Source organism: Paenarthrobacter sp. Z7-10 (assembly GCF_026932795.1).
GTDB lineage: Bacteria > Actinomycetota > Actinomycetes > Actinomycetales > Micrococcaceae > Arthrobacter_M.
On the sequence record NZ_JADPVH010000001.1, the window covers coordinates 1 to 56,227 of the forward strand.

Annotated in this window: 56 protein-coding genes (1 of these 56 cut by a window edge); 21 read left to right on the plus strand and 35 right to left on the minus strand. The window is 64.5% G+C overall.

Annotated elements, in window-relative coordinates; all coding sequences use genetic code 11:
- Positions 1 to 214: 214 nt before the first annotated feature.
- Entirely contained in the window at positions 215 to 661 is a 447-nt protein-coding gene (locus IV498_RS00005) for an ASCH domain-containing protein (protein ID WP_269044507.1), read from the minus strand.
- Between the two features lie 121 nt (positions 662 to 782).
- On the opposite strand from IV498_RS00005, the gene IV498_RS00010 reads away from it, so the two are divergent.
- Both IV498_RS00010 and IV498_RS00015 read left to right on the plus strand, forming a co-directional pair.
- On the plus strand, positions 783 to 3,143 hold the full coding sequence (locus IV498_RS00010; protein ID WP_269044508.1) for an MFS transporter: 2,361 nt from the start codon (positions 783 to 785) through the stop codon (positions 3,141 to 3,143).
- Positions 3,140 to 3,682: a TetR/AcrR family transcriptional regulator gene (locus IV498_RS00015; RefSeq protein WP_269044509.1), complete on the plus strand. Its 543-nt coding sequence runs from the start codon at positions 3,140 to 3,142 to the stop codon at positions 3,680 to 3,682. The genes IV498_RS00010 and IV498_RS00015 overlap by 4 nt, the downstream gene beginning before the upstream one ends.
- A 118-nt stretch (positions 3,683 to 3,800) precedes the next feature.
- Here IV498_RS00015 and IV498_RS00020 read toward each other — a convergent pair whose 3' ends face one another.
- The 3 genes from IV498_RS00020 to IV498_RS00030 form a co-directional block, all read right to left on the minus strand.
- Positions 3,801 to 4,757, minus strand: a complete 957-nt coding sequence (locus tag IV498_RS00020; protein WP_269044511.1) for a nucleoside/nucleotide kinase family protein — start codon at positions 4,755 to 4,757, stop codon at positions 3,801 to 3,803.
- Positions 4,754 to 5,689: a carbohydrate kinase family protein gene (locus tag IV498_RS00025; protein WP_269044513.1), complete on the minus strand. Its 936-nt coding sequence runs from the start codon at positions 5,687 to 5,689 to the stop codon at positions 4,754 to 4,756. Before IV498_RS00025 ends, IV498_RS00020 begins: the two co-directional genes overlap by 4 nt.
- A 67-nt stretch (positions 5,690 to 5,756) precedes the next feature.
- The gene (locus IV498_RS00030; RefSeq protein WP_269044639.1) at positions 5,757 to 6,755 is read right to left on the minus strand and encodes a LacI family DNA-binding transcriptional regulator; all 999 of its coding nucleotides are present in this window, start codon (positions 6,753 to 6,755) and stop codon (positions 5,757 to 5,759) included.
- Between the two features lie 171 nt (positions 6,756 to 6,926).
- On the opposite strand from IV498_RS00030, the gene IV498_RS00035 reads away from it, so the two are divergent.
- The 6 genes from IV498_RS00035 (at position 6,927) to IV498_RS00060 (ending at position 13,321) form a co-directional block, all read left to right on the plus strand.
- The gene (locus IV498_RS00035; protein ID WP_269044514.1) at positions 6,927 to 8,048 is read left to right on the plus strand and encodes a substrate-binding domain-containing protein; all 1,122 of its coding nucleotides are present in this window, start codon (positions 6,927 to 6,929) and stop codon (positions 8,046 to 8,048) included.
- A gap of 98 nt (positions 8,049 to 8,146) precedes the next feature.
- The gene (locus tag IV498_RS00040) at positions 8,147 to 9,193 is read left to right on the plus strand and encodes an ABC transporter permease (protein WP_269044515.1); all 1,047 of its coding nucleotides are present in this window, start codon (positions 8,147 to 8,149) and stop codon (positions 9,191 to 9,193) included.
- Entirely contained in the window at positions 9,190 to 10,005 is an 816-nt protein-coding gene (locus IV498_RS00045; protein WP_269044516.1) for an ATP-binding cassette domain-containing protein, read from the plus strand. The genes IV498_RS00040 and IV498_RS00045 overlap by 4 nt, the downstream gene beginning before the upstream one ends.
- A gap of 51 nt (positions 10,006 to 10,056) precedes the next feature.
- Positions 10,057 to 10,824 (plus strand): SDR family NAD(P)-dependent oxidoreductase, encoded by a 768-nt coding sequence (locus IV498_RS00050; RefSeq protein WP_269044517.1) that lies wholly within the window; start codon positions 10,057 to 10,059, stop codon positions 10,822 to 10,824.
- Between the two features lie 546 nt (positions 10,825 to 11,370).
- The gene (locus IV498_RS00055; RefSeq protein WP_269044518.1) at positions 11,371 to 11,625 is read left to right on the plus strand and encodes a hypothetical protein; all 255 of its coding nucleotides are present in this window, start codon (positions 11,371 to 11,373) and stop codon (positions 11,623 to 11,625) included.
- Between the two features lie 82 nt (positions 11,626 to 11,707).
- The gene (locus IV498_RS00060) at positions 11,708 to 13,321 is read left to right on the plus strand and encodes an SDR family oxidoreductase (protein WP_269044519.1); all 1,614 of its coding nucleotides are present in this window, start codon (positions 11,708 to 11,710) and stop codon (positions 13,319 to 13,321) included.
- A 50-nt stretch (positions 13,322 to 13,371) separates the two neighbouring features.
- Here the strand turns inward: IV498_RS00060 and IV498_RS00065 are convergent, their stop codons facing one another.
- From IV498_RS00065 to IV498_RS00085, 5 genes are all read right to left on the minus strand, one after another.
- On the minus strand, positions 13,372 to 13,602 hold the full coding sequence (locus IV498_RS00065) for a hypothetical protein (protein ID WP_269044520.1): 231 nt from the start codon (positions 13,600 to 13,602) through the stop codon (positions 13,372 to 13,374).
- Positions 13,580 to 14,545, minus strand: coding sequence for a M20/M25/M40 family metallo-hydrolase (locus tag IV498_RS00070; RefSeq protein ID WP_269044521.1), 966 nt, complete (start codon positions 14,543 to 14,545; stop codon positions 13,580 to 13,582). The genes IV498_RS00065 and IV498_RS00070 overlap by 23 nt, the downstream gene beginning before the upstream one ends.
- A 63-nt stretch (positions 14,546 to 14,608) precedes the next feature.
- Positions 14,609 to 15,898: a M20 metallopeptidase family protein gene (locus IV498_RS00075; RefSeq protein WP_269044522.1), complete on the minus strand. Its 1,290-nt coding sequence runs from the start codon at positions 15,896 to 15,898 to the stop codon at positions 14,609 to 14,611.
- A gap of 70 nt (positions 15,899 to 15,968) precedes the next feature.
- Positions 15,969 to 17,174, minus strand: a complete 1,206-nt coding sequence (locus IV498_RS00080; RefSeq protein ID WP_269044523.1) for a metal-dependent hydrolase family protein — start codon at positions 17,172 to 17,174, stop codon at positions 15,969 to 15,971.
- A gap of 143 nt (positions 17,175 to 17,317) precedes the next feature.
- A complete protein-coding gene (locus IV498_RS00085; RefSeq protein ID WP_269044524.1) occupies positions 17,318 to 18,571 on the minus strand; it encodes a Zn-dependent hydrolase in 1,254 nt (417 codons plus the stop codon).
- A 230-nt stretch (positions 18,572 to 18,801) separates the two neighbouring features.
- Here IV498_RS00085 and IV498_RS00090 point away from each other — a divergent pair, with 230 nt between their 5' ends.
- A complete protein-coding gene (locus tag IV498_RS00090; RefSeq protein ID WP_269044525.1) occupies positions 18,802 to 20,433 on the plus strand; it encodes an ABC transporter ATP-binding protein in 1,632 nt (543 codons plus the stop codon).
- 148 nt (positions 20,434 to 20,581) lie between these two features.
- Here the strand turns inward: IV498_RS00090 and IV498_RS00095 are convergent, their stop codons facing one another.
- The 3 genes from IV498_RS00095 to IV498_RS00105 form a co-directional block, all read right to left on the minus strand.
- Positions 20,582 to 21,409, minus strand: a complete 828-nt coding sequence (locus IV498_RS00095; protein WP_269044526.1) for an ABC transporter permease — start codon at positions 21,407 to 21,409, stop codon at positions 20,582 to 20,584.
- A 63-nt stretch (positions 21,410 to 21,472) separates the two neighbouring features.
- On the minus strand, positions 21,473 to 22,405 hold the full coding sequence (locus IV498_RS00100) for an ABC transporter permease (RefSeq protein WP_269044527.1): 933 nt from the start codon (positions 22,403 to 22,405) through the stop codon (positions 21,473 to 21,475).
- A 45-nt stretch (positions 22,406 to 22,450) separates the two neighbouring features.
- Entirely contained in the window at positions 22,451 to 24,073 is a 1,623-nt protein-coding gene (locus IV498_RS00105) for an ABC transporter substrate-binding protein (RefSeq protein WP_269044528.1), read from the minus strand.
- A gap of 291 nt (positions 24,074 to 24,364) precedes the next feature.
- Here IV498_RS00105 and IV498_RS00110 point away from each other — a divergent pair, with 291 nt between their 5' ends.
- Positions 24,365 to 25,588, plus strand: a complete 1,224-nt coding sequence (locus IV498_RS00110; protein ID WP_269044529.1) for a M20 family metallopeptidase — start codon at positions 24,365 to 24,367, stop codon at positions 25,586 to 25,588.
- On the opposite strand, the gene IV498_RS00115 is transcribed toward IV498_RS00110, so the two are convergent.
- The 3 genes from IV498_RS00115 to IV498_RS00125 all read right to left on the minus strand — a co-directional run bounded on the left by IV498_RS00115 (position 25,585) and on the right by IV498_RS00125 (position 27,276).
- Positions 25,585 to 26,124, minus strand: coding sequence for a metallophosphoesterase family protein (locus IV498_RS00115; RefSeq protein ID WP_269044530.1), 540 nt, complete (start codon positions 26,122 to 26,124; stop codon positions 25,585 to 25,587). The genes IV498_RS00110 and IV498_RS00115 overlap by 4 nt on opposite strands.
- A gap of 115 nt (positions 26,125 to 26,239) precedes the next feature.
- Positions 26,240 to 26,530, minus strand: a complete 291-nt coding sequence (locus IV498_RS00120) for a hypothetical protein (RefSeq protein WP_269044531.1) — start codon at positions 26,528 to 26,530, stop codon at positions 26,240 to 26,242.
- Between the two features lie 2 nt (positions 26,531 to 26,532).
- Positions 26,533 to 27,276: an NADPH-dependent F420 reductase gene (locus IV498_RS00125; RefSeq protein ID WP_330059128.1), complete on the minus strand. Its 744-nt coding sequence runs from the start codon at positions 27,274 to 27,276 to the stop codon at positions 26,533 to 26,535.
- Between the two features lie 50 nt (positions 27,277 to 27,326).
- Between IV498_RS00125 and IV498_RS00130 the strand changes: the two genes are divergently transcribed.
- Positions 27,327 to 29,180 carry a DUF6398 domain-containing protein gene (locus IV498_RS00130; protein WP_269044533.1) on the plus strand — a complete coding sequence of 618 codons (1,854 nt, stop codon included), beginning with the start codon at positions 27,327 to 27,329 and terminating at the stop codon, positions 29,178 to 29,180.
- Positions 29,181 to 29,248: 68 nt separating this feature from the next.
- Here IV498_RS00130 and IV498_RS00135 read toward each other — a convergent pair whose 3' ends face one another.
- Positions 29,249 to 30,367: an alcohol dehydrogenase catalytic domain-containing protein gene (locus tag IV498_RS00135; protein WP_269044640.1), complete on the minus strand. Its 1,119-nt coding sequence runs from the start codon at positions 30,365 to 30,367 to the stop codon at positions 29,249 to 29,251.
- A gap of 119 nt (positions 30,368 to 30,486) precedes the next feature.
- The gene (locus tag IV498_RS00140; protein ID WP_269044641.1) at positions 30,487 to 31,032 is read right to left on the minus strand and encodes an acyl-CoA thioesterase; all 546 of its coding nucleotides are present in this window, start codon (positions 31,030 to 31,032) and stop codon (positions 30,487 to 30,489) included.
- A gap of 106 nt (positions 31,033 to 31,138) precedes the next feature.
- Here IV498_RS00140 and IV498_RS00145 point away from each other — a divergent pair, with 106 nt between their 5' ends.
- Positions 31,139 to 32,656, plus strand: a complete 1,518-nt coding sequence (locus tag IV498_RS00145; RefSeq protein ID WP_269044534.1) for a S10 family peptidase — start codon at positions 31,139 to 31,141, stop codon at positions 32,654 to 32,656.
- Positions 32,657 to 32,723: 67 nt separating this feature from the next.
- On the opposite strand, the gene IV498_RS00150 is transcribed toward IV498_RS00145, so the two are convergent.
- From IV498_RS00150 to IV498_RS00210, 13 genes are all read right to left on the minus strand, one after another.
- The gene (locus tag IV498_RS00150) at positions 32,724 to 33,224 is read right to left on the minus strand and encodes a DUF456 domain-containing protein (protein ID WP_269044535.1); all 501 of its coding nucleotides are present in this window, start codon (positions 33,222 to 33,224) and stop codon (positions 32,724 to 32,726) included.
- A 26-nt stretch (positions 33,225 to 33,250) separates the two neighbouring features.
- Positions 33,251 to 34,222: a sensor histidine kinase gene (locus IV498_RS00155; RefSeq protein ID WP_269044536.1), complete on the minus strand. Its 972-nt coding sequence runs from the start codon at positions 34,220 to 34,222 to the stop codon at positions 33,251 to 33,253.
- Positions 34,219 to 34,896 (minus strand): response regulator transcription factor, encoded by a 678-nt coding sequence (locus IV498_RS00160; RefSeq protein WP_269044537.1) that lies wholly within the window; start codon positions 34,894 to 34,896, stop codon positions 34,219 to 34,221. Before IV498_RS00160 ends, IV498_RS00155 begins: the two co-directional genes overlap by 4 nt.
- 5 nt (positions 34,897 to 34,901) lie before the next feature.
- Entirely contained in the window at positions 34,902 to 35,540 is a 639-nt protein-coding gene (locus IV498_RS00165) for a VTT domain-containing protein (RefSeq protein ID WP_269044642.1), read from the minus strand.
- A 37-nt stretch (positions 35,541 to 35,577) separates the two neighbouring features.
- Entirely contained in the window at positions 35,578 to 36,375 is a 798-nt protein-coding gene (locus tag IV498_RS00170; protein ID WP_269044538.1) for a phosphatase PAP2 family protein, read from the minus strand.
- Between the two features lie 39 nt (positions 36,376 to 36,414).
- On the minus strand, positions 36,415 to 36,825 hold the full coding sequence (locus IV498_RS00175) for a hypothetical protein (RefSeq protein ID WP_269044539.1): 411 nt from the start codon (positions 36,823 to 36,825) through the stop codon (positions 36,415 to 36,417).
- Entirely contained in the window at positions 36,822 to 37,421 is a 600-nt protein-coding gene (locus tag IV498_RS00180) for an Asp23/Gls24 family envelope stress response protein (protein ID WP_269044540.1), read from the minus strand. Before IV498_RS00180 ends, IV498_RS00175 begins: the two co-directional genes overlap by 4 nt.
- On the minus strand, positions 37,418 to 37,987 hold the full coding sequence (locus tag IV498_RS00185; protein ID WP_269044541.1) for an RNA polymerase sigma factor: 570 nt from the start codon (positions 37,985 to 37,987) through the stop codon (positions 37,418 to 37,420). The genes IV498_RS00180 and IV498_RS00185 overlap by 4 nt, the downstream gene beginning before the upstream one ends.
- A 100-nt stretch (positions 37,988 to 38,087) precedes the next feature.
- Positions 38,088 to 38,723, minus strand: a complete 636-nt coding sequence (locus tag IV498_RS00190; RefSeq protein WP_269044542.1) for a hypothetical protein — start codon at positions 38,721 to 38,723, stop codon at positions 38,088 to 38,090.
- Positions 38,720 to 39,301, minus strand: a complete 582-nt coding sequence (locus IV498_RS00195) for a DUF6286 domain-containing protein (RefSeq protein ID WP_269044543.1) — start codon at positions 39,299 to 39,301, stop codon at positions 38,720 to 38,722. The genes IV498_RS00190 and IV498_RS00195 overlap by 4 nt, the downstream gene beginning before the upstream one ends.
- A complete protein-coding gene (locus tag IV498_RS00200) occupies positions 39,298 to 39,720 on the minus strand; it encodes a hypothetical protein (protein ID WP_269044544.1) in 423 nt (140 codons plus the stop codon). Before IV498_RS00200 ends, IV498_RS00195 begins: the two co-directional genes overlap by 4 nt.
- The gene (locus IV498_RS00205; RefSeq protein ID WP_269044545.1) at positions 39,717 to 39,908 is read right to left on the minus strand and encodes a DUF2273 domain-containing protein; all 192 of its coding nucleotides are present in this window, start codon (positions 39,906 to 39,908) and stop codon (positions 39,717 to 39,719) included. The genes IV498_RS00200 and IV498_RS00205 overlap by 4 nt, the downstream gene beginning before the upstream one ends.
- On the minus strand, positions 39,905 to 40,405 hold the full coding sequence (locus tag IV498_RS00210; protein ID WP_442951247.1) for an Asp23/Gls24 family envelope stress response protein: 501 nt from the start codon (positions 40,403 to 40,405) through the stop codon (positions 39,905 to 39,907). The genes IV498_RS00205 and IV498_RS00210 overlap by 4 nt, the downstream gene beginning before the upstream one ends.
- A 543-nt stretch (positions 40,406 to 40,948) precedes the next feature.
- Here IV498_RS00210 and IV498_RS00215 point away from each other — a divergent pair.
- A complete protein-coding gene (locus IV498_RS00215) occupies positions 40,949 to 41,632 on the plus strand; it encodes a GAF and ANTAR domain-containing protein (RefSeq protein ID WP_269044546.1) in 684 nt (227 codons plus the stop codon).
- Between the two features lie 248 nt (positions 41,633 to 41,880).
- Positions 41,881 to 42,186 (plus strand): hypothetical protein, encoded by a 306-nt coding sequence (locus IV498_RS00220; protein WP_269044547.1) that lies wholly within the window; start codon positions 41,881 to 41,883, stop codon positions 42,184 to 42,186.
- Positions 42,187 to 42,273: 87 nt separating this feature from the next.
- On the opposite strand, the gene IV498_RS00225 is transcribed toward IV498_RS00220, so the two are convergent.
- On the minus strand, positions 42,274 to 42,903 hold the full coding sequence (locus IV498_RS00225; protein WP_269044548.1) for a malonic semialdehyde reductase: 630 nt from the start codon (positions 42,901 to 42,903) through the stop codon (positions 42,274 to 42,276).
- Positions 42,904 to 43,052: 149 nt separating this feature from the next.
- Positions 43,053 to 44,039 (minus strand): LacI family DNA-binding transcriptional regulator, encoded by a 987-nt coding sequence (locus IV498_RS00230; RefSeq protein WP_269044549.1) that lies wholly within the window; start codon positions 44,037 to 44,039, stop codon positions 43,053 to 43,055.
- Positions 44,040 to 44,199: 160 nt separating this feature from the next.
- Here IV498_RS00230 and hisD point away from each other — a divergent pair, with 160 nt between their 5' ends.
- The 4 genes from hisD to IV498_RS00250 are packed head-to-tail and all read left to right on the plus strand — an operon-like array spanning position 44,200 to position 49,234.
- The gene (gene hisD / locus IV498_RS00235) at positions 44,200 to 45,552 is read left to right on the plus strand and encodes a histidinol dehydrogenase (RefSeq protein WP_269044550.1); all 1,353 of its coding nucleotides are present in this window, start codon (positions 44,200 to 44,202) and stop codon (positions 45,550 to 45,552) included.
- 7 nt (positions 45,553 to 45,559) lie between these two features.
- Entirely contained in the window at positions 45,560 to 46,306 is a 747-nt protein-coding gene (locus tag IV498_RS00240) for an SDR family NAD(P)-dependent oxidoreductase (protein ID WP_269044551.1), read from the plus strand.
- A 44-nt stretch (positions 46,307 to 46,350) separates the two neighbouring features.
- Positions 46,351 to 47,796 carry a TIGR00366 family protein gene (locus IV498_RS00245; RefSeq protein ID WP_269044552.1) on the plus strand — a complete coding sequence of 482 codons (1,446 nt, stop codon included), beginning with the start codon at positions 46,351 to 46,353 and terminating at the stop codon, positions 47,794 to 47,796.
- Positions 47,789 to 49,234: an amidase gene (locus tag IV498_RS00250; protein WP_269044553.1), complete on the plus strand. Its 1,446-nt coding sequence runs from the start codon at positions 47,789 to 47,791 to the stop codon at positions 49,232 to 49,234. Before IV498_RS00245 ends, IV498_RS00250 begins: the two co-directional genes overlap by 8 nt.
- Here IV498_RS00250 and IV498_RS00255 read toward each other — a convergent pair.
- Complete coding sequence (locus tag IV498_RS00255; RefSeq protein WP_442951250.1) at positions 49,212 to 50,501, minus strand: MFS transporter; 1,290 nt, start codon at positions 50,499 to 50,501, stop codon at positions 49,212 to 49,214. The two genes, IV498_RS00250 and IV498_RS00255, sit on opposite strands and share 23 nt — an antisense overlap.
- 362 nt (positions 50,502 to 50,863) lie before the next feature.
- Here IV498_RS00255 and IV498_RS00260 point away from each other — a divergent pair, with 362 nt between their 5' ends.
- Both IV498_RS00260 and IV498_RS18765 read left to right on the plus strand, forming a co-directional pair.
- Complete coding sequence (locus tag IV498_RS00260) at positions 50,864 to 52,777, plus strand: MDR family MFS transporter (RefSeq protein WP_269044555.1); 1,914 nt, start codon at positions 50,864 to 50,866, stop codon at positions 52,775 to 52,777.
- 99 nt (positions 52,778 to 52,876) lie between these two features.
- The gene (locus IV498_RS18765; RefSeq protein WP_330059132.1) at positions 52,877 to 53,083 is read left to right on the plus strand and encodes a mycothiol transferase; all 207 of its coding nucleotides are present in this window, start codon (positions 52,877 to 52,879) and stop codon (positions 53,081 to 53,083) included.
- Between the two features lie 276 nt (positions 53,084 to 53,359).
- On the opposite strand, the gene IV498_RS00270 is transcribed toward IV498_RS18765, so the two are convergent.
- A complete protein-coding gene (locus IV498_RS00270) occupies positions 53,360 to 54,451 on the minus strand; it encodes a Gfo/Idh/MocA family protein (protein ID WP_269044556.1) in 1,092 nt (363 codons plus the stop codon).
- Positions 54,452 to 54,657: 206 nt separating this feature from the next.
- Between IV498_RS00270 and IV498_RS00275 the strand changes: the two genes are divergently transcribed.
- Positions 54,658 to 55,077 (plus strand): helix-turn-helix domain-containing protein, encoded by a 420-nt coding sequence (locus tag IV498_RS00275; protein WP_269044557.1) that lies wholly within the window; start codon positions 54,658 to 54,660, stop codon positions 55,075 to 55,077.
- An 84-nt stretch (positions 55,078 to 55,161) separates the two neighbouring features.
- Here IV498_RS00275 and IV498_RS00280 read toward each other — a convergent pair whose 3' ends face one another.
- Positions 55,162 to 56,227, minus strand: the 3' portion of a protein-coding gene (locus IV498_RS00280; RefSeq protein WP_269044558.1) for a PucR family transcriptional regulator. Its footprint extends 161 nt past the window's final position; only the last 1,066 of its 1,227 coding nucleotides appear in the window; its start codon lies off the right edge, out of view; it ends in the stop codon at positions 55,162 to 55,164.

Genomic DNA, 56,227 nt, shown 5'->3' on the forward strand with positions numbered 1-56,227 from the left:
GGAAGCAAATGGCCCGCGAGCACACCAACATCCAAAAGCTGACGCTGACCATCATCAATACCCTGCATGAATCCAGTCTTCCGCAATCCCGGGAAACCGTTCGAAGGCGCGCCTTAACGCCCCCGATTAATCAGCACCGTCCTAGGCGAGGGGGCCCTAGGCGAGGGGGCGCTAGGGCGAGGAAGGGGGCCGGAGGGGTGTGGGGTGGCCAGCCTCAGCGCGGCAGGACGGTCAGCAGGCGGAACCGCTCCAGCACAGTCTCGGTAGCGTCGTTTACGGTGAATCCGGGATCGCCCATCGCTTCGCGCATCTCGGGACTGTGCCAGTAATCCTCGTGGTCAGCCCGCCACTCGGCGATGCTGCGGTGACCCTCGCCCTCATCCAGGACGTGCTGCAGGTCAACCTGTCCCAACGGCCTGACGTCCACGGCCGTCACCTCCAGTATCGCCACGTCCCGGCCTTGGGAGTCGATCACCACAGCTCGTTCGCCCACGACAGGCAGTTCCTCGCCGCAGACTATATAATCGGCCACCAACCCTGTGGTGCTGGTCTTGACACCGGCCAGGATGGCAGCAACAAGCTTGTCGCGAAGCGGCCCGGGAAATCCAAATTCCGCCTTGGGAAGCCGTGTGAGGTCCTGATCTGAGTAGTCTTCGCTCATGGGTAAACAGTATCGGGAGCCACGCATGAGACGTGCGCTACGTTTGTTGCCAGGCAGCGGTGAACGGTGGTTCACTGGGTGAACACTCGTTCACCATCCACGTCGTTCCGGAGGCTATTCCGTGCCCGCGCACTCGGCTAAAACTGCCACCCGCAGACCCACCCGCAGACCCACCGGCCTGATCATCGCCATCCTCTGCCTCTCCGGCACAGTGGTGGCGCTGCAGCAAACCATGGTCATTCCGCTACTGCCGGACTTCCCCAAGATCCTGGGCACGAGTCCGGACAATGTGTCCTGGCTGGTTACGGTGACGCTGCTGACCAGCGCGGTGGCCACGCCGATCGTCTCCCGACTGGCAGACATGTTCGGCAAGCGCCGAATGATGATCGTTGCCATGGTGATGATGGTGATCGGTTCCATCATCGCCGCCTCCGGCGGAAACTTCCTTACCCTGGTGGTGGGCCGGGCGTTCCAGGGCTTCGCCGCCTCGCTGATTCCGGTGGGGATCAGCATCATGCGCGACGAGCTGCCCAAGGAAAAGGTCGCCTCCGCCGTCGCCCTGATGAGTGCCACGCTGGGCATCGGCAGCGCGCTGGGCCTGCCGCTGTCCGGCGTTATCTACGAATCCCTGGGCTGGCAGGCCATCTTCTGGCTCTCCGCCGTCGTCGGCATCGCGCTGATCGTGGTAGTGCTCGCCGTCGTGCCCGAATCAGAAGTGCGCACCCGCGGAAGGTTCGACTTCCTCGGCGCGGCCATGCTCTCGGTGGCCCTCACCACGCTGCTGCTGGCGATTTCCAAGGGCGGCAGCTGGGGCTGGACGAGTGAGCCCGTCATCCTGCTGTTCATCACTACCGCCGTGGTGCTGGCCGTCTGGTTCCCGTTCGAACTGCGCGTCAGCCAGCCCATGGTGGACCTGCGCACGTCCGCCCGGCGGCCGGTGCTGCTGACCAACATCGCCTCTATTCTGGTGGGCTTTTCGATGTACGCCAATATGCTCTCCACCACCCAGCAGCTCCAGATGCCGAAGATTTCCGGCTATGGCTTCGGGCTGAGCGTGATCGTGGCAGGGCTCAGCATGGTTCCCTCCGGATTGGCGATGGTGGCGCTGGCCCCGATTTCTGCCGGGATCACGAAGCGGTTCGGCGCCAAAACCACGCTGATCATCGGCGCTCTGGTCCTGGCCGTGTCCTATGTGGCACGGGTGTTCCTGACCAGTGAGGTCTGGATGATCATTGTTGGTGCGATGGCGGTCAGCATGGGCACCGCGATCGCCTATGCGGCCATGCCGACCCTGATCATGCGTTCGGTACCGATTACGGAAACCGCCTCGGCGAACGGGCTCAACTCACTGCTGCGCGCGGTGGGTACGTCCACCGCATCCGCCACCGTGGCGGCCGTTCTGACCTCTGTCACGATGAATTACTCCGGCGTGACCCTGCCGACGCTGGATGCCTTCAAGGACATTTTCTGGTTCGCTGCGATTGCCGCACTGCTCTCAATTGGGGTCACGGTTTTCATTCCGAAGCTGCGTCCGGCAGTCATTGGGGGCCCCGCGCATACGGCAGCCGTGGTTGGGCCGCCGGTCGGGGAGCCGGTTCCCGCCGACGGTTCGGGCATGGCTGGAGTCAGGGCAGGAGCGGAGGCCACAGCAGGCACGACGACGGCGGGTGCAGGGTCCGCGGACACGCTGACGGGTGGCTCCGCGGCCGCGGCCACGACGGCGGCTGCAGGCTCCGCGCGCACGACGGGCGCGCTTTCGACGGTGGACGAGTCAAAGGGCAAGGCGGCAAAGCCGGCTGGCGTGCCGATGCCCGATGCCGCCGTCGCCGCCGTCGCAGCGCCCATCAGCACCTCTGCCGTCGGCCGCCACGAAGTGGTGGTTCGCGGAACGGTGGTTGGGGCCAGCCTGGGCCAGCACCGCCCCATCCGGAACGCTGTAGTGAGCGTGATGCATACGGATGGTGAGCCGGTCGACTGGAGCCGCGGTGACAATGACGGCAACTATTCACTGGTACTACCCGGTCCTGCACGTTATTTGGTGGTCTCCAGCGCGGATGGCTGGGCTCCGAAATCCCAGGTTCTGGAATTCAGCGATCCCGCCGGTCACCAACAGATCCTGCTGACCGAACGGCTCACGCTCTCGGGCCGGATCCGCGGTGATGGCCGTGCCCTGGAAAACGCCCTTGTCACCTTAACGAAACCAACTGGTGAGTTCCTGAACTGCACCTACAGCAATGCCGGGGGCCGGTTCGAGCTGCCGCTGCCCTCCGCCGGGCGCTACATCCTCAGCACGCTGGATCCGACCGGGCAGCATGCCCAGGCCCGGCAGATCCTGCTCGCGTCCCAATCCGCCGTCGTCGATTTTGACGCCCTGCAAGCGGAACCGCTGCAAGCGGACGCACCGCAATCCGACCCCCTGCAGGCCGACCCCACGGTCGCGCCGCCTGCCCACGCCGCGGCCTCAGCGTTGGCGGAACCATGATCGAGAATGCAACCCGCAGCGCCATCATTGGAGCGGGCCGCGAGCTCTTCGGCGAGCGCGGTTACACGGCCGTCACCATCAAGGATGTGGCCGCCCGTGCCGGATTCTCCCCGGCTATGGTGATGAAGGTGATGGGCAGCAAGGCCGATCTGTACGCGGTCTCGGCTCCCCCTGCCCCCGTCATGGACGACGGTGGCGGCGCGGATGAACCGGTGGGGTATCAACTCGTGCGCCGGCTCATTGCCCGCCGCGACAACGGCGAAGCCGAACCTTGGGCAATGGCCCCGCTGCTGATCCAGCAGGCGCCGGACCCCGAGTCCACCCGCACCGAGCTGCGCCTGAAGTACGTCGGCTCCATTGCCCGGCGGATCGGCGATGCGTCCCTGGACCAGCGCCGGGCCAACCTGGTGGTGTGCCTGCTGCTGGGACTGGGCGCCGGCATCCGTACCTTTGGGCTGCTCGGCACCGACGAGGCCGACGGCGAAGGCCTGATCCGCGAGTACGGCGCGCTGGTACAGGCGGTCGTCGACGCCGACTGATCCGGTGTGACAGGCGATCCGGGACGCCGGCTGTTCCGCAACAGGCGCACAAGGCGCACAAGGCGCCCCTGTCTCTGTACGGGACGGTCGCGGGCAGGATCGGCAGCCAGACGAAACTCTATGCCAGCCGAATCACGAGGTCCGCCGCCGGCCGGGAGCGCAGGACCTGCCGGGCATTGTGCTCATCCGATCCCTCGGCCATGGCTTGGGCCGCCGGGACGCTTTTCCCGAACTGGACGTGCCGGGCCGCCAGACGCTGCACGCGGACCGTGTCATCGGCTTCGAGGAACCAGCTTTCATCCAGCAACGTGCGGATATTCTTCCAGCCGGGTTCGGTGGAAAGCAGGTAGTTGCCTTCAGTGATGACGACCGGGATCTCCCGGGGAACGGGGATCAGCGCCGCTATCGGCTCTTCAATGTCCCGCCCGAATCCAGGCGCGTAGGTGACGGCTTCCCTCCGGTCGCGCAGGCGTTGCAGCAAATGGAGATACCCGTCGACATCGAAGGTGTCGATCGCCCCCCGGCGTTGCATTTGCCCGGGATCCGAAAGAACAGCGGTCGGAAGGTGAAAGCCGTCCATGGGCACGACGATGGCGGTCTCCTTGCCCAACTCTGCGGCGAGGTCCTCGGCAATGGTGGATTTTCCGGCCCCCGGAGCCCCGGTAATTCCCACCAGCACCCGTCCTCCGGGCTTCGGCAGGCTCCGGAGACGTTGGCAAAGAACGGTCAGGTCGTCCACAACAGTCAGCGTTTCCTGCCCAGCTTCGTCGATCATGATCCCATTGTCCGCTGGACGGAGCCATGTCAGCGCCGATCCCTCGCCCTCGACCAGGTCCGCGAGTGCGGCGTTAAAGCGCGCACCGTAGTCGGCGGTGATGTGCGTCCGAAACGCTTCCTCGTCGCCGTATATTTCGAAAACAACATATTCGCGCGGATTGGCCTCGCGCACGTAGGGGCTGAAGAGCACGTTCCCGCGCTCCTGCCGTACCTGCCGCGTCAGTTCCCGCATGAGCTCCGCCACCCGATGCTCGCAGCCCTGCTTCACCGTAAATTCGGCGTACAGGGTTTTTCTCACGGCGTTACCTCCGCAGGGTGTGGGGTGTTGTCTGTTGCGGGCTCGTCCGAGTGGGGGATCTGAAGCAGGGCGCCGTGGCTGCGGCAGGTTGCTGCGGCCACCGCCATGGCGGAGGTAAGCAGGTCCATCCATAAGAGGCTTGTGGCGGGTATTTCTGCCAGCAGATCCTTGACAGTGGAGGCCAAGGTGGCGTCCCCGGCCCCCATGGTATCGATCACGGGCCCCGGCAGCACGGCCACGGGCTGGCTTATCCGCAGCCCGGCAGCCGTTGCGATAAAGGCCCCGGCGGATCCGGTCGTGGCCAGAACGTGTCCCGCCCCGGCCAGCAGAAGGGCATCGGCCATCGCTGTTGCATCCGCCGCGCCAAGCAGCACCGCATCTTCCTCACTGATTTTCGTCAGCAGCGACCGGGCGGCTATCCGTTCAAAGTTCGAGGTGAACGCCCGGGCGTCCCGGAGCAATGCCGGCCGGGGATTTGGATCCACGATCAGGCGTGACCTGGGCTCGGGGACCGCCGCTTCCAGTTGCGCCACCTGTCCCGGATTGTCGAAAGGAAAGGAACTGATGACGACGACGTCGGCCGCGGCCAGGGCCTGCTGTTCGGCTTCGCCGTACTGCACCTCACGGCGAACCGCCGCAGGATTAAAGCTGTAGCTTGGCTCTCCGTTGATCCGACGGGAGACAGCCCGCGACGTTCCCAGTTCACCGATGGTGGCCAGCAGGGAGACATGGTGGTCCTGCAGGAATGCTCGGATCGAGCGTCCGCCATTGTCATCGCCGATGACCGCAATCAGGGTGACGGCAATGCCCAGTCTCGCCAGGCCAACGGCGACGTTCAGGCCGGCACCTTCCACATAGTCGATGGATCCATGTGGAGAATCGATCTCATCGATCAGGGCATCGCCTATTACGACAGCTGAGCAGGAGGGCATAGGGGGTCCTTCATAGTTTCGTCCGGAGGTACGCTGGGTGATTTTTGCCGCACGCTTACTGCTTCAGCTACTGCTGCGGCCGAAGCTCCCCGGATCCGCGCTGGATCAGTTCGGAGGGAACGGTGTAAGTTATGGCCTTGCTCTGGTCACCATCGATGCGGGCCAGAATACGTTGGGCTGCCAGAGTCCCAAGCCGCTCCGGATGCTGGGCCACAACTGTGACGCCGGGGTCCAGCAGGTCGAAGAGGGAATAGTCATCAAAACCCACCAGTGCCACCCGATGGTTCGCGCCGCGGTCACGCAGCGCGCGGATGACGCCGAGGGTGACAAGGTTCTGACTGGAAAAAACCGCCGTGGGAGGCTCTTCGGAAGACAGCAGTTCGATGGTCGCCCGGTAGGCCGATTCCTCGTTGTGCAGACCTTCCACGACGGGCAGGCCGGCGGTTGCGACTCCGGCGTGTCCCAACTCCTTCATGAAACCGTCCCGCCGCAGCTTCGCCGTCTGGATATCGGGGCGGTCGCCCAAATATGCCAGCCGTCGATGGCCGTGGGCCAGAAGATGGCGCGCGGCTCCCGCTGCACCCTCGGTATTGTCCGTCATGACAGTGTCGGCTTCGATACCCACCGGCTCGCGGTCGATGAAAACCAATGGCAGGTTTCGATTTATTTCGGGCAGCAGGTACGCCTGGCTTTTAGCGGCGGTGGTCAGGATAAGACCATCGACGCGACGGCGCAGAAAAGTGCTCACCAATGGTCTTTCGCGTTCCGCTTCGTCATCCAGGCTGGAGGCAAAGACTGCTATTCCACGCACGATGGCTGCATCTTCAATGGCTCTGTGGATTTCCGCGCTGAAGGGGTTTGACACGCTTGCCAGCAGGAGACCCAAGGACAGGGTCTGGCGTCCGGTGCGGCGCAGGCTGCCAGCAGCCATGTCCAACTGGTAGTTCAGCTGACGGGTAGCCTCCAGCACCTTTTGCTGGGTCGCCTCAGAGACGCCCGGTTCTTTGTTCATGACCCGGGAAACGGTCTTAATGCCCACACCTGCCAAGGCGGCTACGTGCTTCATGGTGGGCCGCCGATCAGGCTGGGCGGAGTCAGACTGATAACGGTCGGACATCGTTGTCACGATTGTGCTCCTTGTCACTATTTGTTCTTGACTCTACCGGGTGATCTTGGTTACATGGTAACTGACAACGTTGTCAGGCCAAAGAGCCGCAGACACTTTTTAGGAGATTCAATGTTGAGTTCCACCTTTCGGATTACACCCGCGAAGCGCATGCTCGCCGTCAGTGCGGCTCTGACGATCGGCGCCCTGTCTTTGACCGCCTGCAGCGATCCTTCAACCGCCGGTTCCGGGTCAGGTTCCGGCGCCGCCGGCGGCCCCATCGGTGTTTCCCTGATCGTGAAGACCACGACGAACCCGTACTTTGTCGCGATGGAAGATGCCGCTAAAACCCAGGCAGCCAAAGACGGCGTCAAGCTGACTCTGGCCGCGGGGAAAAAGGACGGCGACGCGACCACGCAAATCCAAGCCATTGAAGACTCCATCTCACGTGGTGACAAGGGGATCCTCATCACCCCGACGGACGACACCGTTAATTCCGCCATTTCCAAGGCTCGAAAAGCCGGCCTGCTGGTCATCGCCCTGGACACTGCTCCGAATCCAGCCGACGCCGTGGATATCACGTTCGCCACCGACAACCGGGCCGCGGGCGTAGCCATCGGAAAGTACGCTGCAGCCAAGCTCGACGGTAAAAAGGCCGTTATCGGCATGGTGGACCTGTTCAGCAACCAGGTGGCCAGCGTCGACTACGACCGCGACCAGGGGTTCCTTGCCGGCCTGGGCATCGAACTCAATGACAAGAACAAGAACGGCGACGAAGCCCAAACGGGCAAGTACACCGGAGGCAAGGGCGGGGAGTACGAAATCGCCGGCAACCAGGCATCCAACGGTGACCAGGCCGACGGCCGCACCGCGATGGAAACCCTGCTGTCCAAGAACCCGAACATCAACCTCGTCTACGCCATCAACGAACCCGCCGCGTATGGCGCCTACCAGGCACTCCAGGCCGCCGGGAAGGAAAAGAGCGCGATGATCGTCACCATTGACGGCGGATGTACCGGGGTCAAGGAAGTCAATCAAGGCATCTTTGCGGCCACCAGTCAGCAGTACCCGTCGAAAATGGCTCAGCTCGGCATGGACGCCATCGTCAAGCTCGCCAAAACCGGTGAAAAGCCTGCGGTGACCGCCGGCCTGGACTTCTTCAACACCGGTTCCAAGCTGGTGACGGACAACGCCGTCGCGGGCCTGCCGAGCATCACCAGCGCCGAGGGCGCCAAGGTCTGCTGGGGCAAGTAGCTTCCCGTTCCTACTGTTGCCGGTGCCACCCACCCGGCCGGCACCGGCAACAACCATCACCACAACCGAGAAATGAACACAGCCGTTCAGGAGATACCGTGAGCCACCAAACAACCGAAGCCAGCCCACCCGCCGCTCAACCGGACCTCGCGGTCGAATTCCTGGACCGCCGCACTCCCGTCGACCGCGCCCGGCAGGCCCTGCATAAATATCCGGCCCTGAGCCCTGGCATCGTCATCATACTTGCCATCATCGTCTTCGGCTTGCTGAACCCCCGCTTCTTCTACGCCAACAACCTCTCGCTCGTCTCCCAACAGGTAGCCGTGGTGGGAACCCTGGCCATCGCCCAGACGCTCGTCATCCTGACCGCCGGCATCGATTTGTCCGTCGGCGCCATCATGGTCCTCGCCTCCATGGTGATGGCACAACTGGCCAGCCACAATGGCGTTCCCGCCCCCATTGCCCTCCTTCTGGGCCTCGTGGTCGCCCTCGCCGCCGGTGCGCTCAACGGCATCCTGGTGACCAGGCTCAAACTTCCGCCCTTCATCGTTACCCTTGGAACGTTGAGCATCTTCATCGCACTGACCCTGCTGTACTCCAACAGTGCCTCCGTTACCGGCCAGGACATCCCCGGCCTCATCACCGGCACCGGCAACACCTTCAAAATTGGTGGCGTGAACTTCACCTACGGTGTCGTCATGATGCTGCTGCTTTACATCGTGATGGCCTTCATCCTCAACTCCACGGCCTGGGGCAGGCACGTCTACACCGTCGGTGACGACAAGGAAGCAGCCAGGCTCTCCGGCATCCGGGTAAACCGGGTACTCATGAGCGTCTACGTCGCCGCCGGAGCAATCATCGCCGTCGGCTCCTGGATCCAGATTGGGCGTGCGGATGCCGCAAGCCCCAACGCCGGAACCGACATAAACCTCGACACCATCACCGCCGTCGTCATCGGCGGTACCAGCCTCTTCGGCGGGCGCGGCAACATCTGGGGATCCCTGCTCGGCGCCCTCATCGTCGGCGTTTTCCGCAACGGCCTCGCGCTGGCCGGCCTTGACGTGCTCTACCAAACCCTCGCCGTCGGCGTTCTCATCATCGTGGCCGTCTCGGTCGACCAGTGGATCCGAAAGGTACGCAAATGACCACCGCGAACATCCTGGGCCCCGAAAGCCCCGCGCAAACCCGTCAACCGGTCCTGCAGGCCAGGAACCTGGTCAAGACCTACGGCCGCGTCGTTGGACTCGACGGCGTCAGCCTCGAGCTGTACCCGGGCGAGGTCCTGGCCATCATCGGCGACAACGGCGCCGGCAAATCGACCCTGGTCAAATGCCTGACCGGAGCCGAGGTGCCCGATCAGGGCGAAATCCTCCTCGACGGACAGACCGTGCGCTTCAGGCGCCCCCAGGATGCCCACGAGGCAGGCATCGAAACGGTTTACCAGTCCTTGGCTGTTTCTCCCGCTCTGGACGTCGCCTCCAATCTGTACCTCGGACGCGAAAGGCGCAAAGCGGGCATCCTCGGCTCCGTCTTCCGCATGATGGACAAGAAAGGCATGCGCAAGGAGGCCGAGGAAGGCCTGCGTAACCTCGGTATCTCGACCCTCCAGGACGTGACGGTCCCGGTGGAAAACCTCTCAGGGGGGCAACGCCAAGCTGTGGCCGTCGCCCGCGCCGCAGCCTTCGGCTCCAAAGTCGTCGTCCTCGACGAACCGACCGCCGCCCTGGGCGTACGCGAATCCAACCAAGTCCTCCAACTCGTACGTACGCTGCGTGAGCGGGGAATCCCCGTCATCCTGATCAGCCACAATATGCCGCACGTCTTTGAAGTCGCTGACCGCATTCATATTCAACGCCTCGGAAAGTGCGCCGGGACCATCACCCCGCAATCGCACACCATGACCGAGGCCGTTGCCATCATGACCGGCGCCCGGAAGGTGGACGAAAAGGGCGCATAGAGTCAGGCTGAACCACCGGAAGGCTCGAACCCACCACCACGAGGAGAACGAATGCCAGTCCTGGACAGATTCAGCATGGTGGGACAAACCGCCGTAGTTACCGGCGCAACCCGCGGACTGGGCCGCGCCTTTGCGGGTGCACTCGCCGAGGCAGGGGCCAACATTGTCATCGTTGGCCGGGACGCGGCCGCGGCCGCCGAGGTTGAAGCCGAGGTTGCGGCCATTGGCGTTCGGGCCCTGACCGTCCTGGCCGACGTCAGCATACGTTCCGATCTCGAAGCGGTTCTGACTCGGACAAAAGAAGCGTTCGGCCGCGCCGACGTGCTGGTCAATAACGCCGGTACCTGCATCCACCGACCGGCACTTGAGGTGACTGACGACGATTGGCGTGCCGTCATGAACGTCAACCTTGACGGGGTATGGATGGCCAGCCAAGTCTTCGGCCGGCACATGATCGAAGCCGGCGGCGGATCGATCGTCAACATTGGATCCATGTCCGCTTCCATCGTCAACCGGCCACAGTGGCAACCGGCCTACAATGCATCCAAAGCAGCCGTTCACCACCTCACCCGCAGCCTTGCCGCGGAATGGGCGCCCTTGAACGTACGCGTCAACGCCTTGGCTCCCGGCTACATGCACACCGATATGTCCCCCATTGACGAACCGCAGTTCCACCGGCACTGGATCGAGGACACGCCCCAACAAAGAGCCGGCGAGCCTGATGAGCTCGGACCCGCGGTGGTCTTCCTGGCCAGCCGCGCGTCCAGTTTCATGACAGGTTCCGTTCTGACGGTCGACGGCGGCTACAGCATCTACTGACAGCCGCGGCAGCAGGATCAGCAGCGTGAGCAGCCTGCTGCCAAGGAAGGAACGTCCACCCTGGCGGCCAGCTCGCCCGAAGCGGAGTCGGAGGCGGTCGATCGACCCTTTAACGGCTGCTGAAAACAACCCTGCCCTGCGGGTTTTCCAGCGTCAGCGATCGTTGATCCGTGGAGTAGGTTAGTGGCATTTTGAGGTAGTTGGCTGTCCACTCGCGATATTCAGCCGCCTGCCCGGCGCATACTTCGTGGTCTCGGCCATTCCCGACGGGGCGGGCGTGGGAACTCCGGCGGCGAGGGTAACCTGACATTGAGAGCGCCGCAAGGCATGCCGACAATCGGGGCGACGGACACGCACGGAATCTTGTCACGAGCCGAAACCGTTCCGTAATTCTTGGTAACAAGATTGTTGCAATGCCGTGACGGGAGGGACCATGGCATGTCGGAGCGCGTTCGGAGCTGTAATGTCCGAAGTCCGGCAGCCAATAGATGGGCCGGGCATCGCAGCGGAGCGTCAAGGGGAACCGTCATGTACAAAGAAGCGATAGTGAACGATTTGCTGATCTATGGGGGAACGCTGCTGATAGCAGTGGCGATGTTCGCGTTAATCATCTTCGCCTTTGTGTCCGTCCTGCTGGTTGCCCTCAGCGCCAGGCTGGTGCAGTGGTCACTGGTGCGGCTGACAGTCAGGCTGTACCGGAGATGGCGTTCCGGTCAGGTTGCGCGTACTGCCATCCCGTCGCTGGTACCCGAACGCCAGGTTCAGCAGGTGGCCCGCTTCGCGGATTCGCTTTTGGGCTGACGGACCAGTGGCGCGGTGGCGCGGTGGCGCGGTGGCGCTAAGGTGGGCATAAAGACGCCGCCGTAGAACTGGAAGGATGTCCATGCCGGATACCGCACTCCCATCCGAACCGCCGCCGCCCGCATCCAGCTCAGTGGGCCCGCCCAGCCCGGAAAGCCAGCCCGGCACACCGGGCCCGCCCGGCTTGGAAAGCCAGCCCCGCCTGTCCCGAAACATCCTCGTTACCGGCGCCACCGGCTATATAGGAGGCCGCTTGGTGCCCCGGCTCGTCGCCGCCGGACACCGGGTCAAGGTCTTTGTCCGCAGTCCCCAGAAGCTCGGGGCAGTCCCGTGGCGGGAGGATGTGGAGATCATCCGCGGGGACCTCGATGACGCTGCCGCATTGGAGCAGGCCTGCCAGGGAATCGATGTTGTCTACTATCTGGTCCATTCGATGGGCGGCAGCAGCGACTTCGAGAAGCGTGAAGCCGCGATGGCCCACACCGTTGCCGATGCCTGCGGGAAGGCAGGGGTGGCGCGGATTGTGTATCTGGGTGGCCTGCACCCGCAGAACGTTGAGCTCTCACCGCACATGCGCTCCCGCGCGGCGGTCGGACAGATCCTGCTCGAGGCCAAGGTTGACGCCATGGTGCTGCAGGCCGGCGTGGTGATTGGCTCCGGGTCCGCTTCCTTTGAAATGATCCGGCATCTGGCCGACGTGCTGCCGGTGATGCCGGCCCCGAGATGGGTGCGGAACCGGATAGAGCCGATCGCCATCCGCGACGTGCTCTACTACCTGGTGGCCGCCGCGTCGGTCCCGGGTCGAGTGAACAAGAGTTTCGATATTGGCTCCCGGGAGGTGATGCCGTACGCGCAGCTGATGAAGATTTACGCACTGGAGGCAGGGCTGGGGAACCGGCTCGTTTTCCCGTTCCCGCTGCCCGTCCCCCGGCTTGCGGGTTACTGGGTGGCGCTGGTGACGCCCATTCCGCTGTCCATGTCGCGGCCGCTGGTGCAGTCGCTCCAGCACGATGCGGTGGGCGGTGAACGCGGGATCGACGATTACATTCGGCAGCCCCCGGGCGGTCCCACCGGATTCCGCAGTGCGGTCCGTTTGGCACTGGAGAAGGAAAAGACGGGCGACGTCGTAACCTCCTGGGCGGGCGCCGGCGGGTTTGGGCCGGAGGCGGATCCGCTGCCCAGCGATCCGGACTGGGCCGGGCATACCGTTTACACGGACGATCGTTCCCGGCACTATGAGGTGGATCCGGCCCGGATGTGGAAAGTCATTGAGGGGATCGGCGGACGCAGCGGCTGGTACTCACTGCCGCTGGCCTGGTCCATCCGCGGCTGGATGGACAAGCTGGTGGGCGGCACAGGCTTGACCCGGGGCCGGCGCAATCCGGACCGGCTGTCCGTCGGGGACTCGCTGGATTGGTGGCGGGTGGAGAAGATAGACCGCGGGCAGTTACTCCTGCTCCGCGCCGAGATGCGGGCGCCCGGCCGGGCTTGGCTTGAATTTTCCGTGCAGCCGGACGGTACCGGCAGCTTGTACCGGCAACGGGCCATTTTCTTCCCCAAGGGCCTCTCCGGCCGGCTCTACTGGCTGGCGGTACTTCCTTTCCACGCCTTCATTTTCCCCGCCATGTCGCGCAACATCGCCGCCGAAGCCCAGCAAAGGGCGCGGGAACGGGCCCCTGAGCGCGGCGACGACTGACGGCGGCGACTGACTCAGCGCTGTTGGCGCAGCGCAGTTAGCCCAGCGCGTTAGTCCAGCTCCCGCCCGCTGCTGCTTCCGAGCTTCGCCAGGACGCCGGCCGCGAGAGCGGTGCGCTGCATCATCCCATCGATGCTGATCCATTCGCTGCGGGCGTGCGCGCCGCCGCCAACAGCGCCCAGGCCGTCCAGTACGGGCAGTCCCAAGGCGGCGGCGAAGTTTCCGTCGCTGGCGCCGCCCACTGAAGTCTCCTGGAGCTCAAAGCCGAGTTCGAGAGCCACGGAGCTGGCCAGCGAAAAAAGCCCTGCCGTGGCGGAGGAGCGCTCCATAACGGGACGGTTCCACCCCCCCACTGACGGTGATTTCTGCCCGCGGATTATGCGGCGCAAGACCTGCGAACACGGCGTCCACACGGCGCATCTCATCGTCGCTTGCAACTCTGACGTCGACATCCGCCGTCGCGCGCCCGGCCTTCACGTTGGTTCGAGTTCCCGCTTTCAAAATGCCAACGTTGAGGCTGGTTCCTCTGTCGAGGTCCGCCGCACCATGTAGGTCAAGAACGACACGGGAGATTTCGTCGATTGCACTGGCACCGGCTTCGGGGTCAAGTCCGGCATGCGCCTCCTCGCCGATGGCGTCAACGCGGAAAATGCCTACTCCCTTGCGGGCGGTTTTCACGGCTCCATTGGAGCTGGCCTCGAACACGAGCACGGAGCTGCCGCGCACCACTTCCTCTTCAATCACGGCACGGGACGCGGGGCTGCCGATCTCCTCGTCCCCGTTGAGCACCAGGCGAAGACTGGGACGCGGAAGGCGCAGGACCTCGCAGGCTTTCAGGGCCCACACCAGTTGGACCAGCCCACCCTTCATATCGAAGGCGCCAGGGCCGGAAAAGTTGTCACCCTGGATACTGGCTGGCCACCCGGCGAGGGTGCCGGCGGACCACACCGTGTCGTAATGGCACAGGGCCGTCACCCAGTCGTCCCCGCCGGGCGCCGGGTAGTCAACTACCAGGGTATCCCCGCGCTCTCCCCCATCCACCCGTCGTCGGGCGGCGGGTTTCCCAAGTCGTTCGGTCAGCCAGCCCTCCAACCAGGTCAGGGCGGCACCCAAAAGCGGCTTGTCATCAGAAGGGGACTCCAGGCTCACGTAATGGGTGAGATCGCTGAGAATCTCCTGTCGATGTTCGTCGATCCAGGCCGGGAGGCCGGTGAGGCTGTGCATGGCATCTGCTTCCGTGTGGTGGCTTTCGGGGCCGGTTTTGTGGCCAACGTTCGGGGCCGGGACTCAGGTCCGGTCAGAGGTTCGGTCTCCGGCCCGGTCTGAGGTCAGGGCCTGTGCGTCTGCGCCATCGATCTGGGCCGCGTCCCGGCGCAGGGACCGCACCGCAAGCTGTGCCAGCAGCAATGCCCCGTCCGGCAGGACGGTGTCCGAGAATTGGGCGCGCGCGCTGTGGTTGGAGGGCGCATGGACATAGTCCGGCTCGGGACAGGCACCGAGCATGAGGTAACAGCCCGGCACCTCGGCCAGCACCCGGGAGAAGTCCTCGCCTCCGGCGCGGGGGAACGCCAACGGCTGGTAGCGCTCGGTGCCGAACACGTCGCTCGCCACCTCGGCAGCGAAGTTGGCGCGGTCAGCGTCGTTAATGGTGACCGGGTAGCCATCGGTGTAGACAGCTTCGGCTTCGAGGCCGAAACCGGCCGCCACCCGTTCGCAGAGCTGGACCGATTCGCTGCGGATGCGGTCCTGGGCGGCCATGGAGAAGGTGCGCACGGTGGCATCGAAGGTGGCGTGGCCGGGAATGATGTTTGCCGCCGTGCCCGCGTGGAAGGCCCCCACCGAGATGACAATCGGATCGAAGACGTTGAAGCGGCGCGTGACAAGGGTTTGGAGATTTCCCACCAGCTCGGCCGCAACACTGATGGGATCGCGGGAGAGATGCGGGGTGGAGCCGTGTCCGCCGGCGCCGCGGATGGTTACGTGCAGCGTGTCCGTGGCCGCCATCAACGTTCCGGGACGCGTGCTGAATACCCCCAGGGGAAACGTGTTCGCCTGCACGTGCATCCCGTACGCCGAGGAAACCCGCTGGCCCGCGGCATCCAACACGCCCTCGGCAATCATTTTGGCTGCTCCGTCGTGGCCCTCTTCACCGGGCTGGAACATGAAGACGATGTCCCCGGCCAGCTCCGCCCGGTGGCTGGCCAGCAGCCGCGCGGCGCCCACCAGCATGGTGGTGTGGAGATCATGCCCGCAGGCCTGCATGACGCCCGGGATCTGGCTGGCGAACTCGAGGTCCGTTTCTTCGGTGACGGGAAGGGCGTCCATGTCCGCGCGCAGGAGGACCGCCGGGCCCGGAGCGCCTCCGCGCAGCACGGCAGTCACGGACGACAAGTCCGTTCCCGTCCTGATCTCCAGTCCCAGTCCCTCCAGCGCCCGCAGCACTGCCGCTTGGGTCAACGGAAGGTTGAGGCCCACCTCGGGGTGCCGGTGCAGTTCATGCCGAAGCTCTGCCAGAGCCGGCGCGAGCTGCCGGGCCTGACCTGAAAGTATCCCGTCAAATGACAAAGCGGTCCCCATCCTGTTTTACTGCCAATAAGCAAAGCCGGGCTTGGACCGGCCGGGCAACCCGGCCGGCCCGGATCATGTTCTAGCCGCGGACCTTCACGCCACCCTTGTAGACCGAGGCAATATTGGACTTGAAGGCCGACAGATCGAACGGGTCCCCCGACACGACCACCATGTCGGCCAACTTCCCCGGGGCGAGGGTGCCGACGTCGTCCCCCATGCCCAGCAGATCCGCCGCCGACGACGTGCTGGCCGCCAGCACCTGCTGCGGCGTCATGCCGCCGGCTTCCATCATGGCAAGCTCATCGAGGTTGGCCCCGTGCGGTCCCACGCCGGTGTCTGTTCCCATCGCCACCTTCACACCGGCGTTCACAGCCCGGGCGAACGAGTCCAAATGGGCCGCGATGACATCGCGGGCCTTGCGCAGGGATTCGGCCGGAATTTTTGCCCCGCCGGCGACGGCGTTCAATACCGCCTGCGGCGCCGACAGGGTCGGAACCAGCCAGGTTCCGGCCTCAATCATCATGGAAATAGCCTCGTCGTCCAGGTAAATTCCGTGCTCGATGGAGCGGATTCCCGCCCTGACCGCGTTCTTGATGCCGTCCGTGCTTTGGGCGTGGGCCATCACGCCGCGTCCGGCCGCCGTAGCCTCCGCAACGAGCGCCGCCAGCTCGTCATCACGGAAATGGGCGTGCCGGGGGTCATCGCGGGGCGACAGGACACCGCCTGAGGTGCAGACCTTGATGACCTGAGCACCAACGCGCACCAGCTCGCGCACCTTCCGACGCATCTCCTCAGGTCCGTCAACAATGCCGGAAGGCCGCCCCGGGTGCGGGATCTGGTGTCCGATCTCGAACCCGGACGGCATCCAGCCATCACTGTGGCCGCCGGTCTGACTGAGGATACTGACCGCAATCTGCATCCGTGGTCCCTCGATGAGGCCGTCCTCAACCGCCAGTTGCATGCCAGCATCGGTTCCGCCGGCATCCCTGACGGTTGTGATGCCGCAATCCAAGGTGGCCGCCATGTTGTGGATCGCCTGATAGAACGGATAGGAAAAGGGTCGTTCCAACCCGGTCATGGTGTCCAGATCGCTCATGGTCAGGTGCACGTGGCAGTCGATCAGTCCTGGGAGCAGCGTGGAACCGGTAATGTCCACCTCCTCGTCACCGCGGAGGTTCTCGCCGACGGCGGTGATCCTGCCTTCGCTGATGGCGACGTCGGCTTGGACGGGCATGCTCCCGGTCCCGTCAAAGACGTTCCCGTGGCGGAAAACTGTGGTGCTCATGTGCGGCTCCTGAACCATTGCGGTGAACTGATTATGTCTGTGGCTGTTAATGGGTGGCTGTTAATGGGTGGCCGTTCCTGGCGAGGCCGTATCTGCTGGGCCCGTCCGGTTGGCTTGTCCGGTGGGCCTGCCGGGTGAGCCTGTCAACCGCCCGCCAACTGGATCAGCGTGTCGAGCAGGACGTTGGCGCCGTTCTCCACATCTTCCCAGGAGGTGTTTTCTTCGGGGCAGTGGCTGCGTCCCTCGATGCTGGGCACGAAGATCATGCCGGTCGGGACAAGAGGAGCCAGGTTCTGGGAGTCGTGCCCTGCTCCGGAGGGCATCGACACTGACGAAAGTCCCCGGGCCGCGGCCCTGGCCGCAATAATTTTTTGGACACCCCGATCCAGCGGCGCCGGCGGAATGGATTCCTCCAAATCAATGCCGACCTGCAGACCGTACTGAGCCGCGATGTTCCGAGCCGTGTCGCGGATGGCGGCCTCAAGCGCCTCCACCTGGCCCTGCTCCGGATGGCGGAAGTCAACACTCACCTGCGCCGACTCGGGAATGACATTGGCGCTCCCCGGCCGAACGCTGACCATGCCGCACGTGATGACCGCGCGATCGCTGATCCGCGCGGCAATCTCCGGCAGCGCGACGACGAACGCGCCGGCTGCGACCAGCGCATCCCGACGCTGGCTCATGGGCGTGGTGCCGGCGTGGTCGGCCCGGCCCAGGAACGTCACAACTCCGCCGCCGAGCCCAACAATGCCACTCACCACACCGATCTGGATTCCCTGCTCTTCCAGCGTCGGTCCCTGCTCGATGTGCAGCTCGACGGTGGCATGCAAAGCACCGGGATCGATCCTGGTCTGCGCCGCCGCGTCAAGGTCGCCGCCCGCCGCGGTGAAGGTGTCCACGAAACGGTCCCCGTCCCTGCCGACCATGGCTTCGAGCTCAGCCCGCGAAAACCCGCGGGCCAAGGCACTGGAGCCGAGCAGGTGGGCGTAGCTGCCCTCCTCGTCCGTGTACATGATGGCGCACACCGGGCGTTGTAGCTCGATCCCCTCCTCGTGGATGCGGCGCAGGCACTCGAGCGCTGCCAGGGCGCCGAGAGCGCCGTCGAACTGGCCCCCGTTGGGCACCGTGTCCAGGTGCGAGCCGGACCAGACCGCAGGCCGGGCGGCGATCTCCGCAGCGACGGCGGGCGAGGAAACGATCAGGTTTCCCACGCCGTCCTGCCGCACGGACAGTCCGGCCTCCGCGCAGCGGGCCAGATACCAGCCGCGGGCCTCGGTGTCCGCCGCCGAGAACGAGGTGCGGTTGATGCCGCCGGCTTCCACACGTCCGATACACCCGAGGTCCGTGAGGTCGGCAATCAGCCGCGGTGCATTTACCGACAATACGGGCGCCGTCACCGGCGGGCTCCGCTGCGGTAGGAGGACCAAGTACCAGAATTCATAATTCCCCTTCGGTCTTTTGCCGGGTGGCGTACATGAGCCGCCACGCTTTGCTCAAACGGGTTGTTCTTCACACTACTGTTTGTCACGGCACAATCAAGGCAAAAGTCACGAGAAATAAGGACGCGCCGAAATTAAGGCGGCAATATCACTCCCGCAAAGTGAATTACGTTGCTAAGATCAGCGACATGACTGAGCCTATTCTGGCAGTACGTGATCTCGTTGTTGATTTCCGAGTGGACCGAAAACCGTTCCGAGCGGTCAATGGCGTCAATTTCGACGTCATGCCGGGCGAGATCCTCGCCCTGGTGGGAGAGTCCGGCTCCGGCAAGAGCGTCACGGCCATGTCCATCCTCGGCCTGCTGCCTGACAATGCCACCCGGACCGGCTCCATCCGGTTCGACGGCAAGAACCTGGTGGACATGACCCCGAAGGAGCTGACCGCAATCCGCGGCGGCGATATCTCCATGATCTTCCAGGATCCAATCGCCGCCCTCAACCCGGTCTTCACCATCGGCTTTCAGATGGGTGAGGCCGTCAAGCACCAGGACCCCTCCCTCAGCCGGGACCAGGTTAACGCGAAGTCGGTCGAATTGCTGACGCTCGTCGGAATCCCCGACCCGACTCCCCGGCTGGGCTACTACCCGCACCAGTTCTCCGGGGGCCAGTGCCAGCGCATCATGATAGCGATGGCGTTGGCCGGCGAGCCACGGCTGCTGATCGCTGATGAACCGACTACGGCTCTCGATGTGACAGTCCAGGCTGAGGTGCTCGATGTGCTGCGCAGGCTGCACGGGCAATTGGGCACCAGCATCATGATCATCACCCACGACATGGGCGTCGTCGCCGATCTGGCCGATCGGGTGGTGGTGATGCGCCGGGGCGAACCCGTGGAGACGAACGAGGTGCATGCCCTGTTCGCCAGCCCACGGGAGACCTACACGCAGGAACTGCTGGCCGCGGTCCCGCGCTTTGGCGAGAACACCGCTTCCAGCATCGTGAACAAGGGTGAACTTGTTCTCGACATCCAGGATCTGGTGGTCGAATTCGGCTTCCGCCTGCGCTCGAAGTTCCGCGCCGTCGACTCCGTGAGTTTCCAGGTCCATGCGGGCGAAATCGCCGCCCTTGTCGGAGAATCCGGCAGCGGAAAGACAACGATTGGCCGCTGCTCCGTCGGCCTGACCCCGATTACTTCCGGCTCGATTTCCGTCGCCGGCGTCCAGCTCAGCCATGCCAAGCGCGCCCAGATTATGGAGATGCGCAAACGTGTCGGCGTCGTTTTCCAGAACCCGGCCACCTCGCTGGACCCGCGCATGACCATCGGCGCCATCGTGGCAGAACCACTGCGCGTGCTGACGAATCTCCGCGGGGCTGCAATGCGCACGCGGGTTCGGGAACTCCTCGACTCTGTCGAGCTGCAAGGCAACTGGACGGAACGTTATCCCCGGGAAATGTCGGGAGGGCAGCTGCAGCGCGTTTCGATCGCACGGGCCATAGCCCTGGATCCGCGGCTTCTCATCGCGGACGAGCCGACCAGCGCGCTGGACGTTTCGGTGCAGGCCAAAGTTCTTGACCTGTTCCGTGAACTGCAGGAGCGCCTCGGCTTTGCCTGTCTGTTCATCAGCCACAACCTGGCGGTCGTTGACACGTTGTGTGACCGGGTGGCTGTCATGCGCAAGGGTGTCCTGGTGGAGCAGGGCGACCGGGAAACGATCTTCCGGAACCCCCAGCACGAGTACACCCGCCGCCTCATCAGCTCCTGCCCCGTCCCTGATCCTGACGAGCAGCGAGAGCGGCGCGAGGCCCGTCTGGCCGGCTGAGCGGATGCCCGAAGGGCGCCTTAGCTTAGACACGAAGACCAGGGTCCCCGGCGTCAGCGCATTGCGCTGGTGCCGGGAACCCTCGTCTTTTGGGCCCTAACTATTCAAGGCGGCCGGCCGGGCTCGGTACCCGGCCGGCCAGCCGGACCTACACCCGAAGGCTGGGGTCCAGGGCGTCCCGCAGTCCGTCGCCAGCCATGTTGAAGGCCAGCACTCCCAGGAAGATCGCCAGACCTGGCAGCATGGTGGTGTAGGAGGCGTAGAAGATGTACGCCCTGCCTTCACCCAGCATCGTTCCCCATTCCGGCAGCGGTGCCTGGACTCCCAGTCCTAGGAAGCCCAGCCCGGCGGCCACCAGGATCGTCAGCCCCACGTTCAGCGTCGCGAAGACGATGATCGGCGTCCAGGAGTTCCGCAGCAGGTGCCGTCGAACGATATTCAGCGGTCTTTCGCCGAACGCCTGTGCTGCCTCAACATAAATCTGCTCCCGCAGGGAGAGCGCCTGCCCACGCGTCAACCGGATGAACTGAGGCACGACGCCGATGCCGGCTGCGATAATGACGCTGTTAAGACCAACGCCGAGCACCGCCACCAGCACCAGCGCCAGCAGGAACGGGTTGAACGCCAGCATGATGTCCGTGATGCGCATGATCACCATGTCGATCCAACCGCCAAAATAGCCGGAAATCAGCCCCAGCGGCACGCCGATCAAGGTTGCAAGCGTGACCGCCGCGACCCCGATCATCAGCGTGTACCGGCCGCCATACATGATCCGTGCCAGCATGTCCCGGCCCAGGTCGTCGGTGCCGAACGGGTGAGCCAACGACGGCGGATTGAAAGCCGCAGCCAGGTTCTGCGCCACCGGATCGTAAGGTGTCAGCAAAGGCGCCGCGATGGCCACAAATGCGAAGATTGCAAGAATCACCACACCCACAACTGCCGCTTTATTCAGGGCAAAAATACGGACTTTCTTCATTGATGCCCACCCCGCAGACCCCAACCGTGAAAGAATTGTCGCATTTCGCGTCCTACCCTCGTATTAGTCATAAAGCCGCACCCGGGGGTCGATAACGGAATACAGCAAGTCAGTAATAATATTGACGACAATAAACATTGTCGCGAACGTCAGGACAATTCCCTGCACCATTGGAAAATCTCGTGAATTGATTGAATCAACCAAGAGCCGTCCCAGCCCGGGCCAAGCGAACACCGTCTCCGTCAACACCGCTCCACCCAACAGGGTTCCGAACTGCAGCCCGATCACGGTCAGCACCGGGATGAACGCGTTCCGCAAGGCATGTTGGTACACGACCAGCGATTCCCGGACGCCTTTGGCCCGCGCTGTCCGCACATAGTCCTGCATCAGGCTGTCGAGCATCGTGGACCGGGTCATTCGGGAGACAATCGCCATCGAGAACACTCCCAGTGTCACCGTGGGCATGACCAAGCTCTGGAGATTGGCCGCACCGCCGATGGGCAGCATCCGCAGTTGCACCGAGAACAACATAATCAACAGGATGCCCAGCCAGTACACCGGCATCGAGATGCCCATCACGCCCACCATGGAGGAGATCGTGTCGATCAACTTACCCTTGTGCCGGGCCGCGAAGACTCCCAGCAGGATCCCGGCGACAGCCCCGAAGAGCGTTCCCAGTACCGCCAGTTCCAGCGTGTAGGGCAGCCGCTGACCGATCTCGCTGATGACAGAGGTTCCGGTACGGGCGGACACTCCCATGTTGCCGTGACCCAGCTTTTCCAGGAACTGCCAGAACTGGACAATCACCGGCTGCTCAAGGCCCATGGTCTTGCGGACCGCCTCAACCTGTTCCGGTGTGGCCTGGAGACCGGCGATGATTCTCGCCGGGTCTCCAGGAACAAATTTGAACAGCGTCACCAGAACAAGGATTACTCCAAGGAGCGTCACCACCGAGGCGGCGACCCGCCGCCCCATGTAGCGCCAAAACCCGCTCATGTCAGCATCACAAACTCAACAGGCCGTGCCGGGTGCTGTCCCAACCTACTTTGCCGGGTGGGCATAGACGGTGTCGAACTTTTCGTTCGGGGTAGAGGTAATGCCGGCAATGTTGCTCTGGTAGGCCAGGCTCAGGGTCTGGCTCCACAGGAACGTCCACGGGGCGTCTGCCCAGATCTGCTTCTGTGCGTCGCAGTAAGCAGCGTCGCGCTTGGTCTTGTCGAGTTCTTTCTCACCGGTGCTGATTGTCTTCTCCACCTCGGGGTTGGTGTAGAACGCGGAGTTGAGGCCGGCCGGCGGCCAGGAGGCCTTCTGGAACATCTGGAACTGGGTGGGCGCATCCAGCGCGCCCGGGGCCCAGCCCAGCATGTGCATGTCGAAGGGGCCCTTGGGATCTTCCATGGTGGCAGTGTAGGAAGGCCAGTCCATGGTCGAAACCTTGACCGTCACGCCGACGGCCCGCAGGTCCGCCGCGATGGCCTGGGCAGCCTGCTGGTCCTGCAGGTAGCGGCCGGTGGGCGCACCGAAGGTAATTGACAGGTTGGTGGCGCCGGCGTCGGCCAGCAACTGCTTTGCCTTCGCCGGATCGTAGCTGTAGTCCCCGACCTTGCAGTATCCGTCCAGCGCTGCCGGCATCGGGGAATCCATCAGCGTTGCCGCACCAAAGAGTACGTTCTTAATGATGGCTTCCTTGTTGACGGCGTAGTTAAACGCCTCCCGCACCTTGGGATTGTTGAAGGGAGCTTTTTGGTTATTGAAGGCGATAAAGATGGAGCGGTCGCTGGGCGGATTGACCGTGGCGAGTCCGGGTGAGCTGGAGAGCGCTTTGAGGTCGCTGATCGGCGGATTCATGATCATCTGCAGCTGACCTGATCGCAGCCCGGCCTCCCGCGAGCTGGCTTCCGGAATAATTTTGAAGACAACGTCACTGTAATAGGGCTTCTCGCCCCAGTACTTGTCATACTTTTTGTACGTCACCTGGGTGCCCTTTTGGAACTTGATGAACTCGTACGGTCCCGTTCCCACCGGCTTGACAATAATTTCGAAGCTGTTTCCGTCTTTGGTAGCCGAGGCCGGCGAAATGATGCCGGACGTCGTGATCCCGAGGTTCTGCAGGAGGCTGGGGTCCGGGTATTTCATGTGAATGGCAACCGTCGCGTCGTCCGGGGCCTCCACCTTGTCAATGACCTTGAATGCCCCGCCGATCGGAACCTTGACCTTTCCGCCCGTGATGCGGTCCAGGTTGAATTTGGCCGCCTTGGCATCAAATGCGGTGCCATCCTGGAATGTCACACCCTTGCGCAGATGCAGTGTCAGCGTCTGACCGTCCGAGGAGGTGTCCCACGATTCCGCAAGCCCGGGAGTAACCTTTCCGTCCTTGTCGAGGCTGACCAAGGTCTCGACGCCGTAGTCGACGACGTTCTGGACCGTCGTGGTCGTCTGCTGGGCCGGGTCCACCGTATCCAGATCGACACCGATGCCTATATTGAAGGTGCTGCTGCCGGAGGTTCCCCCTGCCGAGCCTCCGGTGTCTGCGCCGGTTGTGCACGAGGTCAGCGCGAGCGCGCCGGCCGTCACCAGCACGGCTGCGGCGAGCCGGGTGCTACGCCAGCGGCGAGCCAAGGCTCCCTTGCCTTGAACACTGGCTGTGGATCGATGTGTACGCATTCATTACTCCTTTTGCACTTGAGGAAAAGTCGAGCGCCTTGGTGGCGCTAAACCCGCTACAGCATTCAGAGACGAACGATGACCCTGCGCATCGTTGCGCAAACGTGTAGTTTGTTGGCGTTAGCGTACCCACATATGTCAACTTCGTGCATCATATGAAGCGGGCGCGCCGCCATATTTCGGAGCGTGGTAACTTTTCTTCCAGGTCCTGTGGTCACTTGCCGAGATCTCAAGGACTTCCTTCCTCACGGCGGTATTTAGGTTGGCGCCCGGCGCCCGGATTGGATCCCCATGGACTTTATGCACGCCGTCAGTGAAACTTCCGGGTCGAAATCACGAATCGCCCAGGAACTGTCCCTCCGGGCCGAACAGGTCGTTGAATTGAGCACGGCGATCGCGGAGGATCCAGAACTTTCCTTCGAAGAGCACCGTGCCTCCGCGGCCATCTGCACGCTGCTCGGAAACGCCGGATTCATCGTCGAACGCCCGGTGGCAGAACTGGCGACGGCGTTCACGGCGACCGCCGGTACGGGCGAACTCACTGTCGGAATCTGCGTTGAATACGACGCCCTGCCCGGCATCGGACACGCCTGCGGTCACAACCTCATCGCCGGTGCCAGCGTGGCCGCCGCGCTGGGTCTGCTGCCGGTGGTCGACGAGCTCGGCATCACCCTCAAAGTCATCGGCACCCCGGCCGAGGAGCACGGCGCCGGCAAGGTCGTCCTGCTCAACGCCGGGGTGTTCGACGACGTCACGGTCGCCATGATGGTGCACCCAATGCAGGAGGGGGCCAGCTGTAATCCGGCAGGCACGAAAAACCAGGCGGTGGGCCGCTACCGCGCAACGTTCCGTGGCACCCCGTCGCATGCGGCCGTCGCGCCGCACCTTGGCGTCAACGCCGCCGATGCCGCCGTGATCTCCCAGGTGGCCGTAGGCCTGCTGCGTCAGCAGATTCCCGGCGACCACCGGATCGCCATGTTCATTGCCGAGGCCGGACACGTTACCAACATCATTCCCGACCTGGCTGTCGTCGAGTTCGAATGCAGGGCGCTCACCCTGCCCGAATACGAGGCGCTTCTGACCAGGGTCCGCAACTGCTTCGAAGCCGGCGCACTGGCGACTGGAACCACGCTGGAGATCGAACCCACTGAGCCCCTGTACGAACCGCTCATTCAGGACGAGGTCATGGGAAACTACTGGAGCCAGAACATGTCCTTCCTTGGCCACAACGCGGAGTATTCCCCCGGCCCCGGGGGCGGCTCCACGGACATGGGCAACGTGTCCCAGGTGGTGCCGAGCATCCAGCCGTGGGTCAGCATCCCCGGCGCGACGGCGCCTCCGCATTCCCATGGTTTTGCGGCGGCCACGAACGCCCCGGCGGCCTATCGTGCCATGCTCGACGCCGGCCTGGCCATGGCGTGGACGGTCTCGGACATCATGGCGGACCCGGCCCAGGTGCAGCAGTATCTTAAAGCCTTTGCGGTGCGCCGCGGCGCCCAAACCTGTCGCCGCTAGCCTTCCTTGGCTTTCCGGACTTGACCGCCTGCTTCGAGTTTCAAGGGGACGAGTGTGACCTCCCGCAGCCTGCCGGCGTCCGCCACCGCGGTCAGGAAGGTGCCGACCGGCTGCCGGCGCCGATCGGTGGGCGACCCCGGATTCAACAGCCGCAACCCGTGTGGACCGGTGCTGTCCCACGGAATGTGGGAGTGGCCAAAGATCAGGACGTCGGTGTCTGGAAACTTTGCTTCAGAACGGGCCTCGCGGCCCTGGGCTGCTCCGGTTTCATGGATCATCGCCCAGCGGATCCCCTCGATCGTCGCTGTCGCTGTCTCCGGCAGACGCTCGCGCAGCTCCGGGCCATCATTGTTGCCGTAAACGCCCAGCAGCCGTGCCGCCCGAGCCTCCAGCGCGTCCAGCAGGTCCACGCTCACCCAATCGCCGGCGTGGAAAACGACGTCGGCCTTATCCACCGCAGCCCAAACCTGGGCCGGTATGACCTTGGCGCGGTTCGGCACATGCGTGTCGGAGAGAAACAACAGACGGGTACTCATTGGGGCATCGTGTCACGCCGCGCAGCCCTTTGTCAGCCGCCGTCAGACGTGCCGCAGACGCCGTCGGCTTTTCATCCGCTCGTCCGGCCCGCTGCGCGTCACCCAGCAGCAACCGTCAGCCGTTCATAGGTCCTTCGGCCCGCAGCCGGGAAGCCCGTGGGCCGGTAACCTCGATGGTGCACCTGACCACCAGACTTCCCTGCGGCGACTCGATGGCCGCCAAAGCTTCCCCTTCGCTGAGTACGGTGTAGTCCTGCGATCCGGCAACCGTCTGCAACCCCTTACCGGCGGCCTGCTCGGCTGCATTGGCCAAAGCGGCCTGCTTGAGGCCATCCAAGTATCCGGGCTGGCCGCGCCGGTTCCGGTCACCAAAAGCCCAGCCGAACAGGGATCCGGTCCCGCTCATGGTTAGCCCTCGACGGTCCGGGGGGCCCGGGCCAGGTTCGACTCAAGCTCCTCTGCGTTCTGGCGCACCACGTAGGCCGGCCGGTCCCGCTCCACCCGCCAGCTCTCCGCCAACGATCCAACGTTGACCGTGTCGAAACCGAACTCGTCGTACAGCCGGGTCACCAGTGCGCTGGCGTCGGGAAAATCGCTGGCCGTGGCAAGCGCCCGCCGGTTGTCCGTGCCCGCCGGAGTGCCGTCGGCGGTGATGTCCTTCGCCATAATGTGATTGAAACCCTTGGCCACCCTGGAGCCAGGCAGGTGTTCCTGGAGCAGACCGGAAACGGTTGCCTCGCCCTTGTCGAGCGCAGGAATACGTCCGTCCCTTTCCCAGTAGTAATTGTTGGTGTCGATGACCACTTTGTTGGCCAGCGGCTCCACCGGAACGTCCCGGTAGCTCTTCAACGGGACCGTCACCACGGCGAAGTCCGCCATTGCCGCCGCATCCGCGGCGGTCCCAGCCTTCGCCGTCGGCCCTAATTCGGCAACCAGGTCCGATAAGGTTTCCGGTCCGCGCGAATTGCTGATCACCACGTCATAGCCCAGCTGCACGGCCTTCCGCGCGATTTGGCTGCCAATATGTCCTGCTCCGATGATTCCTATAGTTGTCATATCGACGTAACCGGCACCCGGACGAAAGTATTTCCACCGTCCTTGCAATCCGCGAATGATCATCCTGCGCCCCCTGTGCTGGCCACGAGCGTCCATCTTGAGCCGGAACGCTGGCCGCGTCCGCGCCCGGTCCGTAGGCTGGAAGCATGACGCAGCGAAAAAAGCCCGTTGGCGGCAAGAGCTCCGGGAAAACCCAACGCCGATCCAAACGTAGTGCAAGCGTCGCCGGAAGCGGAGAGCAATCGCGGCCCACCGGCCCGGCGGGTGACCTGCTGGATACCATCAGCGACGCGGCCACCTACGACCATCCGCTGCCTCTGCTGGAATTGGGCAGCAGCATCCTCTCTGCGCTGGACCCGCGCGTCGCCAACCCATTTCGGGCGGCCGGTCAGCCGGTTCCCGGCCAGGAAGGTCCGGACCGCCCCGGCTTCATCAACACTCTGCTGGGCACTCCGCTGCCGGAGACGCTGATGCTGTTGGCTGTGATCCACGCGCTCAGCTCGGATGATCTGGAGCGGGCCCGGATTAGCCGCACACTCCGCGCTGAAACAGCGGAGGCCGAGGGCCTGCTGGCCGAATTCGCATCGCTGGCGCCGTACCGTGCCACGGAAATGACGCACGTGCTGGGCGACGGGGATAACGTCCTGCTCGGAGTGCGGACCCCGGACGGCGACGAATTCACGCTGGTGATCTATATCGACCACAACATGGGCACCATCGTGAAAGACGCCTTCACCATCCCCGAAGCCATCGGGGACGTCATTGCCACCATGAAGGGCTATATCCCGGTCCAGGACACGACGTGGACCGACCTCTCCCTGCCGGACGCCCGCGCCAAAGTCCAGCAGGCCATAGACCAGGGGGCCAGCACCCCTGATGCGCCGGAATCGGAGCAGTGGCCCGGCATCCGGCCACTGACCGAAACGGTGCTGCGCCAGGTTCCGGACGGCGGAACAGGCTATGCACGCCCCGAGTGGAGCAGGCAGCAGCTGGATGCACTGGCGGATACCTTCCTCGCCTCCCGCTACCCCGGCGCCCTGAGCGAGGACGGTAACAGCCGGGGCCTGCTGGAAAACATCCTCTGGTTCGCCACGGATTACGGACCGGGCGACCCGATGCGCTGGAGTCCGACATCGGTGTCCATCCTCCTGCTGGACTGGATTCCCCGCAAAATCCTGGCGCCCGCCGCCGTGCTGCGAGTCGTCCCGGACTTGCTCCGGGGGCTGGTTCGGTATTGCCACGCGGAACGCGGCATCAGTGCCAAGCTCTCCCGTGAGACGCTGGCATCCCTTGCGGAGGCGGAGCCGGAATTCCGCCGGCTGATCAGCGGCGCTGGGCGCCGCAGCGTGCCTGCGGACGACGACGGCTGGGGACTAGACGACGACAGCCGGGGACGTGACCACGACAGCCGGGGCTTCGATGGTGGGAGCCACGGCGGCATCGACGCGATGACAGTGGCCGGGTTCCAGGAAATGATGCTGGAGATCATCGCCGGCACGGTGGGTGGGGAGGACCAGCTGGACAAACTGAACGACGTGCCGCTGCCGGACGAGGACTTCGATTGGCGCGGCATTCCCGAGGATATCCAGGGGCAGGTGACCGAGGTGCTGCGGTTGTGCGACAGCGGCACCGAGCTGCTGGACGCCGAGCACCGCACCGCGGCCCGGCGATTCCTGGCACGGGCTGCGGCCGGGGACCCAGCCGTCTTCCGCCGCAGGACCAACGTGCGGATGTCGGCCGCAGCGGTGTGCTGGATCATCGCCAAAGCCAATGACAGCTTTGGCAGCAGCGGCCTGTACGTCAAAGACCTGATGAAACACTTCGGCGTGTCCAGCGCCTCTCAACGAGCCCAAAGCCTCCTCGCCGCCGCCGGTATCGACAGGCGGGGCGCGGAATTGGAACTGGGCACCCCCGACCTGCTGGTTTCGGCGTTCCGGACCCAGCTGATCACCATGCGGGACTCATGCCGGGCGGCGTTGGCCGGAGAGGCGTTGGCCTGAGGCTAGATCCGGAAATTAGCAAAAGCTCCTGACCGCCGCCGGGTCAAAAGACTTTGACGGCCGCAGGGTCAGGACATCAGGAACAGCCGCCGCACCACCTCGCCGTCCGCGAGCGCATCGAGGCCCTCGTTGATCTCGGCTAATGGCTTGGTGTCAGTGTGCAGCAGTTCCACCGGAAGCCGGCCGTCACGCCACAGCTGAACGTAGCGGGGAATGTCGCGGGCCGGGACGGCATCGCCCATGTAGGACCCGAGCAGCCGCTTGCCCATGCCGGGGAACTGCAGCGCCTGAATGCTCAGGATCTGCTCCGGATGCGGCAGCCCGACGGAAACCAGTGCGCCACCACGGGTCAGCAGCCCCAGGCAGGCTTCCATCACCCGGGCGCTGCCCACCGCTTCGACCGCAACATCGACGCCGTCGCCCGCATGCTCGGCTACGAGCGCCTCGGCCGACGCCGGGTCCCCAACAAAGTGCGCGCCGCAGCGCAGCGCCAATTCACGTTTTTGTGCCAGCGGGTCGATGGCGATCACGGTGGTTCCGCTTACTTGGGCGGCGGCCATCACCGCCATCAGTCCCACCGCACCCAAACCGAAGACGATGACCGACTGGCCGGCGGTCACCTGGGCCGTGTTGAGCACCGCACCAATACCGGTGAGCGCGGCGCAACCGAACATCGCGGCGATGTCGAAGGGGACGTCGTCGTCGATTACGACGACGGACTCCCGGGCCACCACGGCGTACTCGGAAAAGGCGGAAACGCCCAAATGATGATTGATCCGCCCGCCGTCCGCAGTGCGCAGCAAAGCCTCGCCGTGCAGCAGATCGCCGCTGCCATTGGCTTCCGCGCCCCGGTGGCACAGCGCCGGCCGGCCGGATGTGCAGGCCCGGCACTGACCGCACGCGGGGACAAAGACCAGCACTACCCGATCACCGGAGCGCACGTCGTCCACTCCCGGGCCGGTGCCGACGATGGTGCCGCTTGCTTCGTGGCCCAGCGCCATGGGCAGCGGACGTACCCGCGAGCCGTCGATGACGGATAAGTCAGAGTGGCACAGGCTGGCACGCTCGATTTTTACCAGCACCTCGCCGGCGCGCGGCTCCGGAACGGCGATGTCCTCCAGTTGCAGCGGCCTGCTGACGGCATACGTCCGCTCCGCCGGCGCATGCCAGAGCACCGCGCTACGCATCGCTGCCGCCCGGTGTGCCTTGGCCGGCCGAGCCGGCAGCTGTCTCAAAGGTGTGCCTGTTCAACGTCATCTGGCCATTCTCCCTGCCGACCCGGCCCAGCGCCAGCGCGCCTTTGCGCCTATGTCCATGCATGCGGAGCCGACTTTCGGGTGCTGGGCAACGCGTTGGCCTCGCGCCAGCCGTGGATCCAGTCCGGCAGCATCAAATCCGCCGGTGGGTGGCCAAATTCCGCAAATATTTCCGCATTGCTGACTGGCCCGCTTTTGCTGACCAGCCGGGTGGCGACGTGCGCGCGGGCGTAGATTTCACCGTCGGCCACCATCCGGTGCTCAAAATAGATCACCCTGGAGTCAAAGCCGACGACCTTCGATTCAATACTGAAGCGCTGCCACAGCCGCAGGGATTTGCGGAAGGCGATGGTTTGGGCGTTGGAGACCGGGCTCCAACCCCGGCGGCGCATCTTGGCCCACGTCCCGCTGCGCACCATCAGATCAAGCCGGGCCAGGTCCATCAGGGAAAAATACACGCCGTTGTTGACGTGTCGGGCCAGGTCGATATCCGTCGGCAGTACCCGCAGCGGCAGCGTGGATTCAGCCCAAAGACCGAGTGGCGGCCGGCGGGCAGCCAGGAACAGATGCAGGAGCGTACGCAGGAGAAGGTGCATACGCCTTATGTTACTCATGAGTAACCTCTGCTGGCTGCGCGCCGTCCCGTCCTCCTGGGCCGGGGCGGCTGGACGAGACCTCGATCTGAGCCGGTAGGCTCCAAGCATGGCTGAAAACACGAACACCGACACCGCCTCCTCCGATTCCGGCTCCGTCAGGAACTCCGGCGCGGGCACAGCCGCCGACACGGCAGCGGGCAAGGAAGTCAGCGATGACTTTATCACCAGGACCCACACGCTGCCTTCCGGCCTGAGTTATACAACCACGACCGGCCGGCTGGTGCTGCGCCAGGAGCAAATCACGGATGGTAAGAACGAAGGGTTCAAGCCGAAAGCCGAGATATTCCTGGTCAGTTATGTTCGAGACACACCGGCGGCACAGCCTGGTACGCCGAACACGCGTCCGGTGGTTTTCGCTTTCAACGGCGGCCCCGGCTCCTCCAGCGTCTGGCTGCACATGGGTCTGCTGGGGCCGCGGATGGTCGACAGCGGCGACGTCGGCCACCTCACCGAGCCGCCGTTCGCCGTCGTCGACAATCCGGAAACCATCTTGGAGCACGCCGATTTGGTGCTCATCGACCCGGTCAGCACCGGCTTTTCGCGCGTGATCGAAGGCGGCAAAGCGGACGAATTCCATGCGTTCATCGAGGACCGGGATCTGGTGGCGGAGGTGATCCGGCTGTGGACCACCCGAAACCATCGCTGGCTCTCGCCAAAGTACCTTGTGGGCGAGTCCTACGGCACGCTGCGCGCCGTGGCCGTCGCCGGCCGGCTCTTTGAGGCCTACGGAATGGCCATCAACGGTCTTGGCCTGATTTCCACGGTGCTGAACCTCTCCACCCTTGACTTCCAGCCGGGCAACGACGCCCCCTACGCGCTGCACATCCCCACCTACGCGGCGATTGCGCACTACCACGGACGGCATCCTGGGCGGGCGCTGGCTGAGGTGGTGGCCGAGGCTGAGGAGTTCGCCGCCCGCGACTTTGGCTACGCCCTCAGCCAGGGCGCGCGGCTTGCGCCCGGTGAGTTCGACGACGCGGTGGCCCGGCTCAGTGCGCTGACCACGCTTGGCGAGGACTTCATCCGGCGCACCAATCTGCGCTGGACCTATGGCGAGTTTGCCGCGGAACTGCTGCGCGCCGACGGACTGACGGTGGGCCGGATCGACGGCCGCTTCACCCAGCGGCCAGCGAAGCTCCATGCCTCCGAGGACTGGGATGACCCATCGCTGCGGGCCATCAATGGGCCCTATTCAGCGGCCATCAACCATTACGTCCGCGCCGAATTAGGCTACGAGAATGATCTGCCGTACGAGATTCTGACCGGCCGGGTTCAGCCGTGGAGCTACAAAACTTTCGAGGGCGCGCCGGTTGATGTGACCGAGGACCTGGAGCGGCTGCTGACCTACAACCCTGCGTTGCGGGTGCACGTGGATTACGGCTACCACGACGGTGCCACACCGCACTTTGCCGCGGAATACGTCTGGGCGCATCTCAATATTGACCAGAATGCCCGGGACCGGTTCAGTCACCACTATCACGAGGCCGGGCACATGATGTACCTCAAGCCGGAGGCCCGGCAGGCACAGCTGGAAAGCCTCGCGCGGTTCGTCCAAAGCTGCTGAGGTGGGTATGCGGCTGAGCAGGGTCCAGCTGACCCGGTCGGGCGCTACACCGCGGCAGCCGGCGCGGCTACCGAATGGCGAAGTAGATCCACGTCCCGAGGATCCAGGTTCCGCCAGCCACGGAGCCGAATCCGAATTCCACCAGGATTCCGAGCCCGACGGCCTTCAGCGCGGCCACGCTGGACGACAGCGCCGGCGCGAGGCTGCGCTGCCGGATCAGCTCGCTAAGGAACAGACCTGCGGCAAAACCGACCAGCAGCCCCACCACCGGGATAACGAAGAATCCCACGATCCCCAGCACGGCGCCGGCCAGCACCGACCATCCTGGGATCCGGCGTTTCTTCATGGTGCGCCCGGTCAGCACGGAGCTGGCAAGCATCCCGGCAGTCACCAGCACCGCTCCCACGCCGAACACAATCCAGCCCACAGGGCTGGCCACGGCGATGGCCCACGCCAGGAGGCTGAGCCCGATCAACACGCTGCCGGGAAGCACCGGCACCACGATGCCGGCCATCCCCACCAGAATGAGCGCCCCACAGAGGAGAGTCCAGAGCAATGCGGCGTCCATACGCTCAGTCTGCCATCAGGGAACGGTCAGGCGCAGGGAAGAGTCAATTTCATGATGGTCCCGTCCGGACCGGTACCGGCGATTTCCACGCTCCCCCCAGCGCCGACGGCGATTTCGCGCACCAGCGCCAGACCGATGCCAAAGCTGCGCTGGCTCCCGGTTCCGATGGCGTTTGTCCTGACGAAGCGCTCAAAAATCCGGCTGTGATCCACGCCGCGGATGCCCGCTCCGGTGTCGGAAACCGTCAGGACGCTCTTACTGCCTTGGCGCGATGTGATCACTGTGACGTTCCCGCCCGGTGGAGTGTGGGCTAAGGCGTTGTCCAGCAATGCGACCACGGCTCGGCGCAGGCTGTTTGACTGCAGGCGGGCACGGCAGGGCGCGTCCTGCCGGAACGACAATCCTATGCCGCGGTTGCCCGCAACCTGCTGCAGGTCCGCGACGGCCCTTTCGGCGATCTCCCCGACATCGATCGACTCGATCATTTCGTCGACCGGATCTCCGGCCGCCGCGATCAGCAGTTCCTCGACCGTCGCCGTCAGCGCGGCCGTGTCGGTCCGGATTTGCATGAGGGCGTGACCCAGAGCCGACCCCGGTTCGGTGCGTTGCTGTGCCAGCTGCACCCTCGCATCGAGGATGGTCAGCGGAGTCCGTAATTCGTGGCTGGCGTCCTGAATGAACCTGCGCTGAAGTGCCAACGCATCACCGAGCGGACGAATAGCACTGCGTGCGCTCAGCCAGCCCACCAGCCCGGCGAGGATAATTCCGGCCAGGCCAGCCACGACCATGGCTTCGAGCATGTCCTTGGATTCCACGTAGATTCGGGCTGCAGATGGTCCCTGCGGAGAGGGAACGTCCGGATGCTGGCCCTGATGCAGCATGAATACGGCCGCGGCAATGATCACGGCAATGACCATCACGGCGCAGGCAACCGTGATCCGTGTCCCTACCTTGAGGGCGGCCTTGCGGAGGGCCGTGTAGTCCGGGCTTACGCTCATGCGCTTGGGTCCCCAATCTGATATCCGACACCATGGACAGTTCGGACGATGGTTTTAGAAATTTTCCGGCGCAGGTAATGCACATAAGTGTCGATCACCCCCGGGTGGTCCGTCGGGTGGAACAGCGTTCTGACAAGTTCATCCCGGCCGAAGACCCGGTCCGGTTCCCCGGCCAAGACAGCCAGCAGTTCCGATTCTTTGGCGGTCAAAGAGACACGACGGCCATAGCTGGAGCGTGCCGATCGAGAGGCCGCGTCGAACTCCCACTCACCCACGGTAAGCGCTCCGCTGGCTGCGGCGTAGGTGCGGATCAGGGCCCGCAGGCGTGCACGCAACTCGGCTGCGTCGAACGGTTTGGTGACATAGTCGTTGGCGCCGGCATCCAGCCCTGACACCTTTTCCTCGATCGTGCCGGAGGCGGTAAGAATGAGCGCCGGAGTTACGATCCCCTTGCGCCGCAGCGCCGCTATCAAGGACACCCCGTCCAGCACCGGCAGACCACGGTCAATCACCATCACATCCCAGCCGCCAGTCAGGCCCAGATGCAAGCCCTTCTGGCCGTCACCGGCAAGTTGGACGCGGTAGTCGTCTTCCAACAGCTCGGCGATCAGGGGACCCAGGACCGCGTCATCCTCAACCAGCAGCAGGGACGGCCGCTCATTATCGGTACTCATGCACTCTATTCTCCCGCGGCGCCAGCCCGCTTCTTGCGCCGGCTGCGGAGAAACTCAATGCCCCACGGCAGAACGGAGATCAGGACCATGATCACAGCGATCACGTCGATGTTCTTGGCGATGACATCAAACCTGCCCAACCACGTTCCCAGCAGCGTCACCGATACCGCCCAGCCGAGGGCTCCCACGGCGTTCCACGCGGTGAAGGCCTTGTACTCGTAGCGGGCAATACCGGCAGCCAGCGGGGCAAAAGTGCGGACCACGGGCACGAACCGGGCCAGCACGATTGCAGCGCCACCGCGGCGGGCGAAGAAGGCCTCCGTCCGCTCCAGGTAGGCGGTCTTGAGGACCTTCGCGTCGTCTTTAAACCAGCGTCTGCCGAATCGGCGTCCCAGCATATAACCCACCTGGTCACCGGCGATAGCAGCAACTGTGACCACCCCGATCAGGACCGGAAGTGTGAGGTTCAGCTGCTGGTGCAGCAGCCCGGCCGTGAAGAGCAGCGAATCCCCGGGCAGGAACGGGAACAGTACTCCGGATTCGATAAACACCAGGAGCGCCACTACAGCCAGCGTGGCCGGGCCTAACCCGCTGAGCAGCGTGGCGGGATCGAAGATTGGCGGCAGCCCAGTGGGTGCGGACATGGCGACAGCGAGATGAACAGCGTGCAAAAGGCGCTCCTTAGCGGTTGGGGCTCGACCCGACGGGGCCAAAGCGGGCCAGTAGCGGAATCCGCGTCAGCAGCACCAACGCATACCGGTTCCACAACCCCGCAAATAAAATCACAGCGGCCGAAGAAGCCAAGAACGATGCAACCACGTCAGTGGGGTAATGGACTCCCACGTAGACGCGGGACCACGCCACAACGAGTGCCACGATGGGACCTGCAATGGCCGCGGTCCTGGACCAGCGGGTATTCCGGGCGATAAAGAACACGGCAAAGGCCAATGCCACCGCAAAGGCAACGTGTCCGCTGGGAAAGCTGTTCGATCCGGTTTCCGGTGCCAGCGGATCCAACAGCAGTGCCTGGTTGGGCCGCTGGCGGGCGATGATCAACTTGAAAATCTCGCTGGCCACCCAGCCCAACGACGCAACTGCACCAAAGGCGATGGCGTTCACCGGCGACCGCCGCACCACCAGCAGGTACAACGCCACCAGAATAATGATCGGCACGCCCACCAATGGAGCGAACAGATAGTTAATCGTCATCGCGATACCCGTCAGGAGAACTTCGTGGTGTCGGCTCAACTCCTGGTCCACACTAAACTCATTGGCGCTGAACCCAGGTGTCCATTTTGCGCTCAAACCCAGCGCCAGGTCCGCTCCGGCCAATACCAACGCCCATAGGACCCATAGCCGGGCCTGTGGCAGGACGCGCAATCGGGTTCGCGGATCGGAACGGGTGTCGGTCTTCGGACCGCTCTCGGCGGGTGAGCTGTGCATGAAATCTCCGGGATCGGGTGCATCGCGGTCAGACAACCGCCTTTTACACTCTGTCCCACTGCCTCTAAGGATTCCCTAAGATTGCATCGAAGGCCTGGTGGTTGCTGTCGGTGCGGTCGCCGGGGAAGGAGTTGGCTCGGCCTTCCGCGGCACGGACGGCACCGCAGCGATGGAACAGATTTGGACGGCAATAGCGCCGGCTTCCATTTCCGTCTCGGTTCCCAGCGTGGCCCGGATTTCCGCGGCAATGCGGCGGGCCAGTTCCGGTGCCGGTACGTCGCCGCTGGCTCCAACGCGGATTCGGACATGGGCGGTGGAGCCGTCCATGCGCAGGCGAACCAGCTCCGGTTCCGGTGCGGACGTGCCGGGGGCCATTACAGCGCCGAGGCGATTCATCGGTGCCCGCCAGGCAGGATCCGCCGGATAAACGGCTGCCACGCCCGGGACCGAGAGGACCAGTCGGTGTAGTTGGTCTGCGGTGCTCATGGAGCGGTCCCGTTCCCTTTGCTGCCCGGGGAAACCACCCCGAGGTCAGTGATGGCGATGTCAATATCGTCGACGTTCAGCTCCGTGTGCCTGGCGAGCGCCTGCGCCAGAGTTTGGCGGAGCGTGTTCGCCAGGTCGGGGAGACGCTCGCCCCAGAGCGCAGTGACGTTCACTTCGATTCCAATGGGTGCACCCGGTGTTTCAAGGTTCCCGTTGAACCGGCATTTACCGATGGTTGCACCATGAACGGTGTCCCCGATAGTCCGGATCAGGGCGACGACGGCGCCTTCCGTCTCCGAGAGGTCATCGTCGGGGTGGGCACCGGCCAGCGCGATGCTGCGCCCGGCTTTGGTCTCCAGTCTGAGATTGTCCATGATGCTGCGGAACCAAGGTTCATCCGTGCTGCCGGCTTGGTGCAGGTCGCTCTCGAGCAGTTGGCCGGTGAGGGTGTGGAGCCGGCGCAGCGCGGCCAGGGCAGCCTGGCACTGAGGGCAGTTGTCCATGTGCAAACTGTCCGGGGATGAACCGGCGGAAAGGTAGTCGCTGAGTTCTTCCAGAGTCCGGCCGCAGCCGGGGTCGAGGGCGTCCGGTGTCACTGCCAGGCCTCCATTTCCTTCAGTAGGGTCGCTCGTGCCCGGGAGAGACGGCCCCGGACGCTATCGGAGGTGATGCCCAAGGTGCGGGCGATCTCCTCATAGGACTGGTTCCCCATTTCCTTCAGGACCCAGCAGTGGCGTTGCTCCTCCGGCAACCGCGCCAGCGCGGCGGTGAGCGCTGTCATCCCCGTCGCCGTCAATGCTGCCGTTTCAGGGGTGGGTGCCGGATCGGCGGGATCTTCCACAGCATCAATGCTCGTGGTGCTCTTTCGCCGGCGAACCAGGTTGATCGAAGCGTTGGCGGTGATCCGCATCATCCAGCCGCGGACGGCATTCGGTTCACTCAGGTCGCCGAGTTTGGTCCAGGCCTGCAGCAGGGATTCCTGGACCGCGTCGTCGGCGTCAGCGAAGGATCCGGTGATGCGCCGGGCATAGCCACGCATGGCCGGAGCATAGCGCCGGGCCAGAACTTCAAACGCCTTGCTGTCCCCGTCCGAGGCGCGCTCGGCAAGAAGTCCGTCGGCCGCCGAGGAGAGGGCGTCCGCGGTCAGGGGTGGGGCAGTCAAGTCGGGTCCTTCCCGTCGATGCGTAAGTCCGGGTCGCTCCTGAGCGAAGCCGTCGGGACGCGTTCGGCTGAGGATTCCGTGGACGCGTTCGGCTGAGGGTTCAGTGGACGCGTTCGGCGCCGGTGAATCTGGAGCGCAGTCCAGAGTTTATTCGGACCAGGACAGGAACCTGAATGCCCAGGAGCTCGTCGAGGCCCCGAACAGTTTCCTCCGCCGCGTCGGTGACCTGGCGTGGCGAGGAACCTTTGCGCGCCTGGATGGCGATCCGCAGCCCGTCCGCCTGCTTGACCTTCCAAGCGCTCACGTTGGCGCTGAGCACTTGGTCATTTTCCTCCAGCGCATCCCGGATCGCCCGCGTCGCCAGCGATGCCTCGATCGTCGTCGAGCCGGCCGCATTTCCGCTGCCATCGGCGGCACTGCCCGCGGAGCTGTCGCGGCTGCCGATGCGGCCGGAGCGTCCTCCGCCCTGGGAGAAAATCCAGCACAACAGCAGAACAACCGCGACGACCAACAGCGCCAAGGCTGCGATCGTCCACCAGCTGACGTCGAAACTTCCGATCGGAACGGACCTGATCTGTGCCAAGGTCCAGGCCCACGCCGTGGCCCCGTTGCTGGACCAGTCCGCGGCGAATGATGGAGTGGCCCCTGCCGCGGCGGTGATGGCCCCGGCGGCGATCAGGATCAGGCCCAACAGGGCCAGCAGCAGGCGGTTAAGCCCACGATGGGTGCCGTTCATACGCCTAACGCCCCTTTCTGGCTGATGATGATCTTCACTTTCGGTTCCGGCGTCAGTTCGTAACCGGAGAGTTCATTCTGCACCGCAGCGCGCACGGCTTCCTCGTCAATGCCAATTCCGGAGGTCCGGTGGATCAGGACGTCTATGCTGTGCCGGCTGATGCGCGTGCTGACTTGTTCGGGTACCAAGGCGGCGGTGTTGCGTGCGGTGCGGGACACGGCGGCGGCGATCACCTCATCGTCGACGACAACGGCGTTACGGTCGCTGGCGAGGGTGTGCCTGCCACGGTTGCCGGGCAGCAAGGCCAGCAGCAGCAGGATCAGCCCGATCAGGGCCAGACCCACTCCGGCAGCGATCATGCCCGCCGGCAGCGTTGCCTGCGGCAGTCCAACCAGCCAGGCTCCGATCTGCGGCGGCGAGGCCAGCAACGGCTTTCTCCCCGTCATGGACAGCACCGTTTCGGTTCCCAGCCAAAGCAGGACAAGGATCGTCACGACGGCGGTGACCACTGCGGCGGTGGCGCGGGAGGAATGCGTTTCCCGACGGACCAGGCGGCGGGTATGGGCAGCGGTGCTCATTGGACCTTCTCCTGACGCCGCGGATGGATTCCGGTCAGCCGGATATCTATCCGGCCGACGTCTGATCCGGTGAGCCGGGTGACCTGATCATGAACGGTGCTGCGGGCTGTGTCCGCACGGTCAAAGGCGTTGCCGCCGTTGCCTCGGACCTCCTCCGGGTGCCGGGCCGCCTGTAGCAGGGTCGGAAGGACGATGGGAACCCACAGCGTAATTCCCAGCCGACCGCCGTCGTCCTGCACCTTCGCCTTGACCTCCATGCCGGGAACACCGAACGCCTGCGCTGCAACAGCGCGGACCGTGTTGGTCAGCGCACTGGTGCTGATCCGGGTATGGCCCAGGCGGGCCTTGGCCGCGTTGTTCCCGTCGTACCTGGCTGACCGCCGGCCGGTGGAAAACGCCGCCGGCACGGAGGCGGTCATGACGATGAGCGCTTGCCGCGCAGGGCGTCCATGACGCCTCCGATGTCCAGACGCCCTTCGGCCGCGCGGCCAATGACGGCACCGATAATCATGAACAGTGCCACCAGCAGGAAACCCCAAAAACCGAATACCAAGGCAGAGATGGCGAGCGTGGCGCCAATGGCGATGCCCGAAACTGTTGGACTCATGAGACTCGTGTCTCCCTCTTCTCGATGTCCTTCTGGTCCGCCACATCACTGGCGCGCGTGTCGTCAGTGGGGATGTGCACGTCCGTGATGCTGATGTTCACCTCGGTCACTTCAAGTCCCACCAAATCTTCCACGGCGGCGTAGACGGCGTCCCGGACGGCACCGGCAACTTCCTGCAGCGGGTGCGGATATTCCACGATTAGCGTCACATCCACCGCAGCCTGGGTCTTGCCGACTTCAACGCTGATGCCCTGGGCCACATCACTTTGCCCGATGGCATCGCGCAGGGACCCCAGCGCGCGCGCCGCTCCGCCGCCAAGGGCGAAGACGCCGGGAATGTTTCGGGTAGCGATGCCGGCGATTTTGGCGACGACGGCGTCGGCAATGGTGGTGTCGCCATGGCCTTGGCCGGCAGGAGTCTTGTGCGCGGCGGCGGCGGCCGACGACGGCAGGGGGGTCTTGGCGGTGGTGGACGGGGTCTGGGGCTGATTGGTCAAAACACTCACTCCTGAATCGGATCGGTCGGGCATCGGTTGATGTCCACACAGTTAAGATGCTGCGGGCGCGGAAAACCTCACGCCCAATAGATGGTGATCTGTCTCACACGGCACGGCGCGGTCAGCCGGGCGGTCCGGACACTGGGCCGTGGCGCACCCTCCCGGGTGCGCGCTTGCATCCGATGTGCTTCCCTTCCATCAGTGCCCGCCTCCACGAGTGCTCGGGCTGGGCATGGTTCATTGTTACCCGCCGCCCGCACCATGCGCCAGAGCTTCCGGCAGGCGGGCCGGGGAGCTGCGCCTTCGCCGTGCAGATCGCTGCTTCGAAGCTCTCGCCGGTGCCAGGCGTAGGCTGGAGTTATCCGCGGGGGGCGGGTACCCGTCATTCTTCGAAACTGGACTCTGGCGTCTGCTTCCGCCTCCGCCATACGGGGCCGGGGGTTCCAGCGGCGGACTACGTCGTGGAATGACTCTTTTGGAATGGGGCCCGTCGTGGCCGCTGAACTCACCGACGCTTCTTTTATCAGGTATCTCCAAGATTTAATGCTGGAAAGCGATGACGTCGCGGACTTCCTCACGGGACTGGCCCAGCAGGCCGCCCAGTCGCTGTCCAAGGGCGGTGGTGAGGTTCTGTGTGGGGTTACGCTGCTGCGTGAGCGGCAGGCCGCAACGGTGGCCAGCAGCAGTGCACGGGCCAGGTACATGGACGAAATCCAATACAACTTCGGTGATGGTCCCTGCCTGACGGCGTCCCGGGAACAGCTCACGATCAGCGTCCCAGACCTGCGCCGTGAGGACCGTTGGCCGGACTACGCCGACGCTGTACTGCAGCACGGCATACGCTCGGTGCTGGCCGTGCCGTTTGATCTTGCCGACGAAGCCCGGGCCGCCCTGAACTTATACTCCACCCGGTGGGATAACTTCACTGATCACGATATTGAGCTGGCGGAGGGCATCGTGGCCCAAACGTCCAAGGCGCTCCGGCTGGTTGTCCGCTTCGCGGCCCGCACGGAGACCGCCACGCACCTGAAATCCGCGATGGAGTCCCGCACCACCATCGACTTGGCGGTTGGCATCATCATGGCCCAAAACCGCTGCAGCCAGGGCGAAGCGGTCGAAATCCTTAAGTCGGCCTCCAGCAGCCGCAACATCAAACTCCGCGACATTGCGGCCACACTGGTCAACTCCATCAGCCCGGAAGCGGCCAACACCCACTTCGACCATTGACTTAACCTCCGGCAGCCGCGCGGGCGACCAAGATAGAGGTCCTTGCGGTACCAGCGCGTCCCCTCCTAGGTCGGGCCGTCCTGCATTGCCCCAAAGCAATTGAAGCGATAACGTTTAAAACGGCTTAGCAGAAGGCCGTGGACCCTTCATCAGTGAAAGTACTCCATGGATCACAAACTTCGGGTTATCGTCCGGCTGGAGATGGGTTCTCCCCTCACTCACGCCCGGCACATCCAGGCGGTGGCAGCATGACAACGGCCTTCGACGTCGGCCCCAGTATCGATCCGGTCGATATGGGCCAGGAGCTGTTAGAAACGTCCTCCGAGGATTTGCTCGATCTGTCCGACCGCCTCTTCCGCAAACTCGACACCGCCGACCCCGCGCTGGAGGTCTGGGATCAATATGACGCCTTGACGGCGGAATTGGAGCGCCGGGCGGGCAAGGATGCCTCAACGGACAACCCCGCGGGAGTGGCCAGGGGTGCCGGAGATGGCGATGCTCCGGAAGCGGACGTGGCCGGTGGCCCGGAACAGGCTCTCAACCCCGAGACCTAGGATCTGCGGCTCAAAGCCCGTTCCCCCAGCGGGTGGCAATGGCGCGGCGCCGCTCCGGCTCAGACTGTGCTGGTCAGCAGGTGCTGGTCAGACAGTGCTGGCGGCGAAGTCGTAGTCGAGTCGAGGCAGCCGGGGGTGCCACGCGTTCTCCCCGGGCTTGCCGATATTGACCACCATAAAGGTCCTGCGGTTTCTGCCCTGATGGAATTGAGCATCGATTCCGGCGGCATCGAAACCACCCATCGGGCCGGCGGCCAGTCCGACCGCCCGAACCGCCATGACAAAGTAGGCGGCCTGCATGTGAGCGTTATTGTTACCCATCACTGCGCGCAGTTCATCGTTGCCATCGAACATTGCCTTGCGCTCGGCGGCGTGCGGAAAGAAGGTAGGAAACTGCTCGTGCCAGTCGCCATCGAAACTCAGCACAGCCACCAACGGTGCGGCGGCCGTCTTGGCTTTGTTTCCCTCCGCCATGTGGAACAGCAGCCGTTCCCGAGCCTCGGGGGAGGTGACCCAGGTGATGCGCAAGGGCTGGATGTTCATGGCGGTCGGGCCCATTTTGGTCAATTCGTAAATGGCGCGCATCTGCTCCTGCGTCACCGGTTCGTCCGTGAAGGTATTGGCGCTGCGGGCTTCGAGGAAGAGAGTGTCGACGGCGCCGGGGTCCAGGACCAGCTCATCGGTCAGGTTCGATTCCGGGGCGCTTTCGATGCTCACGTGGTGTCCTTAGGATGCAGGTTTGAAGTTTCCCCCGCCGCTTTGCCCAGATCAGCGGCAAACCAGCGCTCTATTCCTGCGAACGCGGGCCAGCGCTGCATCCATCCCGTCCCGGGTGTGATTGCGCCCACGTTACTCTCGCAGCGTCGTCAGCTGCAGCTGCCGCGGACAATCAGCTGGCAGGGAAACTCCAGCCGACGCGCCGGCAGCCCCGGGGACGCAATCCGCTGCAGCAGCATTCTTGTTCCGGCCCTGGCCATCTCCCGGCTGGGTTGGCGCACCGTGGTCAAATCGAAGGACTGCCAGGACGCCATTTCGACGTCGTCGTATCCAACGATCCAGCACCCGTCGCCGCCGGCATCCCGGTGGGCCCGGAGAGCGTCAATGGCGCCGAAGGCCATGTAGTCATTGGCACAGAAAACAGCATCGGGGCAGCCGGGTCCGGCGAGCAGGCCCCGCATGATTTCCGCACCGACGTCGTGCGAAAAATTGCCGGGAAATCTGAATCGGTCCGGAACCGGATGTCCCTGCTCCGCCATCCGCAGCAGAAAGCCGGCCTCGCGGTCCCGCGAGGTGCTGGCCGCCGGTGTCCCGCCGATGAAAGCCGGGCGAAATTTTCCGTTCTGAACCAGGAAATCAGCCACCGCGGCGCCACCGGCCAGGTTGCTGCTGGTCACCTGATCGCAGTCCAGGCCATCCACCATGCGGTTTATCAGTACAATCGGGCTTTGCCGCTGGACTGCAGCCTGCAGTTCGAGCGAGTCTTCGGTTGCCGTGGTGAAAATGACTCCATCCACTGCATGCTCGCGGATGGCTTTGAGGGCATCGGAGTGGCTGCCGCCGCCCGCATTCCAGATCACGGCGCGGTAACCGGCTGCATCGAGTTCGCGGGTCAGCTCGTCCAGGACCTCCGGATAAAAAGGATTCGTCAGGTCCGCGACGACGACTCCTACGGTGTTGGTCCGGCGGGTTTTCATGGCCTGCGCGCCGGCGTGTGGAACATATCCGAGGGTTGCCATCGCGGCGTGGACTTTGGCCGCCGTCGCCGCCGACAACTTTGATGACGAAGAGATGGCACGGGAGACTGTCGCCTGCGACACCCCGGCCAGTTCTGCCACGTCCCTGCTGGTGACCACGGCCGCTGTCCTTTCTCCCGGAAACGTTCGACGTCTTGCCGGTTAGCAATGTATACGTATACAGTAAGCGATTAATTACGTCCGGACCGGAAGTGAGCGGCTTGCCCGTTCCTTCCGAGACGCCCGGCGGATCGAACCCTGATGAAATTGGAAGGCAGCCATGCCCACCGCAGCAACCATCGGTTCCACCGTTCCCTCCAAGTGGCTTAAATCGCCGGTCGGGGACAGCGCTGCCCGGGGCAGCACGCCGGAAGTGCGGGCCACGGTGGAGGCCGTGATCGCGGATATCCGGGCCCGGGGCGACGCGGCGGTGCGCGAGTACTCCGAAAAATTCGACAAGCATGCGCCGGAGTCATTCCTGTTGACCCAACAGCAGCTGGACGACATTCTGGCACGGGTGCCGCGGCAGGTGATCGAGGACATCAAGTTCGTTCAGGAACAGGTGCGCAGGATGGCGCAAAAGCAGCTCGAATCCCTTTCCGACTTCGAAATCGAAACGCTGCCCGGTGTCCTGCTGGGTCAAAAGAACATCCCGGTCCAAGCCGCGGGCGCCTACGTGCCGGGCGGGAAATACCCGCTGCTGGCCAGCGCCCACATGACCATCATCACCGCGAAAGTTGCCGGCGTGGCGCGGGTCGCGGCGTGCACTCCGCTGATCCAGGGTGAGGTGCCGGACGCCACCATTGCCGCGATGCACCTGGCCGGGGCGGACGAAATATATCTTTTGGGCGGGATTCAGGCGGTCGCGGCCATGGCGGTTGGCACCGAGACCATCGCACCGGTCAACATGCTGACCGGCCCCGGGAACGCGTTCGTGGCCGAGGCCAAGCGGCAGCTTTTCGGGGAGGTCGGGATCGACCTGTTCGCTGGCCCCACGGAGGTTCTCATCGTTGCCGATGAATACGCCGATCCGTTCATTGTGGCCGTGGACTTGCTCTCGCAGGCTGAGCACGGCCCGGATTCCCCCGCGGTGCTCATCACCACCAGCGAGGGCCTGGGGCGCCGGGTTCTGGAGCATGTTGAAACGCTGCTGGTGGACATGCCGACCAGAGACTACGCCGGGCCGGCCTGGCGGGACTGGGGCGCGGTCCAGGTTGTCCAAAACCTCGATGACGCCTACGCCCTCGCGGACGAGTACGCCTACGAGCACGTCCAGATCCTGACGCAGAACCCGCGCGAGGCGCTGGAGCGGATGACGCATTATGGTGCGCTGTTCCTGGGCGAGGGAACCTGCGTCTCCTACGGGGATAAAGTGATCGGAACCAACCACGTTCTGCCCACCCGGGGTGCGGCCCGCTACACGGGGGGCCTGTGGGTGGGAAAGTACCTGCGGACCGTCACGTACCAGGAGGTTACCAGCACGGAATCCAGCGCCTTCCTTGGGGAGCTGTGCGGACGGGCGGCCCGGGTGGAACGCTTTGAAGGCCACGCGCGCTCAGGGGACGTGCGGGCAGCGAAGTACCGGCGCACCGGCGTGCCGTGGTCGACGCACGAATTCGGGAACGAGGACTAGGGCAACCGTGGTCAATTTCGGTCTCGATGGAAAACAGATCCTTGTCACAGGCGCGGGCCGCGGGCTTGGCCGTGCCATTGCCGATGCCCTGACCGGCCTGGGTGCGACCGTCTACGGTACGAGCCGGACGGCGGCCGGCGCCCAGGCCATTGCAGAACGGCTGGGAACTCCGGCGCAGGTCCTCGACGTGGCCGAAACCGCTTCCCTGGCCACCTTCGTTGACGAGCTGGATCAGACCAGCGGCGGCATCGACATGCTGGTGAACAACGCCGGCATCAACATTCCCAAACCTGCCACCACGCTGACCGAAAACGACTGGGACAGCGTGTTCGGCACCAACCTCAAGGGACCCTTCTTCCTCTCCACCGCCCTGGCCCGCAGCTGGCTGACCAGCGGCAGGCGCGGAGCCATCGTGAACATCGCCTCGCAGGCGGGCATGGTGGCCATCGAAGACCGCGCAGCCTACGGCACCAGCAAGGCCGGATTAATCCATCTAACCAAAAGCCTGGCACTGGAATGGGCCGCTGCGGGCATCCGGGTCAACGCCGTTGCCCCAACTTTTGTGCGGACGGAACTGACCGAATCCACTTTGAGCCAACCTGGCCGGGCGGCCGAACTGCTGGACCGGATTCCGCTGGGCCGCTTCGGGGAACCCGAGGACATTGTCGGCGCCGTGGCATTCCTGCTCGGCGACGCCGCCGCGCTGATCACCGGCCATACCTTGACCATCGACGGCGGCTACACCATTCACTGATAGTAATCGGGGACGCCCGTCCCCGATCCAACCCGAGGACCCAGATGCCACTCACCCCAAAACCGGCAGCAGCGGGCGTTCCCGCCGCCGGCACGCAGCGGAAAACCCTGATCCAGAAATTCACCGATCTGTGCGTGCGCTACGTCGAACGCTTCATGCCGGACCCGTTCCTGTTTGCCGTCATCCTCATCCTGCTCGTGGTGGTCATGATCCTGCTGTGGGTCCCGAATGCGTCAGGCACAGGGATTCTGACGAGCTGGTACCAGGGCGTTTGGGGAACCAATAACATCTTCACCTTCGCCCTGCAGATGGTGCTCATCCTGGTCAGCGGCTACACCCTGGCCGAAGCTCCGGCCGTGAAAAAGGGGCTTATCTGGCTCGCGTCCAAACCGCGGAACCAGGTCGAGGGTGCGCTGATGTGCTTCGGCGCCGCCGCCGTCGCCAACGTGCTCAATTGGGGTCTTGGCCTGGTGGTCGGTGCTCTGCTGGGCCGACGGATTTTCGCCCGGCTTTCCAACGCCAACTTCGGTTACATGGTGGCGGCCGGGTACATGGGCTACATGCTGTGGACCAATGGGCTCTCCAGCTCCATCGCTTTGGCCAACACCGATCCGAGCAGCAAACTCAACGTAATCTACACGCTGACACATCAACTGGTTCCGCTGAACCTGACCATTCTCCAGCCCTACAGCTACGTCACGGTGCTGGTAGCAGTGGTGGCGCTGGCCCTGCTGATCTGGAAAATGGCCCCCCAGCAGACCGACGACGTCGACCGGGAGGCGCTGCTCGCCGCCGAGTCGACGGTGCCGGCGGTGCCGGTGCCGGTCAAGGGCGTCCGCCGGACCTTCGCCGAACGTCTGGAGGGGCTGTGGATCCTCAACGTCCTGCTGTTCCTGGCCGGTGCCACCTATTTCGTCATCAGTGGATTTGCACTGAATATTTCCTCCATGGTGATGCTGTTCACCATCCTCGCCGCACTGCTGCACGGCACACCCATCCGCTTCATCCGCGCCTTCACCGAAGCCGCCAAGACGTGCGGGCCGCTGCTGCTGCAGTATCCGCTGTACGGCGGGATCGTCGGACTTCTCGCCTACGCCCCCGACTCGCACAGCAAACCCCTGCAGACGGTGATTTCGGCAGCCATTGTGGCTGGAGCCAGCGTTGCAACTCTTCCCTTCCTGAACTTCCTCGGCTCCATCGTCATCTCGCTTTTCGTTCCTTCCGGCGGCGGACACTGGGGCGTGCAGGGACCGATCGCGGTCGCGGCCGCACAGCAGCTGGGCCAGACCTCGCCGGAGTACCTGGGCAAGATCTCCATGTCCGTGGCCGCCGGGGAAGCCGTGGCCAACATGATCCAGCCGTTCTGGCTGCTTCCCGTGCTGGCCATTGCCAAACTCAGCGTCCGCAAGGTGATGGGCTACACGGTGGCCGCTTTCCTGGTGGGCTTCGTGATATTCGGCGTGGCGATGCTGATCGCACCGCATGTCTGACCCGCAAACTCCTCCCGGGGCGCCGCCGTCCACGGAGGATTCCCCCGGGCTGGCCATTCTGGCCGCAGTCGCTGCGGGCAGATCCAGCGTCGCCGAGGTGGCCGAGAGTCGGCTGCAGGACATCCGCAGCAAGGACGCTCAGATCCACGCCTTCGTCCACCTGGACCCCGAGGCCGTCCGGGCCGCAGCATCGGAACAGGACAATATGGGAGGCGCAGCGGCGAATCGGCCGCTGCATGGGCTGCCCATCGGCATCAAGGATCTGATGGACACGGCGGATCTGCCCACCGAATACGGGTCGCCGCTGCACACCGGGCATCGGCCGGACTCCGATGCCGCCGTCGTGCGAAGTCTGCGCGAAGCGGGTGCGCTGATTATGGGCAAAACCGTCACCACCGAATTTGCGTTGTTCCACCCGGGCCCGACACGTAATCCAGAAGACCTGCAGCGAACCCCCGGTGGATCATCCAGCGGCTCGGCTGCGGCGGTCAGTGCGGGCATGCTGCCGGTTGCTCTCGGCACCCAGACCGCCGGCTCAATCACCCGCCCGGCCTCGTTCTGCGGAATCGTCGGCTTCAAGCCAACGTTTGGCAGCATCGACCGAGACGGCGTCCTGCTGGTCAGTGAGACGCTGGACACGGTGGGCATCCTGGCACGCAGCGTGTCCGACGTTTCGGCCGTGTTCGCGGTTATCCGGTCCGATCCGCCGAACCACGCCGCCGTGCCCTACGGCGGCGGACGTCCCGGCGTGCCGGACGACGTGGACCGCGCTGAAGCGCCGCCGACGACGACGACGGCGGCACGGGCGCCGGCGCGGAACGGCACGCGGCTGCGGCTCGGGTTCGCGCGGACGGCGGAGTGGATGCAAGCGGAGGACTCGACCCGGGCAGCGATCGAGGACTACGTGCAAGAACTACGGGCGGCGGCTGGAGACGGCGGTGGGATCGATGTAGTCGACGTTCTCCTGCCCGCGGCCTTCGACGGGTTGACGGCGGCGCAGATCACCGTAATGGAGTTTGAGGCCAGCCGGAACCTGCGCGAACGCTGCGCGGAAGACCCGTCGCTGGTCAGCAACCGGCTGGCTGAGCTGCTTGAGCGTGGTGCCGGGATTAGTGCGGAGGAGTACGGCAGCGCCCTGGAGCTTGCCCAGGCCTGCCGCCGGCAGTTGCCCACCCTCTTTGCCGACATCGACGCCCTGTTGGTTCCCGCCGTGCGCGGTGAGGCCCCGCTGTTCGAGGACGGAACGGGGGATCCCTTGTTCGCGCGCTGCTGGACCCTGCTGCACTGTCCCACGATTTCACTGCCGCTGCTGACCGGTCCGTCCGGGCTGCCGATTGGGCTCCAGCTGGTGGCTGACCTGAATGACGACGACCGCCTGCTGGCGGTCGCCGGCACCCTGATGGACCGTCGTCGTCCTACTCCACGCCGCGGATCCTGACGACGAAAACCGCACCCAAAAGGCCGATGACGGCGGCCACTACGTAGAGAGTGACGTAACCGCCGAGGAACTGCACGAGCGGAAAGGCGACCAGCGGCGCCAGCACCTGGGGAAGCGAATTGGCGATGTTGATGACGCCGAGGTCGCGGCCACGGCTGACCGCGGACGGCAGGACTTGGGTGAGCAAGGCGAAATCCACGGCGAGATAGGCGCCGTAACCGATGCCGAGCACTGCCGCTCCCACCATCGCACCGGTCCAGGTGGGCAGAAATGCCAGGATGAGCGAAGCCAACGCAATAATGGCCGATGATCCCATCACGAACGGCTTGCGCTTGGCCGTCCGGTCCGACCACAGTCCGCCGAGAACGGCGGTGATGAGTGTGGTGCAGGCGTAAATGCCGGTCAGAATGAAGACGCCTGTATTGGCGTCGGAGTAATGGACTTTGTCCTGGAGGAAGTAGAGCAGGTACAGCGTGACCATGTGGTTGCCGAGGTTGACCAGGAACCGGGTCAGCCACGCCCATCCGTAATCTGGATAGCGTCGTGGCGAAACCCAGAAGCCGCGCAGGAACGAACTCCAGCTCCAGGGCGGGCGCTGGAACGGAAACAGGCGATCTTCGCGGGCACCGAAGAGGTACATCAGCACACCGAGCAGCAGCGCGGCGGCACATACGGCGTAGCCGAGGGCAAAATTCCCTCCCACGGCGGACGCAACGCCCGCGCCGCCCACAATCCCGAGCACGGTTCCCATCGACGCCAATCCACCGACATTGCCGCGCTGCTGAACCGGGACCCGGTCCGGGACGGCGGCGGTGATGGCGGCGAGGGCGCCATTGCATCCCAGCTGAACGACGGACCACAGGGCCGCCATGGCGGCCGCGCCCGGCGCTCCGGCCAGGCCGAGCAACGCGAAGGTGCCCAGCAAGGCGCCGATCAGCACCCAGGGCACGCGCCGGCCAAAGCGGGAGGTCGTGCGGTCCGAGAAGGCGCCGAACAATGGATTGGCGACAAGGGACACGGCGGCTCCGCAGCCCGTGACCAGCGCCAGAATTGCTTCCTTGTTCTGGGCATCCATAGCCTCGGCCTGGTTGCCCAGCAGGACTTGGATCGGTCCGAAGAACGCCACATTAATGCCGACATTGACCAGCACCACCGAGGTGATCCAGCGCGGGCCGACCCGGACGGCGGGTTCGGTGAAGGCATCCACGGGCGTGTCGTTGGCGTCGGTCCGCGCGGCAGGCGGGCCACCGGACTTTCCGCCGGGCATGTTTCCCGCTGGCCCGTATCCCGACATGTGCCCTGACATGGCAGCCTTCCCGTGCATCCCGGCTGCGAGCGCCCGAGCCGGCTGCGGCTATTCTGGCATCAGCATACCGGGATGACGGGCTGAAATACCGGCAAATGCTGCCGCGGGAATTTTTCGGCTCCCCGCTGTTGCTTCCAGTTGAGGTACGGATCACCCCGGGGGATCAATATTTGCTGATCCCGGACAGGAAATACCCCATATACTTGTTTCACTAAAGCAACTAACCGCAGGGACCTGCCCCAGCCCGGCCATTACAAATTCCGGTACCCCGCACCGCCTTTCCGGCACAAGAACATAGCCTTCCCCGACCTCTCGGAGCCACCATGTCCCATGTGAGCGCACCCGCCCGCAGCACCACCCGCAAAGACCGGACGCCGCAGCTCGGCGAGGCATTCACGCACCGCCAGATCATGACCGTGCTGATCGGGTTGCTGCTGGGAATGTTCCTGGCCTCGTTGGATCAGACCATCGTCTCCAGCTCCATCTACACGATCTCCAATGACCTGGACGGGCTGTCGCTCCAGGCCTGGGCGACGACGGCTTACCTGATTACGTCAACGGTCAGCACTCCGCTCTACGGCAAGCTGTCGGACATCTTCGGCAGGCGCCCGCTGTACGTCATTGCGATCACCATCTTCCTGGCCGGGTCGATTTACGCCGGCAGTGTGCACAGCATGGCTGAATTGGCGGCGGCCCGCGGCATCCAGGGGCTCGGTGCCGGCGGCCTGATGGCCCTGGGACTGGCCATTATCGGTGACATCGTTCCGCTGAAGGACCGGGGCAAATACCAGGGCTACTTCATGTCGGTCTTCGGCGTCAGCTCGGTGCTGGGACCCGTGGTTGGCGGTTTCTTCGCCGGTTCCGCGCAGATTCTGGGCATCGAGGGATGGCGCTGGGTCTTCCTGGTCAACATTCCGATCGGACTGGCGGCCCTGGTGGTCGTCTGGATCTTCCTGCACCTGCCCGCCAAGCACGTCAAACAGCGCATTGATTACTGGGGCGCGGCGGCCGTCACGCTGGCATTGGTGCCGCTGCTGATCGTGGCTGAGCAGGGCCGCAGCTGGGGCTGGGCCTCCGCTGGCTCCTGGCTCTGCTACGGATTGGGGGCCGCCGGCGTGGCCCTGTTCCTGATTGCCGAACGGGCTGCCGGGGACGCGGCCCTGATTCCCCTGCGTTTCTTCCGGATCCCGTCCTTTGGCATCTCCGCACTGCTGAACTTCATCATCGGAATCGGCATGTTCGGGGCCATCGCCATGATCCCGATGTACCTGCAGCTGGTCAAGGGCCTCACGCCGACCCAGGCCGGACTGATGATGATTACCTTCACCATCGGCATCCTGATCGGTTCCGTCTCCAGTGGCCAGACCATTTCCCGCACCGGCACCTACCGGATCTTCCCGATTCTGGGCACCCTGATCCTGGCCGTGTCCTCGCTGGCTCTGGGATTGACGCTGTCCGTGGACACCTCCCTGCTGGTTCCAGCGGGCATTACCATCGCGTTGGGCTTGGGACTGGGCTTCTGCATGCAGCCACTGACGCTGTCCATGCAGATGTCGGTTCCGCCCAAGGACATGGGTGTCGGCACCTCCACGGCCGCCTTCTTCCGCTCGATGGGCGGCACGGTGGGTACTGCCGTCTTCATCTCGCTTCTTTTCAGCAGCGCGGCCTCCAAGATCGTCGGCGCAATGGCGGCCGCGGTGAAAGATCCGCAGTTCCAGGCCGCACTCAAGGACCCTGCTGTGCGGGCCGACCCGGCGAACAGCAAATTCTTTGCGTTCCTTACCAACGGTGCCAACAAGGACTCCCTCAACGACACCAGCTGGCTGCATCAGGCTAATCCAATTCTGACCTTCCCAATCCGTGAGGGCTTCGCCCAGGCCATCGATCTGGTGATGCTGGTCTCGGCCGGGCTCGTGGCCGTCGCCTTCCTGATTACGTTCCTGCTGCCCAAGGCCAAGCTCACTGATTCCGCGCTGGCACCGGCCAAAGGCGCCGGAGCGCCCGGCACAGCTTCGGCTGAAGCCGGAGCGAGCGTCGCGGGCAAGAACGCCGTTGGGCAGTCGGACAAGCAGTCCCATATCGATTCCGCCCGGCATCCGTCCCTGATGGACACCGCTGCCACCGATACCGCAGGTTTGGGGACAGGTGTGATGGATCCGGCCGGAATGGGAGCGGCCGGCGCGGATCGCTCCCGCGCCGAGGCCGCCAGGCACCGGGCTCAGACGCCGGGGCATTAGGAGCGCACCATTGCTGGACGACAAAGCGGTCCTGCCCTCCTACCTGCGGCCCGGCGCAGCCTGCTCGTCACGAAACTCGACGGACTTGGCGAGTACGACATCCGCCGGCCCCTTACGCCCACCGGAACCAATCTGCTGGGCCTGGTCAAGCACGTGGCAAGCGTCGAATTGGGCTATTTCGGCGAGGTGTTTTCGCGCCCTCATGGCCTGGATCTGCCATGGTTGAAGGAGACCGCGGAGCCGGATGCCGATCTGTGGACCCTGCCGCAGGAAACGCGGGGCATGCGGACATTCTGCGTGAACTGATTGATGGGACAGCCGGGCAACGCCCCGGAGACCCAAACCTGTCGGTGCGCAGTGGGGACGAATGGGCTGAGCATTGTGCACGGATCGACGCTGCCGCACGCTCGGCGGCAGCCGGAGCAGCGCCCCGGGCGGCAGCCGGAGCAGCGACCCGGACGGCAGCCGGGAAACACCGTCCGGAACCTGAGCACTGATCCACCGCACGGTCCGGACCGAATCGCCGCCCCGTTGCTCCGCTCGGGATTGCAGCTGCGCATCGGCACATGCCGCCACGCCGGTTCAGGCGTTCTGTTCCCGCACCTTTTCGATGATGTCCGTAACCGCTAGCGCGTCGGCTGGGTCTACCGGCAGCGGGCCGCCCTCGCGCAGTGCAGTGGCCAACAGGTCATAGAACCGGGGGAACTCCCCGCGTTCGGTCGGCACAGCTTCCAGTTGCCCGTCCTTGCCCAACAGACCCCAGTTCGCACGCGGATCCACGCCGTACGCCGGATCGCCGGGCAGCACACCAGCGGCGAGCGCGGCCTCCTGCTGGTCGCCGGTCAGCTTGGTATAGGCTCCCGAAGACCCGAGGACCCGCAGCCTCGGTCCCCGCTGCGCGCTGCTCAGATTCATCCACAAATGGGACCGCACCCCGCCGTCGTGCAACAGCGCCACAAAGCCGTCGTCGTCCGTCTTTTCCTGCCGTCGACGCACATCAAGCTCACCATAAACGTGCACTGCCGGCCCGAACAGCTGCAGCGCCTGATCGATCAAATGCGAGCCCAGATCGTACAGCACCCCGCCACCGTCACGCTCGGTGGCGGCAGCCTTCCAGGCCTTGACGATGTCCGGTTGCCAGCGCTCAAGCCTTGACTCGTAGCGCTGCACCCGGCCCAGGGCATTGCGAGCCAGCAGCGTCCGCAGCGTCAGGAACTCTCCGTCCCAGCGCCGATTTTGGTAGACGGTCAACGGCAGACCGCGCTGGCGGGCGAGTTCCACCAGATCGCGCCCTTCGGCGGACGTAACAGTAAAGGGCTTGTCGACGACGACGGCGAAGCCGGCTTCCAGCGACGCTCGGGTCAGCATGGCGTGCGTCCCCGGCGGCGTGGCGACAATGACCAACTCGACTTCATTTTCGCCCGGTACGTCGGCGCCGGCATCCACCATTCCCGGCGCGCGGACGCTGCTGACGCTGCGGAAAAACTCCTCGGGGCTGGGCAGAATCCGGGCCCGCGGAAACTGCCGGCGGGCCTGCTCCACCCGCGCCGGATTTGCCGTGACGATGAACTCCACCAAATAGCGCGGATTGGCCGCCATGGCCGGGGCGTGGAATACGCTGCCGGCCAGGCCGAAACCCAGCAAGGCGGTGCGGATGGGACGCTGCGCGTTCATCTTCGTAGGCTACCCCGCCCACCGCGGCGGAACCGTGCTCAGCCGGACTCCGCCACCTCCGACACGTCCGCCACTTCCGCCACTTCCGCGGATTACCCTTCAACCTTGCCCGACCGGACTCCGCCACCTCCGCCACGACCACCACGTCCGAAAATTGCCCTTCGTCCTTGCCCGTCCGGAGTCCGGGACTTGGTTAGGCTTCTGCCATGGCACAACTGACCCCGCGCACCACTGCCCCTCTCCCCCAGGCCGAAGCGGTCGCGCTGGACCGTGTGCTGCAGGCGGACAGGGACGTCACAATCTTTGTCGACGGCACCGTACATCGGCTTACGCCCGCCGCAGTGGATGCGGTAGTGGATCTGCTGCAACGCCTGGCCCGGGGCGAGGCAGTAACCGTCTCCAGTGTGGCGGAACTGCTGACCACCTCGCAGGCGGCCGATTTTGCCGGCATCTCCCATACCTTTCTGCGAAATATGACCGACCGTGGAGAGATTCCGGTGCAGTACCGCGGCAGCCATCGGCGGATCCGGCGGGACGACATGGAGGCGTGGCTTCGGACCCAGAAGAGTGCCGCCGGCACCGTTGACGTATCCGGAAACGGCCACGGTCCGAAAAACTCCGCCTGACCGGCCGGTCCGCGCCCGATCACCCTTTCCGCACCCGGGCCCCGTCGCGGAAACGGGAATTGACAGCGGAAACGCGGGTACTAGTTAAATCCGCGGCCTGCGGGCCCAGCGCCGGGCCTTCAGCGCCAGGTGCAGCTCCAGCCTTACCTGCCCGTGCAGCGGATCGGCTCCGATCAGGGCCCGGATCCGTGCAAGGCGGTTATAGACGCTGCTGCGGTGCAGGTGCAGACGGTCGGCCACATCCTGGACGGCCGAGTTGTTGTCGTACAGCAGTTCCAACACCGGCAGGAGCTCCGCGTTCCGATCCCGATCGGCCAACGTCCGGAAATGTACCGAGGACAGCTGCTCCCAACTTCCCGCCGCCAGCAGCTGATAGACACCGGTGGACCGGCAGTCCACCAGTTCGCCGAGCTGCGGATCGACCGCTGCCGCCTGGGCGGCAAGTTTCGACTGGAGGAAGGCCTGTGGAAATCGCCGGGGATCGGCAAACGATTCACTGATCCCCAAGATAATGCGCTGCACCGGTCGGCCCGAGCGTTTAGCCAGCTCCAGCTGGTACCTGACCAGGACGGCCGCATGGCTGGCCCGGCCGGCCGACTCGCGGAACAGCAGCACGGCATGGGTGTCGGTGCCGGCGCTGAACAGCGCCGCGTCCACGCCAATGCTGGCCTGCAGCGCCGCGCTGCGGTGAATTAGGGTGGCCGCCAACGGATCTGCGGAGGCATCATCGGCCCCTGCCGCGGCCGACCCGCCGTCGACCTCCAATGCCGTGACCAACTGCCACGGCCCCCGTCCATGCACCTGGGTCCAGTCCGCAACGTTCGCGATGGCCGTCGTGCCGCCGGCGCAGGCGGCCAGGAATTCCTGTTCGCGCCGGCGGCGATGCTCCGATTCGGCGGTATTGGAGTCCAGCAGCAGGGAGGCCAGCAGGTCCACCTCGTTGCGCACCTGCGGCAACTGCGCCAGGATGGCCGTCGCGGACTGCTCCGCTGCATCCTGCTGCACCCACAAATATCCCACCCGGAACCCGCGCACCAGCAGCGGAACGCAGACCCGGCCCAACATGCCAAGCTCGGAGTTGGCGGGAACGACGACGGGGCGCACGGCGGCGGCGATGCCGTGTGAAAGCTGCCAGGCACTCACATCCAGC

What these genes read in the sequence shown, in the direction of transcription:
- IV498_RS00005 (WP_269044507.1), bottom strand. Translation starts at nt 661, where the DNA reads ATGAGCGAAGACTACTCAGATCAGGACCTCACACGGCTTCCCAAGGCG.
- IV498_RS00015 (WP_269044509.1), top strand. Translation starts at nt 3,140, where the DNA reads ATGATCGAGAATGCAACCCGCAGCGCCATCATTGGAGCGGGCCGCGAG.
- IV498_RS00025 (WP_269044513.1), bottom strand. Translation starts at nt 5,689, where the DNA reads ATGCCCTCCTGCTCAGCTGTCGTAATAGGCGATGCCCTGATCGATGAG.
- IV498_RS00030 (WP_269044639.1), bottom strand. Translation starts at nt 6,755, where the DNA reads ATGAAGCACGTAGCCGCCTTGGCAGGTGTGGGCATTAAGACCGTTTCC.
- IV498_RS00035 (WP_269044514.1), top strand. Translation starts at nt 6,927, where the DNA reads ATGTTGAGTTCCACCTTTCGGATTACACCCGCGAAGCGCATGCTCGCC.
- IV498_RS00045 (WP_269044516.1), top strand. Translation starts at nt 9,190, where the DNA reads ATGACCACCGCGAACATCCTGGGCCCCGAAAGCCCCGCGCAAACCCGT.
- IV498_RS00050 (WP_269044517.1), top strand. Translation starts at nt 10,057, where the DNA reads ATGCCAGTCCTGGACAGATTCAGCATGGTGGGACAAACCGCCGTAGTT.
- IV498_RS00060 (WP_269044519.1), top strand. Translation starts at nt 11,708, where the DNA reads ATGCCGGATACCGCACTCCCATCCGAACCGCCGCCGCCCGCATCCAGC.
- IV498_RS00070 (WP_269044521.1), bottom strand. Translation starts at nt 14,545, where the DNA reads ATGCACAGCCTCACCGGCCTCCCGGCCTGGATCGACGAACATCGACAG.
- IV498_RS00075 (WP_269044522.1), bottom strand. Translation starts at nt 15,898, where the DNA reads ATGGGGACCGCTTTGTCATTTGACGGGATACTTTCAGGTCAGGCCCGG.
- IV498_RS00080 (WP_269044523.1), bottom strand. Translation starts at nt 17,174, where the DNA reads ATGAGCACCACAGTTTTCCGCCACGGGAACGTCTTTGACGGGACCGGG.
- IV498_RS00090 (WP_269044525.1), top strand. Translation starts at nt 18,802, where the DNA reads ATGACTGAGCCTATTCTGGCAGTACGTGATCTCGTTGTTGATTTCCGA.
- IV498_RS00095 (WP_269044526.1), bottom strand. Translation starts at nt 21,409, where the DNA reads ATGAAGAAAGTCCGTATTTTTGCCCTGAATAAAGCGGCAGTTGTGGGT.
- IV498_RS00100 (WP_269044527.1), bottom strand. Translation starts at nt 22,405, where the DNA reads ATGAGCGGGTTTTGGCGCTACATGGGGCGGCGGGTCGCCGCCTCGGTG.
- IV498_RS00105 (WP_269044528.1), bottom strand. Translation starts at nt 24,073, where the DNA reads ATGCGTACACATCGATCCACAGCCAGTGTTCAAGGCAAGGGAGCCTTG.
- IV498_RS00110 (WP_269044529.1), top strand. Translation starts at nt 24,365, where the DNA reads ATGGACTTTATGCACGCCGTCAGTGAAACTTCCGGGTCGAAATCACGA.
- IV498_RS00115 (WP_269044530.1), bottom strand. Translation starts at nt 26,124, where the DNA reads ATGAGTACCCGTCTGTTGTTTCTCTCCGACACGCATGTGCCGAACCGC.
- IV498_RS00120 (WP_269044531.1), bottom strand. Translation starts at nt 26,530, where the DNA reads ATGAGCGGGACCGGATCCCTGTTCGGCTGGGCTTTTGGTGACCGGAAC.
- IV498_RS00125 (WP_330059128.1), bottom strand. Translation starts at nt 27,276, where the DNA reads ATGGACGCTCGTGGCCAGCACAGGGGGCGCAGGATGATCATTCGCGGA.
- IV498_RS00130 (WP_269044533.1), top strand. Translation starts at nt 27,327, where the DNA reads ATGACGCAGCGAAAAAAGCCCGTTGGCGGCAAGAGCTCCGGGAAAACC.
- IV498_RS00135 (WP_269044640.1), bottom strand. Translation starts at nt 30,367, where the DNA reads ATGCGTAGCGCGGTGCTCTGGCATGCGCCGGCGGAGCGGACGTATGCC.
- IV498_RS00140 (WP_269044641.1), bottom strand. Translation starts at nt 31,032, where the DNA reads ATGCACCTTCTCCTGCGTACGCTCCTGCATCTGTTCCTGGCTGCCCGC.
- IV498_RS00145 (WP_269044534.1), top strand. Translation starts at nt 31,139, where the DNA reads ATGGCTGAAAACACGAACACCGACACCGCCTCCTCCGATTCCGGCTCC.
- IV498_RS00150 (WP_269044535.1), bottom strand. Translation starts at nt 33,224, where the DNA reads ATGGACGCCGCATTGCTCTGGACTCTCCTCTGTGGGGCGCTCATTCTG.
- IV498_RS00155 (WP_269044536.1), bottom strand. Translation starts at nt 34,222, where the DNA reads ATGAGCGTAAGCCCGGACTACACGGCCCTCCGCAAGGCCGCCCTCAAG.
- IV498_RS00160 (WP_269044537.1), bottom strand. Translation starts at nt 34,896, where the DNA reads ATGAGTACCGATAATGAGCGGCCGTCCCTGCTGCTGGTTGAGGATGAC.
- IV498_RS00165 (WP_269044642.1), bottom strand. Translation starts at nt 35,540, where the DNA reads ATGTCCGCACCCACTGGGCTGCCGCCAATCTTCGATCCCGCCACGCTG.
- IV498_RS00175 (WP_269044539.1), bottom strand. Translation starts at nt 36,825, where the DNA reads ATGAGCACCGCAGACCAACTACACCGACTGGTCCTCTCGGTCCCGGGC.
- IV498_RS00190 (WP_269044542.1), bottom strand. Translation starts at nt 38,723, where the DNA reads ATGAACGGCACCCATCGTGGGCTTAACCGCCTGCTGCTGGCCCTGTTG.
- IV498_RS00195 (WP_269044543.1), bottom strand. Translation starts at nt 39,301, where the DNA reads ATGAGCACCGCTGCCCATACCCGCCGCCTGGTCCGTCGGGAAACGCAT.
- IV498_RS00200 (WP_269044544.1), bottom strand. Translation starts at nt 39,720, where the DNA reads ATGACCGCCTCCGTGCCGGCGGCGTTTTCCACCGGCCGGCGGTCAGCC.
- IV498_RS00205 (WP_269044545.1), bottom strand. Translation starts at nt 39,908, where the DNA reads ATGAGTCCAACAGTTTCGGGCATCGCCATTGGCGCCACGCTCGCCATC.
- IV498_RS00215 (WP_269044546.1), top strand. Translation starts at nt 40,949, where the DNA reads ATGCTGGAAAGCGATGACGTCGCGGACTTCCTCACGGGACTGGCCCAG.
- IV498_RS00220 (WP_269044547.1), top strand. Translation starts at nt 41,881, where the DNA reads ATGACAACGGCCTTCGACGTCGGCCCCAGTATCGATCCGGTCGATATG.
- hisD (WP_269044550.1), top strand. Translation starts at nt 44,200, where the DNA reads ATGCCCACCGCAGCAACCATCGGTTCCACCGTTCCCTCCAAGTGGCTT.
- IV498_RS00245 (WP_269044552.1), top strand. Translation starts at nt 46,351, where the DNA reads ATGCCACTCACCCCAAAACCGGCAGCAGCGGGCGTTCCCGCCGCCGGC.
- IV498_RS00250 (WP_269044553.1), top strand. Translation starts at nt 47,789, where the DNA reads ATGTCTGACCCGCAAACTCCTCCCGGGGCGCCGCCGTCCACGGAGGAT.
- IV498_RS00255 (WP_442951250.1), bottom strand. Translation starts at nt 50,501, where the DNA reads ATGCCCGGCGGAAAGTCCGGTGGCCCGCCTGCCGCGCGGACCGACGCC.
- IV498_RS00260 (WP_269044555.1), top strand. Translation starts at nt 50,864, where the DNA reads ATGTCCCATGTGAGCGCACCCGCCCGCAGCACCACCCGCAAAGACCGG.
- IV498_RS00270 (WP_269044556.1), bottom strand. Translation starts at nt 54,451, where the DNA reads ATGAACGCGCAGCGTCCCATCCGCACCGCCTTGCTGGGTTTCGGCCTG.
- IV498_RS00275 (WP_269044557.1), top strand. Translation starts at nt 54,658, where the DNA reads ATGGCACAACTGACCCCGCGCACCACTGCCCCTCTCCCCCAGGCCGAA.